At 72.3% G+C, this 56,557-nt stretch carries 51 protein-coding genes and 1 riboswitch (2 of these 52 cut by a window edge); of the genes, 19 read left to right on the forward strand and 32 right to left on the reverse strand.

Annotation, left to right across the window (positions count from 1 at the left end; genetic code table 11):
• The 3 genes from ACIRQY_RS05265 to ACIRQY_RS05275 form a co-directional block, all read right to left on the reverse strand.
• Positions 1 to 1,128: the 5' portion of an ABC transporter substrate-binding protein gene (locus ACIRQY_RS05265; protein ID WP_403922547.1), read on the reverse strand. Its footprint begins 426 nt before the window's first position; the window shows 1,128 of its 1,554 coding nt (coding positions 1-1,128); its start codon is at positions 1,126 to 1,128; its stop codon lies off the left edge, out of view.
• A 191-nt stretch (positions 1,129 to 1,319) separates the two neighbouring features.
• Positions 1,320 to 2,693, reverse strand: a complete 1,374-nt coding sequence (locus tag ACIRQY_RS05270) for a metallophosphoesterase (protein ID WP_403922548.1) — start codon at positions 2,691 to 2,693, stop codon at positions 1,320 to 1,322.
• Positions 2,694 to 2,732: 39 nt separating this feature from the next.
• Entirely contained in the window at positions 2,733 to 2,948 is a 216-nt protein-coding gene (locus ACIRQY_RS05275) for an SCO4848 family membrane protein (protein ID WP_403922549.1), read from the reverse strand.
• 67 nt (positions 2,949 to 3,015) lie between these two features.
• Between ACIRQY_RS05275 and ACIRQY_RS05280 the strand changes: the two genes are divergently transcribed.
• Positions 3,016 to 3,252 carry an SCO4848 family membrane protein gene (locus tag ACIRQY_RS05280; RefSeq protein WP_403922550.1) on the forward strand — a complete coding sequence of 79 codons (237 nt, stop codon included), beginning with the start codon at positions 3,016 to 3,018 and terminating at the stop codon, positions 3,250 to 3,252.
• Between the two features lie 146 nt (positions 3,253 to 3,398).
• On the opposite strand, the gene ACIRQY_RS05285 is transcribed toward ACIRQY_RS05280, so the two are convergent.
• Positions 3,399 to 5,141: a recombinase family protein gene (locus ACIRQY_RS05285; protein ID WP_403922551.1), complete on the reverse strand. Its 1,743-nt coding sequence runs from the start codon at positions 5,139 to 5,141 to the stop codon at positions 3,399 to 3,401.
• Positions 5,142 to 5,379: 238 nt separating this feature from the next.
• Between ACIRQY_RS05285 and ACIRQY_RS05290 the strand changes: the two genes are divergently transcribed.
• Positions 5,380 to 6,645 (forward strand): D-alanyl-D-alanine carboxypeptidase family protein, encoded by a 1,266-nt coding sequence (locus ACIRQY_RS05290; RefSeq protein WP_403922552.1) that lies wholly within the window; start codon positions 5,380 to 5,382, stop codon positions 6,643 to 6,645.
• On the opposite strand, the gene ACIRQY_RS05295 is transcribed toward ACIRQY_RS05290, so the two are convergent.
• Positions 6,569 to 7,477, reverse strand: a complete 909-nt coding sequence (locus tag ACIRQY_RS05295; protein WP_351787841.1) for a YihY/virulence factor BrkB family protein — start codon at positions 7,475 to 7,477, stop codon at positions 6,569 to 6,571. The genes ACIRQY_RS05290 and ACIRQY_RS05295 overlap by 77 nt on opposite strands.
• Before the next feature lie 411 nt (positions 7,478 to 7,888).
• On the opposite strand from ACIRQY_RS05295, the gene ACIRQY_RS05300 reads away from it, so the two are divergent.
• Positions 7,889 to 8,644, forward strand: coding sequence for a decaprenylphospho-beta-D-erythro-pentofuranosid-2-ulose 2-reductase (locus ACIRQY_RS05300; protein WP_403922553.1), 756 nt, complete (start codon positions 7,889 to 7,891; stop codon positions 8,642 to 8,644).
• A gap of 144 nt (positions 8,645 to 8,788) precedes the next feature.
• Here the strand turns inward: ACIRQY_RS05300 and ACIRQY_RS05305 are convergent, their stop codons facing one another.
• From ACIRQY_RS05305 to glyA, 3 genes are all read right to left on the reverse strand, one after another.
• Positions 8,789 to 9,385, reverse strand: a complete 597-nt coding sequence (locus ACIRQY_RS05305; RefSeq protein WP_351787835.1) for a 2'-5' RNA ligase family protein — start codon at positions 9,383 to 9,385, stop codon at positions 8,789 to 8,791.
• 111 nt (positions 9,386 to 9,496) lie between these two features.
• Entirely contained in the window at positions 9,497 to 10,510 is a 1,014-nt protein-coding gene (gene trpS, locus ACIRQY_RS05310) for a tryptophan--tRNA ligase (RefSeq protein WP_403922554.1), read from the reverse strand.
• Between the two features lie 229 nt (positions 10,511 to 10,739).
• Positions 10,740 to 12,005 (reverse strand): serine hydroxymethyltransferase, encoded by a 1,266-nt coding sequence (glyA, locus tag ACIRQY_RS05315; protein WP_403922555.1) that lies wholly within the window; start codon positions 12,003 to 12,005, stop codon positions 10,740 to 10,742.
• Positions 12,006 to 12,075: 70 nt separating this feature from the next.
• A riboswitch (ZMP/ZTP riboswitch) is annotated at positions 12,076 to 12,166 on the reverse strand.
• A gap of 123 nt (positions 12,167 to 12,289) precedes the next feature.
• On the opposite strand from glyA, the gene rocD reads away from it, so the two are divergent.
• Together rocD and ACIRQY_RS05325 are read left to right on the forward strand one after the other, a co-directional pair.
• Positions 12,290 to 13,498 (forward strand): ornithine--oxo-acid transaminase, encoded by a 1,209-nt coding sequence (gene rocD, locus ACIRQY_RS05320; RefSeq protein WP_351787826.1) that lies wholly within the window; start codon positions 12,290 to 12,292, stop codon positions 13,496 to 13,498.
• A 343-nt stretch (positions 13,499 to 13,841) separates the two neighbouring features.
• Positions 13,842 to 14,534, forward strand: a complete 693-nt coding sequence (locus ACIRQY_RS05325; protein ID WP_351787823.1) for a polysaccharide deacetylase family protein — start codon at positions 13,842 to 13,844, stop codon at positions 14,532 to 14,534.
• A gap of 197 nt (positions 14,535 to 14,731) precedes the next feature.
• Here the strand turns inward: ACIRQY_RS05325 and ACIRQY_RS05330 are convergent, their stop codons facing one another.
• Complete coding sequence (locus ACIRQY_RS05330; RefSeq protein WP_403922556.1) at positions 14,732 to 15,916, reverse strand: glutathionylspermidine synthase family protein; 1,185 nt, start codon at positions 15,914 to 15,916, stop codon at positions 14,732 to 14,734.
• A 13-nt stretch (positions 15,917 to 15,929) separates the two neighbouring features.
• Positions 15,930 to 16,232 carry a hypothetical protein gene (locus ACIRQY_RS05335; protein WP_351787818.1) on the reverse strand — a complete coding sequence of 101 codons (303 nt, stop codon included), beginning with the start codon at positions 16,230 to 16,232 and terminating at the stop codon, positions 15,930 to 15,932.
• Between the two features lie 190 nt (positions 16,233 to 16,422).
• Between ACIRQY_RS05335 and ACIRQY_RS05340 the strand changes: the two genes are divergently transcribed.
• The 3 genes from ACIRQY_RS05340 (at position 16,423) to ACIRQY_RS05350 (ending at position 18,548) form a co-directional block, all read left to right on the forward strand.
• A complete protein-coding gene (locus tag ACIRQY_RS05340; RefSeq protein WP_403922833.1) occupies positions 16,423 to 17,265 on the forward strand; it encodes a hypothetical protein in 843 nt (280 codons plus the stop codon).
• Positions 17,262 to 17,912, forward strand: coding sequence for a TMEM175 family protein (locus ACIRQY_RS05345; RefSeq protein ID WP_403922557.1), 651 nt, complete (start codon positions 17,262 to 17,264; stop codon positions 17,910 to 17,912). The genes ACIRQY_RS05340 and ACIRQY_RS05345 overlap by 4 nt, the downstream gene beginning before the upstream one ends.
• A 132-nt stretch (positions 17,913 to 18,044) precedes the next feature.
• Complete coding sequence (locus ACIRQY_RS05350; RefSeq protein ID WP_351787813.1) at positions 18,045 to 18,548, forward strand: GNAT family N-acetyltransferase; 504 nt, start codon at positions 18,045 to 18,047, stop codon at positions 18,546 to 18,548.
• Between the two features lie 16 nt (positions 18,549 to 18,564).
• Here the strand turns inward: ACIRQY_RS05350 and ACIRQY_RS05355 are convergent, their stop codons facing one another.
• Positions 18,565 to 19,113: a hypothetical protein gene (locus ACIRQY_RS05355; RefSeq protein WP_403922558.1), complete on the reverse strand. Its 549-nt coding sequence runs from the start codon at positions 19,111 to 19,113 to the stop codon at positions 18,565 to 18,567.
• 256 nt (positions 19,114 to 19,369) lie between these two features.
• On the opposite strand from ACIRQY_RS05355, the gene ACIRQY_RS05360 reads away from it, so the two are divergent.
• Together ACIRQY_RS05360 and ACIRQY_RS05365 are read left to right on the forward strand one after the other, a co-directional pair.
• The gene (locus ACIRQY_RS05360; protein WP_403922559.1) at positions 19,370 to 19,945 is read left to right on the forward strand and encodes an RNA polymerase sigma factor; all 576 of its coding nucleotides are present in this window, start codon (positions 19,370 to 19,372) and stop codon (positions 19,943 to 19,945) included.
• Positions 19,942 to 21,042, forward strand: coding sequence for a CU044_5270 family protein (locus ACIRQY_RS05365; protein ID WP_403922560.1), 1,101 nt, complete (start codon positions 19,942 to 19,944; stop codon positions 21,040 to 21,042). The genes ACIRQY_RS05360 and ACIRQY_RS05365 overlap by 4 nt, the downstream gene beginning before the upstream one ends.
• A gap of 172 nt (positions 21,043 to 21,214) precedes the next feature.
• Here ACIRQY_RS05365 and ACIRQY_RS05370 read toward each other — a convergent pair whose 3' ends face one another.
• The 3 genes from ACIRQY_RS05370 to ACIRQY_RS05380 form a co-directional block, all read right to left on the reverse strand.
• Complete coding sequence (locus ACIRQY_RS05370) at positions 21,215 to 22,321, reverse strand: helix-turn-helix domain-containing protein (protein WP_403922561.1); 1,107 nt, start codon at positions 22,319 to 22,321, stop codon at positions 21,215 to 21,217.
• Positions 22,322 to 22,488: 167 nt separating this feature from the next.
• Positions 22,489 to 23,847: a hypothetical protein gene (locus ACIRQY_RS05375; RefSeq protein ID WP_403922562.1), complete on the reverse strand. Its 1,359-nt coding sequence runs from the start codon at positions 23,845 to 23,847 to the stop codon at positions 22,489 to 22,491.
• A 527-nt stretch (positions 23,848 to 24,374) separates the two neighbouring features.
• The gene (locus ACIRQY_RS05380) at positions 24,375 to 24,755 is read right to left on the reverse strand and encodes a hypothetical protein (RefSeq protein ID WP_403922563.1); all 381 of its coding nucleotides are present in this window, start codon (positions 24,753 to 24,755) and stop codon (positions 24,375 to 24,377) included.
• Positions 24,756 to 24,841: 86 nt separating this feature from the next.
• Here ACIRQY_RS05380 and ACIRQY_RS05385 point away from each other — a divergent pair, with 86 nt between their 5' ends.
• A complete protein-coding gene (locus ACIRQY_RS05385; RefSeq protein WP_403922564.1) occupies positions 24,842 to 25,387 on the forward strand; it encodes a transposase in 546 nt (181 codons plus the stop codon).
• Between the two features lie 688 nt (positions 25,388 to 26,075).
• Here the strand turns inward: ACIRQY_RS05385 and ACIRQY_RS05390 are convergent.
• On the reverse strand, positions 26,076 to 26,810 hold the full coding sequence (locus ACIRQY_RS05390; RefSeq protein ID WP_403922565.1) for a GntR family transcriptional regulator: 735 nt from the start codon (positions 26,808 to 26,810) through the stop codon (positions 26,076 to 26,078).
• 1,268 nt (positions 26,811 to 28,078) lie between these two features.
• Here ACIRQY_RS05390 and ACIRQY_RS05395 point away from each other — a divergent pair.
• Entirely contained in the window at positions 28,079 to 28,234 is a 156-nt protein-coding gene (locus ACIRQY_RS05395) for a hypothetical protein (protein ID WP_403922566.1), read from the forward strand.
• 381 nt (positions 28,235 to 28,615) lie between these two features.
• Positions 28,616 to 29,683 carry a methyltransferase domain-containing protein gene (locus tag ACIRQY_RS05400; RefSeq protein ID WP_403922567.1) on the forward strand — a complete coding sequence of 356 codons (1,068 nt, stop codon included), beginning with the start codon at positions 28,616 to 28,618 and terminating at the stop codon, positions 29,681 to 29,683.
• A 59-nt stretch (positions 29,684 to 29,742) separates the two neighbouring features.
• Here ACIRQY_RS05400 and ACIRQY_RS05405 read toward each other — a convergent pair whose 3' ends face one another.
• Positions 29,743 to 29,988, reverse strand: coding sequence for a GntR family transcriptional regulator (locus ACIRQY_RS05405; protein WP_403922568.1), 246 nt, complete (start codon positions 29,986 to 29,988; stop codon positions 29,743 to 29,745).
• Between the two features lie 171 nt (positions 29,989 to 30,159).
• On the opposite strand from ACIRQY_RS05405, the gene ACIRQY_RS05410 reads away from it, so the two are divergent.
• Positions 30,160 to 30,489: a hypothetical protein gene (locus tag ACIRQY_RS05410; RefSeq protein WP_403922569.1), complete on the forward strand. Its 330-nt coding sequence runs from the start codon at positions 30,160 to 30,162 to the stop codon at positions 30,487 to 30,489.
• Between the two features lie 226 nt (positions 30,490 to 30,715).
• Here ACIRQY_RS05410 and ACIRQY_RS05415 read toward each other — a convergent pair whose 3' ends face one another.
• Positions 30,716 to 32,272, reverse strand: coding sequence for a PLP-dependent aminotransferase family protein (locus ACIRQY_RS05415; RefSeq protein WP_403922570.1), 1,557 nt, complete (start codon positions 32,270 to 32,272; stop codon positions 30,716 to 30,718).
• A gap of 46 nt (positions 32,273 to 32,318) precedes the next feature.
• Between ACIRQY_RS05415 and ACIRQY_RS05420 the strand changes: the two genes are divergently transcribed.
• On the forward strand, positions 32,319 to 32,849 hold the full coding sequence (locus tag ACIRQY_RS05420) for a carboxymuconolactone decarboxylase family protein (protein WP_351787781.1): 531 nt from the start codon (positions 32,319 to 32,321) through the stop codon (positions 32,847 to 32,849).
• Complete coding sequence (locus ACIRQY_RS05425) at positions 32,846 to 33,589, forward strand: isocitrate lyase/phosphoenolpyruvate mutase family protein (protein WP_403922571.1); 744 nt, start codon at positions 32,846 to 32,848, stop codon at positions 33,587 to 33,589. The genes ACIRQY_RS05420 and ACIRQY_RS05425 overlap by 4 nt, the downstream gene beginning before the upstream one ends.
• A 200-nt stretch (positions 33,590 to 33,789) precedes the next feature.
• Here the strand turns inward: ACIRQY_RS05425 and ACIRQY_RS05430 are convergent, their stop codons facing one another.
• The 7 genes from ACIRQY_RS05430 to ACIRQY_RS05460 all read right to left on the reverse strand — a co-directional run bounded on the left by ACIRQY_RS05430 (position 33,790) and on the right by ACIRQY_RS05460 (position 41,663).
• The gene (locus tag ACIRQY_RS05430) at positions 33,790 to 34,815 is read right to left on the reverse strand and encodes a hypothetical protein (RefSeq protein WP_403922572.1); all 1,026 of its coding nucleotides are present in this window, start codon (positions 34,813 to 34,815) and stop codon (positions 33,790 to 33,792) included.
• Position 34,816: 1 nt separating this feature from the next.
• Complete coding sequence (locus tag ACIRQY_RS05435) at positions 34,817 to 35,209, reverse strand: hypothetical protein (protein ID WP_403922573.1); 393 nt, start codon at positions 35,207 to 35,209, stop codon at positions 34,817 to 34,819.
• Positions 35,202 to 37,037 carry a hypothetical protein gene (locus ACIRQY_RS05440; RefSeq protein ID WP_403922574.1) on the reverse strand — a complete coding sequence of 612 codons (1,836 nt, stop codon included), beginning with the start codon at positions 37,035 to 37,037 and terminating at the stop codon, positions 35,202 to 35,204. The genes ACIRQY_RS05435 and ACIRQY_RS05440 overlap by 8 nt, the downstream gene beginning before the upstream one ends.
• 493 nt (positions 37,038 to 37,530) lie before the next feature.
• Complete coding sequence (locus ACIRQY_RS05445; RefSeq protein ID WP_351787768.1) at positions 37,531 to 38,520, reverse strand: malate dehydrogenase; 990 nt, start codon at positions 38,518 to 38,520, stop codon at positions 37,531 to 37,533.
• 183 nt (positions 38,521 to 38,703) lie between these two features.
• On the reverse strand, positions 38,704 to 39,978 hold the full coding sequence (locus tag ACIRQY_RS05450; protein ID WP_403922575.1) for a DUF2690 domain-containing protein: 1,275 nt from the start codon (positions 39,976 to 39,978) through the stop codon (positions 38,704 to 38,706).
• Positions 39,979 to 40,207: 229 nt separating this feature from the next.
• Positions 40,208 to 40,675: a DUF3017 domain-containing protein gene (locus ACIRQY_RS05455; RefSeq protein ID WP_403922576.1), complete on the reverse strand. Its 468-nt coding sequence runs from the start codon at positions 40,673 to 40,675 to the stop codon at positions 40,208 to 40,210.
• 127 nt (positions 40,676 to 40,802) lie between these two features.
• Positions 40,803 to 41,663, reverse strand: a complete 861-nt coding sequence (locus tag ACIRQY_RS05460; RefSeq protein WP_351787761.1) for a bifunctional methylenetetrahydrofolate dehydrogenase/methenyltetrahydrofolate cyclohydrolase — start codon at positions 41,661 to 41,663, stop codon at positions 40,803 to 40,805.
• A gap of 248 nt (positions 41,664 to 41,911) precedes the next feature.
• Here ACIRQY_RS05460 and ACIRQY_RS05465 point away from each other — a divergent pair, with 248 nt between their 5' ends.
• Positions 41,912 to 42,514 carry a hypothetical protein gene (locus ACIRQY_RS05465; protein WP_403922577.1) on the forward strand — a complete coding sequence of 201 codons (603 nt, stop codon included), beginning with the start codon at positions 41,912 to 41,914 and terminating at the stop codon, positions 42,512 to 42,514.
• Positions 42,515 to 42,635: 121 nt separating this feature from the next.
• Here the strand turns inward: ACIRQY_RS05465 and ACIRQY_RS05470 are convergent, their stop codons facing one another.
• The 3 genes from ACIRQY_RS05470 to purN form a co-directional block, all read right to left on the reverse strand.
• Positions 42,636 to 44,093, reverse strand: coding sequence for a DUF2079 domain-containing protein (locus tag ACIRQY_RS05470; protein ID WP_403922834.1), 1,458 nt, complete (start codon positions 44,091 to 44,093; stop codon positions 42,636 to 42,638).
• A 215-nt stretch (positions 44,094 to 44,308) separates the two neighbouring features.
• Positions 44,309 to 45,880, reverse strand: coding sequence for a bifunctional phosphoribosylaminoimidazolecarboxamide formyltransferase/IMP cyclohydrolase (purH, locus tag ACIRQY_RS05475; protein ID WP_403922578.1), 1,572 nt, complete (start codon positions 45,878 to 45,880; stop codon positions 44,309 to 44,311).
• Entirely contained in the window at positions 45,855 to 46,484 is a 630-nt protein-coding gene (gene purN, locus ACIRQY_RS05480; protein WP_351787752.1) for a phosphoribosylglycinamide formyltransferase, read from the reverse strand. Before purN ends, purH begins: the two co-directional genes overlap by 26 nt.
• A gap of 251 nt (positions 46,485 to 46,735) precedes the next feature.
• Between purN and ACIRQY_RS05485 the strand changes: the two genes are divergently transcribed.
• Positions 46,736 to 47,470 (forward strand): hypothetical protein, encoded by a 735-nt coding sequence (locus ACIRQY_RS05485; RefSeq protein ID WP_351787749.1) that lies wholly within the window; start codon positions 46,736 to 46,738, stop codon positions 47,468 to 47,470.
• Positions 47,471 to 47,541: 71 nt separating this feature from the next.
• Here ACIRQY_RS05485 and ACIRQY_RS05490 read toward each other — a convergent pair whose 3' ends face one another.
• Positions 47,542 to 49,491, reverse strand: coding sequence for a DUF6350 family protein (locus ACIRQY_RS05490; protein WP_403922579.1), 1,950 nt, complete (start codon positions 49,489 to 49,491; stop codon positions 47,542 to 47,544).
• Positions 49,492 to 49,610: 119 nt separating this feature from the next.
• Between ACIRQY_RS05490 and ACIRQY_RS05495 the strand changes: the two genes are divergently transcribed.
• On the forward strand, positions 49,611 to 51,134 hold the full coding sequence (locus ACIRQY_RS05495; RefSeq protein ID WP_403922580.1) for a sigma factor-like helix-turn-helix DNA-binding protein: 1,524 nt from the start codon (positions 49,611 to 49,613) through the stop codon (positions 51,132 to 51,134).
• Positions 51,135 to 51,271: 137 nt separating this feature from the next.
• On the opposite strand, the gene sucD is transcribed toward ACIRQY_RS05495, so the two are convergent.
• The 4 genes from sucD to ACIRQY_RS05515 form a co-directional block, all read right to left on the reverse strand.
• Positions 51,272 to 52,156 carry a succinate--CoA ligase subunit alpha gene (gene sucD / locus ACIRQY_RS05500; protein WP_351787740.1) on the reverse strand — a complete coding sequence of 295 codons (885 nt, stop codon included), beginning with the start codon at positions 52,154 to 52,156 and terminating at the stop codon, positions 51,272 to 51,274.
• A 20-nt stretch (positions 52,157 to 52,176) separates the two neighbouring features.
• Complete coding sequence (sucC, locus tag ACIRQY_RS05505) at positions 52,177 to 53,355, reverse strand: ADP-forming succinate--CoA ligase subunit beta (protein WP_351787737.1); 1,179 nt, start codon at positions 53,353 to 53,355, stop codon at positions 52,177 to 52,179.
• 416 nt (positions 53,356 to 53,771) lie between these two features.
• Positions 53,772 to 55,121 carry a vWA domain-containing protein gene (locus ACIRQY_RS05510; RefSeq protein ID WP_403922581.1) on the reverse strand — a complete coding sequence of 450 codons (1,350 nt, stop codon included), beginning with the start codon at positions 55,119 to 55,121 and terminating at the stop codon, positions 53,772 to 53,774.
• Positions 55,118 to 56,557, reverse strand: the 3' portion of a protein-coding gene (locus ACIRQY_RS05515; protein ID WP_403922582.1) for a DUF5682 family protein. The gene runs 876 nt beyond the window's last position; the window shows 1,440 of its 2,316 coding nt (coding positions 877-2,316); the start codon falls outside the window, past its right edge — the gene reads right to left on this strand; the stop codon is at positions 55,118 to 55,120. Before ACIRQY_RS05515 ends, ACIRQY_RS05510 begins: the two co-directional genes overlap by 4 nt.

Consider the following 56,557-nt stretch of genomic DNA (forward strand, 5'->3'; position numbering starts at 1 on the left):
GGTCTCGGCGGCGTAGGTGGCGTCCTTGCGGAAGCCGAAGGTGAACTTCACCGGGGTCTGGATCCCGGCGTTCTTCAGGATCTTCTTCGCCGTCCTGCCGCTCGGCTCCGGGTAGACGTCGTAGAACGCGGTGCTGTGTCCGACGAAGCCCTGCGGGATGAGCGAGTACAGCGGCTCCACGGTGCCCTTGTACGCGCCCGTGGTGATCGCCGGGCGGTCCAGGACGGCGGCGACGGCCTGCCGCACGGCCTTGTCGGCCATCGGCCTGCCGGGCTCGACGTTGAAGTTGATGTTGCGGATCTCCGCGCTCTCCGCCTCGGTGACGCGGGTGCCGTCCTGGGTGTCGAGCGAGGACAGGAAGTCCGGCGGGAGCTGCCGGTGCGTCACCTCGACGTCCTTCGCCTTCCAGGCGTCGGCGAGGCCCTCGGACTGGACGTAGTACTTCACCAGCACCGGGCCGCCGGTCTTGGTGACGGCGCCCTTGTACTTCGGGTTGGGCTCCAGGAGCGCGGACTCGCCCTCCTTGTACTCCTTGAGGACGTACGGGCCCGAGCCGTCGACCGAGGTGTCCGTACGCAGCTTGGTCGCCGGGTACTTGTCCTTGTCGACGATCGAACCGGCGCCCGTCGCCACCTTCAGCGGGAACGTGGCGTCCCGGCCGCTCAGGTGGAAGGTGACGGTACGGCCCTCGGTCGTGACCGTCTTCAGCGTCGGGAAGAGCGGCTGCGGACCGACGTCCGTCTTGATCCGCAGCATCCGCTCGAAGGAGTACTTGACGTCCTCGACGGTGATCTTGCGTCCACTGGAGAACGAGAGGTCGTCACGGAGCGTGCACTGGTAGGTCGTGAGCTTGTTGCCCACGAACTTGCAGCTCTCCGCCGCGTCCGGGACCGGCGTGGTGAAACCCGGCTTGAACGTCATCAGAGACTGGAAAACGTTGCTGTACATGGCCCAGGAACCGGCGTCGTACGCGCCGGCCGGGTCCAGTGAAGTGACCTCGTCGGTCGTGCCGACGCTGATCGGTTCGGTGCTGCCGCCGTCGGAGGGCAGGAGTTGCCAGCCCCCCACTCCGGCGGCCACCAGTACTCCACAAGTGATGAGGATCCGCAGACGGACCGTCGACCGCATTGCCGTGCTTCCTTTATTCGTCCACCCCAGCTGCGACGGCCCCCGGAACGTCGCGATGCAGTCATCCCATCACACCGTTTTCACATCTCAAAGTGAGAACATTCACACCACAGGTATATGTCCGGGAAATGCGAATTTAAGTCGATGAGCAGCACGTATCGGTCTCTGTGCGGGGAGTGACCCTGCCCCGATTAGGCCTGCTTCGAGGCGAGTTGGACGATCGTGATGTCCGAGGGCGCACCGACCCGGACCGGCGGCCCCCAGGCCCCGGCGCCCCGGGACACGTACAGCTGCGTGTCGCCGTAGCGTTCGAGCCCGGCCAGCGTCGGATTGGCCAGTCCGGCGATGAGGTTGCCGGGCCAGAGCTGGCCGCCGTGGGTGTGGCCGGAGAGCTGGAGGTCCACCCCGTGGCGCACGGCGTCGTGGACGACGACCGGCTGGTGCGCCAGGAGCACGGCGGCGCGGGCCCGGTCGCGGTCGCCGAGCGCCTTCGCGAAGTCCGGGCCCTGCCCCTGGCTCTCCCCGGCGATGTCGTCGACGCCCGCCAGGTCGAACCCGGCGGGGATCTCCAGCCGTTCGTTGCGCAGCGGGCGCAGGCCCAGCTCGCGGACGTGGTCCACCCAGGCGTCGGCGCCGGAGAAGTACTCGTGGTTGCCGGTGACGAAGAAGGAGCCGTGGCGGGCGCGGAGCCGGGCGAGCGGTTCGGCGGCGGACCCCAGATCCGCGACCGTCCCGTCGACGAGGTCGCCGACGACGGCGATCAGATCGGGCTGGGCGGAGTTGACGGCGTCCACGATGCGCTGGGTGTGGGCGCGGCCCAGGATCGGCCCGAGGTGGACGTCGGAGACGACGGCGATCCGGTAGCCGTGGGCGGCGCGCGGCACCTTGGCGAGCGGGACGGTGACCCGCTTGATCCGGGGGCCGCGCAGCACGCCGTACGTGCCGTATCCCACGGTCCCGGCCGCGACGGCGGCGGCGGTCCCGCCGACGACCCGGGAGACGAAGAGCCGCCGGGACACCTCGGCGGGTGCGACCGGCGGCTTCTCCCCGGCGGGCGCGGAAGCCGGCCCGGCGGGGCCGGGCTCATCCGGTACGGCGGAGGCGGGCTTCTCCGGTGCGGCGGGAGCGGCGGACGGCGGCTCCGGCGCGGACGCGGCCCCCGGTACGGACGCGGGGACGGGCTCCGGGACGGAGGCGGGCAGGGGCTCCGGTACGGGTGCCGGGGACGGTCCGGCCGTCCGGGCGTCCCGGCGGGCCAGCCAGCCGCGCAGGGCGGGGCGGACGGCCTCGCCGACGAGCAGGGCGAGCGTCACGTACAGGAGCAGCGCGGGCCACAGGTAGCCCGGCCAGGCGACGGCCTGCTGGAGCGGGAACGGCGCCCCGAGCCGGGAGCTCGCCATGGCCGCGACGAACAGCAGCGGGAGCACCACAAGGGCGGCGGTGCCCAGGCGGCGCGGCAGCCCGCCGGGCTTCGTGACGTCGCGCACCAGGCGCTGCCACACGTACCGGTGGACCGCCGCGAGCAGCGCGACCACCACGATCAGGACCAGCAGGAAGACGCCCACGCCCCGTAACCCCCTCTATCTCACCGCTCGCGCGGTGTGTCAGCCGTTCTCGCGGCGCGCGGCGCGCACCCCGCGCAACCCGAGCACCCCGATCACCGTCCCCAGGACAAAGGACGTGACGGCGAGCAGCAGATGAACCCAGAAGTAGGCGGTCGGATCGCCCGCGTCGTCGAAGGCGAGACCACTCCCGTCACTCCATGGGTTCTTGACGAAAATGATCCATACGCCACTAACCACTAGCGTACAGAGCCCCACCTGCGGGGTCTGGAGGCAACGGTTCGATACTGGCAGGGAACGTCTCACCCATCCCGAAGGACTCCCCATGAAGCTCAGCCGCCGTGTCTCCTGGTTCCTGCTCGCGTTCGGCGTCTGGTCTTGGGTGATCTGGGTGACCTTCGCGAAGAACCTTTTCAAGGACGCCAGCGGGCTTGCCTTCGACGACGCGGGCGACCCGACGGCATACCTGTGGGTCCATCTCGCGCTCGCTGTCACGTCGTTCATCCTAGGGACGGCCGTCGGCGTGATCGGTTTCCGGGGTGTCCGGGCGGCTGCGAAGTAGAACCGCGTCCGGGCACTGGGTGGGCAGCGCGCAGACGGGCTGCTGATCGTCGCGAACGACATCCCGGAAGATCCGCAGGTTCGTCCGCCGTCCCCGCGTCGGCAGGGAGGCGGAGTGGGCGAACCACCGGGGCCTGCGCGGAGGAATCAGAGCGCGGACAGTGCTTCTTCGCCGTTCTCGATGTCCTCACTCGTGGCAAGGCTCCTCCAGTGGAGCGTCACCCGATCCTCGACAGCGATGTACTTCCGGGTCTCAGGGTTCCTGCCGGGGCCGACGGAGACACCGACGAGGAAGAGGTCAAGGAACTCACGGCGCTTGAAGACGTCCCACACTGCCCAGGGGGAACCGGAGGCCAAGGGGTCCTCGCCCGGCTCGAACCATTCCGACGGAACCTGAATCGCCGCGGTGGTCTTCTCGTCCAGTTCGTCCAGCTTGGATGTGCACTGGTCCTCGAAGGTCCGGTACTGCGTCATCGTCGCGCGCCACATGACCAGCTCGTCCCGACCCCGGTAGAGCCCCGCCTTGCGGTCGGCCTGGAGTTCGGCGATGGAGTTTTGGACGTGCTCAAGGTGCGCCGCCGTCTCTCGCCGCTCCTCCTGGACTCCGGACGGGTCGCGCCGGAGCGCGAATCGGAGGGCCGCCTCCGCCAGCCATTGCCTGTCCTCATGGTCGTCGGCGTCTGCGGCGGCAAGACGCGCCCAGACGCGCCGGGCCACGTAGTCGTCGGCGTCTTTGCGCTTGATGCTCAAACCGCCGTGGCCCTTGGGGTTGGCGCACATGTAGTAGTCCTGTCCACCGTTGTTCTTGGTCTGTCCCATGGACCCCGTGCAGATTCCGCAGGTGGTGAAGCGCCACCCGCTCAGGAGTGTGGGGGTGGCCTCTCCGCCGGGCTGCCTGTTGGTCTTGTTGCGCCTGCTTCGCTGCTCCTGGAGCTCCAGCCATCTGGTCCCCGCGACTACTCCCCGGTGGGGCGTCAGGGGTACCCCGGCCTCGTTCCGGGCGATCACGTTCACGTGCGCCTTGCCCCGCTTGACCCGTTCGCTGGCGAAGCCTCCGACGGCCGGGTGGGAGAGGATCCAGCGCACTGTCTGCGCTCGCCACAGGATGGGGCCGTCCTCCCCCGACACACGTCGCTTCTTGATCGACTGCATGCGCCTTTCCGTGGCGCGTCGCTCGGCTTCGCCCGGCGCGGGTACGTCTTCTGAATCCAGCGTCGTCGCGATTCTGTTGTCGGAGACTCCGGCGAACGACATCTCCACCATGCGTTCGACGATCGCCACGTGATCCGGGTTGTCCTCGTCCGGTTCGAGGACGGATACGACGAGCTTGCCGATCTTCTCGCGCACGGCCCGCATGCCGTAGGGGGCCGAGCTGGAGTGCCGGCCGCCGACCGCCCTGATCTCGTCCTTGGCCCCGCGCAGGCGCTCCGCCCTGATGTCACTGTCCTGTTTCGCGAGGGCTGCGAGGAGCCCGAAGATCGCGACCCCGATCGCATTCGAGGTGTCGAGGAAGGGTTCGAGGACGGAGACGAATCGGACTCCGTACTTCTTGAACTCGTTGTCGATCTCCAGGGCGTCGTGTGCGCCCTGGCGAGTCAGCCGGGACAGCTCGTTGACCACCACCACGTCCACCTCGCCCGCGCGCACGGCGGACATGAGGTCTTCGAAAGCCGGACGCACGGCATGTGGATCCCAACCGGACCGACCGACGTCTTTGAACGTGTGAACAACCTCCCACCCCCTGGCCGCCGCCAGCGCATCGCCGGCCGCCACCTGCGCCTCCGGCGATGCCTCGGACGAGTCGGGACGTGCCTTGGACTGCCGGGCATAGACGGCCGCCCGCACCGTGTCCAAGTGCTCGGCGCCTACAGGGGAAACGAAGGGGGCCAAGGCCTTTCACCTGCTCTTTTCTGTCATCCAAGCTCTACCGGTTAGCTACATCTAGGAAGTTGTCCAAATGAACCAGCTCCACACGCCGAACGCGAGCAGGAACCAGGAGACGCGGCGGCTGAGCTTCATGGTGCCAGTATCGCGGGGGGCCTCCGGCGGGCCGCGTCCGGGTGGACGGGGGCGGGCGAACCGCCAGCCGGGGTTCGGATCGTTCGCGCGTACCTGTACGTTCACGACCGTGTCCGCATCGAAGAAGACCGTTTGGGCGGTCGCCGCCGCTCTGCTCCTCCCCCTCGTCACCGCCGTGCCCGCGCACGCGGAGCCGAAGGACGCCAAGGACAAGCAGCCCAAGCCCCCCGCCGCGATGTCCTCCCTCGGCGGCGCCCTGCTCGGCGTCCCCGGGACGCAGGTGAGGCTGGGTCCCGGCGCGCCCGTGCTGCCCAAGGAGCTGTCCGGGCGCTCATGGGTCGTCGCCGACGCGGAGAACGGCGACATCCTCGCCTCGCACAACGCGCACTGGCCGCTCGCCCCCGCGTCCACCCTGAAGATGCTCTTCGCGGACACCGTCCTGCCCAAGTTCCCCAAGACGCAGAAGCACGTGGTCACCACCGAGGACCTGACCGGCCTGGGCGCGGGCTCCAGCCTGGTCGGCATCAAGGAGAAGCAGACCTACAGCGTCCACGACCTGTGGCTCGGTGTCTTCCTGCGCTCCGGCAACGACGCCGTCCACGTCCTCACCGGCATGAACGGCGGTGTGCGGCAGACCGTGAAGGAGATGAACGACCACGCGGCCGAGCTCCAAGCGCTCGACACGCACGTGGTCTCCCCGGACGGCTACGACGCCCCGGGCCAGGTCTCCTCCGCGTACGACCTGACACTCATCGCCCGCAGCGGGATGCAGAAGGCGGACTTCCGCGAGTACGCGGCCACTCCCCGCGCCGCCTTCCCCGGCGAGCAGAAGCCGGGCAAGAAGCGCGAGAGCTTCGAGATCCAGAACACCAACCGGCTGCTCACCGGGGACCTGAGCGTCGCGCCCTACCAGGGGATCGCCGGGGTCAAGAACGGCAACACCACCCACGCGGGCGCCACCTTCACCGGTGTCGCCGAGCGCAACGGCCGGGTCCTGCTCGTCACCGTCATGAACCCTTCCTCCAAGGAGCAGCACGCGGTGTACCGGGAGGCCGCCCGGCTCCTCGACTGGGGCTTCGCCGCCTCCGGCAAGGTGACCCCGGTCGGCGAACTGGTGCCGCCGAGGTCCGCCCGTACCGGGACCACCGCCCCCGACGAGCCCGCCGCGCCCGCCGCCGGAAAGAACGCGCCCGAGGGGACCGTCCACGCGGCGGCGGCGGAGCGCTCGGGCGGCATGGGGATCGCGCTCGGTGTCGCGGGCGGTGTCCTCGTCCTCCTCGCCGGTGGTGTCTTCCTCGTCAACCGCCGCTGGCCGCTGGCCGGGACGACGGGGCGTCGTCGCCGGGCGCGGCGGGACCCCGACGTGAATCCGTAGCCGTCCACGCCGCGCAGAACAGCAGGAGCTTCGCGGTGAGGTTGATCCACAGCAGCAGGGCGACCGGCACGCCGAACGCCCCGTACATCGACTTCGCCGCGACGCCCTTCATATAGCCGCCGAGCAGCAGTTTCAGCAGTTCGAACCCGACCGCCCCCATCAGCGCCGCCTGCACCAGGGCGCGGCGGGGCGGGTGCACCCCGGGCAGCAGCGTCAGCACGTACAGCAGGATCAGGAAGTCGGCGACGACCCCGACCAGTACCGCCGCCGCCTGGAGGGCGACCCCGCCCGCGCCCCCGCCGGAGATCCCGATCCGGTCGGCGGTCCAGCCGACGGCGGTGGAGCCGAGCCAGGACGCGGCGAGCGAGGCGAGGGCGACGCCGCCGAGTCCGATGAGGATCAGCCCGTCCTTGGCCTTCAGCAGGAAGGGGTTGCCCTCGACGGCGTCGAGGCCCCACACCGCGCGCAGGCACTCCCGCATGGAGCCGATCCAGCTGATGCCGGTGACCAGCAGGACCGCGCCCGCGACGAGTCCGACGGTGCCCGCGTTGTCGACCAGACCGCCGATGTCGAGCTGGTCGGAGATGCCGGGGACCTGGTCCGTGAGCTTCTGTTCGATCCGGTCGAGCCGGTCCTTCGACAGGAGCGCGGCGCCGATCGCGGCGGCGACCGTGATGAGCGGGAACAGGGCGAGGAAGGAGAGGAAGGTGATCGCCGCGGCGAGCCTGCTCCAGTGCGCCCCGTCGAGCGTCTCGTACGAGCGCCAGGCGTGGGTCCGCAGGAAGCGGGCGACCCACGGTCCGACGACGGGGAGTTTGGTCAGCCAGTCCATGTCCTCATCCCTCTCCCCCCGGTCCGCGCCCACTCCTGGCGGGGCCGCTCCAGGATCTCCCGCCGGGACGCACCGGCCCACGAGCGACATTCCGAACGGCGACATTCCGAACAGCGGCATCCCGTACGGCTTCCGTCACGGCGCGTCCCGCGCGGCGCCGCCCGGTCCGGACCGGAACGGGGCCGGGCAGGGCAGGGGCAGGGGCCGGGCAGGGCAGGGGCCAGTGCCAGGGTGACGGCCGGTGTGCTCAGCCGACTCTCCTCTCATCACCCATTTCGACGAACCGCCCATCAATACCGGCATAACCGACAGACCCGGCTATACGGTCACTTCCATGGCTGTCGCCTCGCTCTCCGAGGCCGTCGCCCCGTCCTCCGGGGCGGCGCGACCACCAGCCCCCCAGGAGTTCCCGTGAAGGACGCCTTCGGTGCCCCGCAGTCCCTGCTCGTCCTCGGCGGCACGTCCGAGATCGGTCTCGCGACCGCCCGCAGGCTGATCGCCCGCCGTACCCGTACCGTCTGGCTGGCCGGACGGCCCTCCCCCGCGCTGGCCGCCGCCGCGGAGTCGCTGCGGGCGCTCGGCGCGGAGGTGCGGACCGTCCCCTTCGACGCGCTCGACCCCGAGTCGCACGAGGAGCGGCTCGGCAAGATCTTCACGGAGGGCGACATCGACATGGTGCTGCTCGCCTTCGGGGTCCTCGGCGACCAGGCGCGGGACGAGTCCGATCCGGTCGCGGCGGTCCGGGTCGCCCTGACCAACTACACGGGCGCCGTCTCGGCGGGCCTGGTGTGCGCGGGCGCGCTCCAGGCGCAGGGGCACGGTTCGCTGGTGGTGCTGTCCTCGGTGGCGGGCGAGCGGGCCCGCCGCGCGGACTTCATCTACGGCTCGTCGAAGGCGGGCCTGGACGCCTTCGCGCAGGGCCTCGGGGACGCGCTGTACGGCACGGGGGTGCGCGTGATGGTCGTACGGCCCGGGTTCGTGCGTTCGAGGATGACGGCGGGGCGGGTCGAGGAGCCGTTCGCCACCACTCCGGAGGCGGTCGCGACCGCGATCGAGCTGGGGCTGCGGCGGGGCTCGGAGACGGTGTGGGTGCCGGGGGTCCTGCGGATGGTGATGGCGGCGGTCCGGCACGTGCCCCGGCCGCTCTTCCGGCGCCTGCCGGTCTGAGACCGGCGTACGGCGGGTCCTCCGGTGCCTGTCGGTCCGAGACCGGCGTACAGCGCGTATTCCGGCGCCTGCCGGTCCGAGGCCTTGAGACCTTGAGACCTTGAGGCCCTGAGGCCGCGCGGCGGTCCGGGGCCGTCCGTCGGGTCAGGTCCTCGGGGTCGCGGACGGGGTGTCGACGGGGCTGCCGCCCTGGGCCGGGACGGCGGAGATCGGGCGGCCGCTGCCGAACTCGTAGTCGTACAGCTTCCGCCACACCCCGTCCGGCCCCTGCTCGTACAGCGCGAAGGAACGGCAGGTCCAGGCCGCCTCGAAGCCCGCGAGCTCGGCGAACGCCCGGTCCATCCCCTCCTCGGAGATGCCGTGCGCCACGGTGACGTGCGGGTGGTACGGGAACTGGAGCTCGCGCGCCAGCGGTCCGGCCTCGTCCCGGATCCGGTGCTGGAGCCCGTCGCAGGGGGGCACGCCCTCCCGGAGCTTCACGAAGACGACCGGCGACAGCGGCCGGAAGGTGCCGGTGCCCTCAAGGCGGACCGGGAAGGGCAGGCAGTCCGCCGCGACCCCGGCGAGGTGCGCCTCGATCTCCGGCAGCCGCTCCTCAGCGACCTCGGTCGGCGGGACCAGCGTGACGTGCGTGGGGATGGCGTGCGCGGCCGGGTCCCCGAAGCCGGCGCGCCGCTCCTGGAGCAGGCTGCCGTAGGGCTCCGGGACCGCGATCGAAACGCCGAGCGTTACGGTCCCCACGTCGTTCTCCTCCGGTGTCGGTCGTTGTCGGTCGGCTCGTGCCGGGTGGTGCAGCGCCAGTGTGCGGCCTGCACCACCCTTTCGGCCAGGGGCCCCGGTCTCCGGCGCCGCTCAGTGCTTGGCGGGCAGGAAACCGATCCGGTCGTACGTCTGGGCCAGCGTCTCGGCGGCGACCGTACGGGCCTTCTCCGCGCCCTTGGCCAGGATCGAGTCCAGCGTCTCGGGGTCGTCCAGGTATTCCTGGGTGCGGGTCCGGAAGGGCGTGACGAAGTCCACCATGACCTCGGCCAGATCCGTCTTCAGCGCGCCGTACATCTTGCCCTCGTAGCTCTTCTCCAGGTCGGCGACGGCCGTCCCGGTGAGGGTGGACAGGATGGTGAGGAGGTTGGAGACGCCGGCCTTGTGCTCCGGGTCGAAGCGGATCACCGTCTCGGTGTCGGTGACCGCGCTCTTGACCTTCTTCGCGGTGGTCTTCGGGTCGTCCAGGAGGTTGATGAGGCCCTTCGGCGTGGACGCCGACTTGCTCATCTTGATCGTCGGGTCCTGGAGGTCGTAGATCTTCGCCGTCTCCTTGAGGATGTACGGCGAGGGGATCGTGAACGTCTCCCCGAAGCGTCCGTTGAAGCGCTCCGCGAGGTCGCGGGTCAGTTCGATGTGCTGGCGCTGGTCCTCGCCGACCGGGACCTGGTGGGCCTGGTAGAGCAGGATGTCCGCGACCTGGAGGACCGGGTAGGTGAAGAGGCCGACGGTGGCGCGGTCGGCGCCCTGCTTGGCGGACTTGTCCTTGAACTGGGTCATGCGGGAGGCCTCGCCGAAGCCGGTGAGGCAGTTCATGACCCAGCCGAGCTGGGCGTGCTCGGGGACGTGGCTCTGGACGAAGAGGGTGCAGCGGTCGGGGTCCAGACCGGCGGCGAGCAGCTGGGCGGCGGCGAGCCGGGTGTTGGCGCGCAGCTCGGCCGGGTCCTGCGGGACGGTGATCGCGTGCAGGTCGACGACCATGTAGAACGCGTCGTGGGTCTCCTGGAGGTCGACCCACTGGCGGACGGCGCCGAGGTAGTTGCCGAGGTGGAACGAGCCGGCGGTGGGCTGGATTCCGGAGAGCACACGAGGACTGTCAGAGGCCATGCGGGCCATTCTCTCAGGTGCGGGAAGTGATCCCCGACTGGCTCCGCGCCGCGCCCGTCCCGTCCGCCGTGTCCGTCGTGTCCGCCGCACCCGTCCCGTCCGCCCTGTCCGTCCCGTCCGCCGTGTCCGTCGCTTCCGCCGCGCCCGCCGGTCTCGCGGGACCGGCGGGCGCGGGCCCGCGCGGGCCGGTGGGGGTGCCCGGCCCCGCGCGGGTCCGTGGGGAGGCCGGTCAGACCGGGAGGCCGGGGGCCGGGTGGAGGGACATCAGGTCGGCGACCTCGGCGCGGACGGCGGCGAGGGTCTTCTCGTCGCCGGTCCCGGCGGCCTCGACGGCGCGGTCGATCCAGTCGGCGACGGCGGCCATGTGCTCCGTGCCCAGGCCCCGGGAGGTGAGCGCCGGGGTGCCGATGCGGATGCCGGAGGGGTCGAAGGGCTTGCGGGAGTCGTACGGGACCGTGTTGTGGTTCACGACGATCCCGGCCCGGTCGAGGGCCTTCGCGGCGGTCTTGCCGGGGACGTCCCGGCCGGTGAGGTCGATCAGGATCAGATGGTTGTCGGTGCCGCCGGAGACCAGGTCGAAGCCCCGGGCGAGGAGGGCTTCGGCGAGGGCGCGGGCGTTGGCGACGACCGCGTGGGCGTAGTCGCGGAAGGCGGGCCCGGACGCCTCGCGCAGGGCGACGGCGATGGCGGCGGTGGTCTGGTTGTGCGGGCCGCCCTGGAGGCCGGGGAAGACCGCCTTGTCGAGGGCCCTGGCGTGCTCCTCGCCGGACATGAGGAGGGCGCCGCGCGGGCCGCGCAGGGTCTTGTGGGTGGTCGTGGAGATCACGTCGACGTGACCGGCGGGCGAGGGGTGGGCGCCGCCCGCGACGAGCCCGGCGATGTGCGCGATGTCGGCGACGAGGACGGCGCCCGTCTCGCGGGCGATCTCCCCGAAGGCGGCGAAGTCGACGGTGCGGGGCAGCGCGGTGCCGCCGCAGAAGATCACCTTGGGGCGTTCGCGCAGGGCGAGGTCGCGGACCTCGTCGAGGTCGACGCGCCCGGTGTCGCGGCGGACGCCGTACTGGACGCCCCGGAACCAGCGGCCGGTGGCGGAGACGCCCCAGCCGTGGGTGAGGTGGCCGCCCATGGGCAGGGCCATGCCCATGACGGTGTCGCCGGGCTCGGCGAAGGCCAGGTACACGGCGAGGTTGGCCGGGGACCCGGAGTAGGGCTGGACGTTGGCGTGGCCGACGCCGAAGAGGGCCTTGGCCCGTTCGACGGCGAGGGTCTCGATCAGGTCGATGTTCTGCTGGCCCTCGTAGTAGCGGCGGCCGGGGTAGCCCTCGCTGTACTTGTTCTGGAGGACGGTGCCGGAGGCTTCGAGGACGGCGGCGGAGGCGTAGTTCTCGCTGGGGATGAGACGGAGGGTTTCGGCCTGGAGCCGTTCCTCGGCGCCGACGAGGGCGGCGAGCTCGGGGTCGGCGAGGGTGAGTGCGGGGTGCTGCGGAGCGGTCACGGTGGTGTCCTCCGGGCGTCGGGGGTCCCGGGGACGTCGTGCGGAGCGCGGCGCCACCGGGACATCGGTCCCGTGACGCCCAGGCGGGCGGCGTCCCGTGTGGTCTGCCGCGCACGGCTCCCCCGGGGTCGCTTCCCCGTACGCCAGTCGCCGTGCGTGTTTTCAGCGTAGCGGGCGCGCCGTGCGCGAGGTTTCCCCGTCCGGCATCCGAGCGACGATAGAAACAGGGGCCACACCCCCTCGTCGGGGGTCGTCCCCCGAGCCGCAGGACGAACGGAGATCCCGTGTCGGGCACACAAGACGCGATCGCTTCCGCGGAGGCGCACAGCGCTCACAACTACCATCCCCTGCCGGTCGTCGTCGCGACGGCGGACGGCGCCTGGCTGACCGATGTCGAGGGGCGCCGCTACCTCGACATGCTGGCCGGTTACTCGGCGCTGAACTTCGGGCACGGCAACCGGCGTCTGATCGACGCGGCGAAGGCCCAGCTGGACCGGGTGACGCTGACCTCGCGCGCCTTCCACCACGACCGCTTCGCCGACTTCTGCGCCGGGCTCGCCGAGCTGTGCGGCAAGGAGGCGGTGCTGCCGATGAACACGGGCGCGGAGGCCGTGGAGACGGCCGTGAAGACCGCCCGGAAGTGGGGGTACGAGGTGAAGGGCGTGCCGGACGGGCACGCGAAGATCGTGGTCGCGGCGAACAACTTCCACGGCCGGACGACGACGGTGATCAGCTTCTCCTCGGACCACGAGGCGCGGGACCACTTCGGTCCGTACACGCCGGGGTTCGAGATCGTGCCGTACGGGGACCTGACGGCGATGGAGGCGGCGGTCACCGAGAACACGGTGGCGGTGCTGCTGGAACCGATCCAGGGCGAGGCGGGGGTGCTGGTGCCGCCCGCGGGCTATCTGGCGGGGGTGCGGGAGCTGACGCTCCGGCGGAACGTGCTGTTCATGGCGGACGAGATCCAGACGGGTCTGGGCCGGACGGGCCGGACGTTCGCGTGCGAGCACGAGGGTGTGGTGCCGGACGTGTACATCCTGGGGAAGGCGCTGGGCGGCGGTGTGGTGCCGGTGTCGGCGGTGGTCGCGGACCGGTCGGTGCTCGACGTGTTCCGGCCGGGCGAGCACGGGTCGACGTTCGGCGGGAACCCGCTGGCCTGCGCGGTGGCCCTGGAGGTGATCGCGATGCTGCGGACCGGCGAGTACCAGGAGCGGGCGGCGGAGCTGGGCGAGCACCTGCACGCGGAGCTGGGGCTGCTCCTGGGCGACGGGGCGGTGGAGGCGGTGCGCGGGCGCGGGCTGTGGGCCGGGGTGGACATCGCGCCGTCGCGGGGCACGGGCCGGGAGATCTCGGAGCGGCTGATGGAGCGGGGCGTCCTGGTGAAGGACACCCATGGCTCGACCATCCGGATCGCGCCACCGCTGGTCATCTCGAAGGAGGACCTGGACTGGGGCCTGGAGCAGTTGCGGGAGGTGCTGTCGGAGGGCTGAGGAGGACCGGGGACGGGTGCGTCCGGCCGGACGGGGACGGGTGCGCCCGGTGAACCGGGGACGGTGCGCCCCGGCGGGCCGGGCGCACCCGGTGGCTGGGTCCGTGCCTGGTGGCCGGGGCCGTGCCCGGTGGCCCGAGGGGCATGGGAGCCGGTGGCCGGTGGCCGGGGGGCACGGCAGCCGGTGACCACGGCGTGGCGGCCGGTGGCCGGGCGGCGGTGGAGTCGTACGGCGGTGGGAGGGCGGGGTCCGGCCCTCCGGAGCGGAAGGCGGGACCGCGGCGGAGTTTTCTGGCCAACTCGGGCCATTGACACGACAGTTGGTCTAGGCCAATGATGCGGCCATGCCGAGACTCCGTCTGCGTCACGCCGTGCGTGCCGCGCTCGCCGCCCTCGTCCCGCTCGCGCTCGTCGGCGCGGTCGCGGGACCCGTGCACGCCGCCCCGGCGGCCTGGCCCGCGCCCGTCCCGGTGGTGTCGCACATCGACACCACCGACCCGGTCGTCTTCATCACCATCGACGACGGCTGGTTCCACGACCCCGCCGCGGCGAAGCTGCTGCTCGACCGCCGGGTGCCCGCCTCGCTGTTCCTGCTGCCCGGGGCCTACTCGTACGACTCCGGCTACTTCCACACGCTGCTCAACCACGGGCCCTCCCGGGTCGAGAACCACACGGTCAGCCACCCGGACCTGACGACGCTGGACGCCGCCGGGCAGAAGGCGGAGTTCTGCGGGGCGCGCGACCAGCACCTCGCCCAGTTCGGCGACGGGCCCCGGCTGGTGCGCCCGCCGTACGGGGTGTACGACGCGACCACCCGCACCGCCGCCCGCGCCTGCGGCGCGAAGGCGCTGGTGACCTGGACGTACGACCTCACCACCTGGGGCCAGTGGACCCCGCCCACGCCCACCCTGAAGGCGGGCGACATCATCCTGCTGCACTTCAACGAGACCCTGGAGCAGGACCTGCGGCGCGCCCTGGCCGCGGCCGAGGCGGCGGGCCTGAAGCCCGCGCCGCTGCGCGAGTACGTCCCGGAGTAGCGGGGCGGGCGGCACCCCCGAGCAGCTCACCCCAGCAGCTCCCCCCGAGCGGCGGCCCCGAGCGGCACCCCTGACGAGCGGCCGGGCCGTACGGCGTCCCCCGGTGACGGGGCCGGGGCGGCGGCCGTACGGCCCCCGGGGCGCGCGTGGCGACCGTACGGCTCCCACGGGGCACGCGCGGTGGGCGGTGGGCGCCGCTACAGGATCACGTGCGGGACGAAGCGGGCGTACTCGTCGGTGACGGGGCCCGCCGACTCCCGTATCCCGAGCCCCGCCGCCTCGTCGCCGACGATCCACGCGCCGAGCACCACCCGGTTGCCGTCGAAGTCGGGCAGCGGGGCCAGCCCCTGGTAGCAGCAGGGTTCCCCGTCCCGTACGAAGGGCTCCGTACCGGCCTCGTGCAGGGTGACGCCCGCGCCCTCGCGGCCGAGCAGCGGTTTGGCGGCCCAGCCGGTGGTCCGCGCGAGGTCGCGGGGACCGTCGAGATGGGCGGGGAGCAGGTTGGGGTGGCCCGGGTACAGCTCCCACAGGATCGCCAGGAGCGCCTTGTTGGAGAGCAGCATCTTCCACGCGGGCTCGATCCAGCAGGTGGTGCCGGTGCCGCCGCCGTTGTCGAGGGTGTCCAGGACGTGCCGGCCGAAGCGGTCGGTGGTCAGCCACTCCCACGGGTAGAGCTTGAAGCAGCTGCGGATGAAGCGGAGCCGGTCGTCCACGAACCGGCGGGAGAGCCGGTCCCAGCCGATGCGTTCCACCGAGAGCGCCTCGGTGGCGAGTCCGGCCTGCTGGGCGGTCTCGCGCAGATAGGCGACCGTCATCAGGTCCTCGCCCAGTTCGTCGCCGTCCGAGTGCGCGAAGTGGACCGGACCGGGCGGCAGCAGCGGCGCCTGGCGCTTCCAGGCGTCGACGAGCCGTTCGTGGAGGGAGTTCCACTGGTCGGCGCCGGGGAACCGTTCCTCCATCCAGAACCACTGCGGGCTGGCGGCCTCCACCAGGGAGGTCGGGGTGTCGGCGTTGTACTCCAGCATCTTCGCCGGGCCGCCGCCGTCGTAACAGAGGTCGAACCGGCCGTAGAGGCTGGGGAGTTCGTCCCTCCGCCGCCAGGCCTCGGCGACCAGGGAGATCAGCCGGGGGTCGGTCATCCCCAGCTCGGCGAAACGGTTCCGCTCGACGATGTGCGCGGCGGCCGTCAGGCACATCTCGTGCAGTTCCTCGACGACCTCCTCCAGCGCCTCGACCTCGGACAGGGTGAAGGAGTAGTAGGCGCTCTCGTCCCAGTACGGGCGGAGCGAACCGTCCGGATGACGGGTCAGCGGATAGACGAGACCCTGCTCCTCCACGATCCGCTGCCAGTCGGGGCGGGGTTCGATGGTGTGCCGTTCCACGGGCCGGGTCCCCTCAGCCGCCGCTGGAACCGGAGCAGCCGAAGCCGCCGGTGTCCACGGCGGTCCGGTCGAAGCTGCCGCCGCTCACCCGGCTGTCGCGGACGGAGCCGCCGTAGTAGTACGAGCCCCGGTGGGTGGAGCCGCCGTCATCGTCGTCGTTGCCGCCACCGCCGCTCTCGCACTCGTAGCGCGGCAGTTCCTCCCGGGACAGCGGGTCCACGCACCGCTTGTCCGGCTCCGAGCCGCAGGCGGTGATCGTCATCGCGAGCACGCCCATCCCGCCGAGCACCACGGTGCTCGACCTCAGCCTCCGCATGTCCGAACGCCTCCCCTTCACGCGCGCGGCCCCCCGGTCGCGCCTGTCGCGCCGAGCGGGCCGCCCGTCGCGTCCACGCCTGCCGCGACCGCGCGGTTCCGCGTCCGCCGCGCCCGCGCCTGCCGCGACCGCACAGTGTAGGCCGGTGCTTTCCGGCCGCAGCGCCTAGAGTCGTTTCGTGCTCCTCGGGATGATCTGCGCGCTCGCCTCGTCCGTCTGCTTCGGCGCGGCCTCGGTCCTCCAGGCGGTGGCGGCCCGCGCCGCACCGCCGGGGTCGGGGAGCGGTGTGGACGTCGCCCTGCTGTGGCGGGCGCTGCGGCAGTGGCGGTACCTCGCCGGACTCGGCCTGGACGGCCTGGGGTTCGTCCTCCAGATCGTGGCGCTGCGGACCCTGCCCATCTACGTGGTCGGGGCGGCGCTCGCGGCGAGCCTGGCGGTCACGGCGGTCCTCTCCTCCCGGGTGCTGCGGGCCCGGCTGAGCCGGGTGGAGTGGACGGCGGTGGCCGTGGTCTGCGCGGGACTCGCGCTCCTCGCCCTGGCCTCGGGCCCGGAGGGGCACCGGGCCGGGCCGGACGCGCTGGGCTGGGGACTCCTCGCGACGGCCTGCGGGGTGCTGCTGGTCGGCGCGGCGGGCGGGCGGCTGCCGCAGCGGCCCCGGGCCCTGGTCCTCGGTCTGGGGGCGGGCGTCGGCTTCGGGGTGGTGGAGGTCGCGGTCCGGCTGATCGACGGCCCCGACCTGGCCGACCCGGCCCTGTACGCGCTGCTGCTCGGCGGCGGTTCCGCGTTCGTGCTGCTGACCTCGGCGCTCCAGCGCGGCGCGGTGACGACGGCCACGGCGGGCATGGTCATCGGCGAGACGATCGGCCCCGCGCTGGTCGGCGTGGCCTGGCTCGGCGACCGCACCCGCGACGGCTGGACCTGGGCGGCCCTCCTCGGCTTCGCGGTCGCCCTGGCGGGCTCCCTGACCCTGGCCCGCTTCGGCGAGGCCCCGGAAACCGGCGCCCGAGCCACAGGGAGCTGCTCCTCATCATGACGACCCACACCGGCCACCAGCCCGACGACGGGACCGACGCGGCGGGAGCACGCGCCGCCGACCGGCTCACCGCGTTCGTCGACGCGGCGGTCGCCATCGCGCTCACCCTCCTCGCGCTGGACCTCCCCGTCCCCTCCGGCGACACCACCGGCGCGATGCTCGGCTCGGTCGCCGACCACAGCACGGAGTACCTGGCCTTCGGGATCAGCTTCGTGGTGATCGCCGCCCACTGGCGCGCCCACCACGAGATCTTCCGGTACGTCCGCACGCTGGACAGCCGCCTGACCAGCCTCACCTTGGTATGGCTGTTCATGCAGATCCTGATGCCGTTCGCGACCCGGGTGCTCACCTCGGACAGCGCCTTCCCGCCCCGGTTCAGCCTGTACGCGCTCGTGCAGGTCCTGGCGTCCACGACCTTCGCACTGATCATCCGGGAGATCCGGCGCGCGCACCTGTACCGCGCGGACGCCCCGCCCCGGGTGTTCACCGAGAGCCTGGTCCGCAGTGTCTGCCTGGCCTCGGTGTTCGGGGTGTCCATCCCCCTCGCGTTCCTGCTGAGGGGGCCCGGCGCGTACCTGTGCTGGCTCGCGGCACCGATCGTGCTCGCCGTGGCCCAGCGCGTCCAGCGCCGCGCCTCCGCCCGGTGACGGACCGGCTCGACCGGCTCGACCGGGACGACCGGCGCAGGACAAGGAAAGGGCCAGGAGAGGGTCTTCCCGGCCCGGTGCCGGGGTGCTCCCTCCGCGACCGCTGAAGAACCGGTGGGGCAGAGTGGGGGCATGACCACGTACGGGACGATGCCGTTCCATCTGGAGACCGAGCGGCTGACGCTGCGACCGTGGGACGTGGCGGACGCGGAGGAGTTCTGCGCGCTGCTCGCCGAACGCGGCAAGGGGACCCCCGAGGTCGAGCGCATCCGGACGTCCATCGCGGAACTGCTGGGCACGACGGCGACCACGGGGATCGCCCTGCTGCCCGTCCAGCGCCGCGCCGAAGGAGACTTCATCGGCTACTGCGGGCTGATCGTCGGCCGCGCCACCCTGGACGAGCCGGAGATCGCGTACGAGCTGTTCCAGCGGGTGCACGGGCGCGGTTACGCCACCGAGGCCGCCGCCGCGGTCCTCGAAGCCGCCGCGGCGACCGGCCGGAAACGGCTCTGGTCGACCGTCGGCACCTGGAACGCGCCCTCGCTGCGCGTCCTGGAGAAGCTCGGCTTCGAACGGGACCGCCTGTCCACGGAGGAGAACGGCGAGGTGGCCTGGCTCACCCGCGCGCTGCCGTGACGCGCGCGCTCACCGCTCACCGCTTGCCCCGCTTGCGCGGCCGGTCCCATCTGCCCTGCGGCCGGTCCCCGCGCCCGGTCGGGATCGCCGCCTCGAACCGGGCCTTGCTGATCACCTCCCGTGCTTCCGGGATGAACAGCGCCTCGGTCGATCGCCACGGGACAGCCGAGGACCATCCGACGAGGGGCATGGTCCGGTCGTAGAGCGGCGCGAACCGCGCGGCGAGGACGGCGGGCATCCGGTAGTCCAGGCGCCGGACGCGCCGGAGGAACTCCTCGGGCAGCGAGACGTGGTGCGTCTCCAGGTAGTGGGGGAAGTCCTGGCGCCACAGCCAGGCGCCGTCGGTCATCAGGGAGGAGCACCCCACCGAGTGCCGGTGGCCCATGCCGGTGAGGACGTCACCCTGGGTCTCCAGGACGTCCATCAGCTCGTGCCCGGCGTCCAGATAGGCCACCAGATCCGCCTCGTCGGGCTCCCCCACGGGCCGGACGGCGTCGTGTATCGATCCGTTCGGCTGCTCCGAGCCGTAGTCCAACTCGTCGTAGAAACCGAGCAGTCCCAGCACGGCGCCCCCTCCTCGTCCCCGGCAGGGCCACAGCGTAGACGCCTCGGGAACGGCATCCGAGGGCCTCGGACGACGCACACGGCCGCATCACGACTGACGCGTGTGCCCCTGCCGGCTGAGGCGGCCGCCCCTGCGGTGCGCCTCAACCGGTCCTGACTGCGCGCTGCGGCAGCCCCCTGACCTGCGGAAAGTAACGGTTCATGATCCCCGTGCCAATTGATGGGTGACAGACTGCAGAGCCCACTGGAGGTCCCGCGTGCAGATACCCACGCACGAGCCCGGACGGAGTCGCACCCCGTTCAGCGAGCTGTACGAAGCTCACTTCGATGCCGTCCTCGGCTTCGTCACCCGTAGAACCACCGACCGGCACTTGGCCGCCGACCTGACCGCCGACGTCTTCGTGGCCGCGCTGGAGTCCTTCGAGGGGTACGACTTCAGGCGCGGTACGCATCGGGTGTGGCTCTACGGGATCGCCCGCAACACGCTGGCCTCGTACGTCCGCCATGCGGCCCGTGAGCGGGAGGCGGTGGCCACGTTGAGCGGCCGTCGGCTGCTGGACGACCAGGACGTACAGCGCTTCGAGGAGCGCATCGACGCCGAGCGGGAGGCCAGGGGCCTCCTCGCCCGGCACGCGGTGCTGTCCGAGCCGCTGCGCGCGGTGATCGACCTCGTCGCCGTCGACGGACTGACCACGAAGGAGGCCGCGAAGGTGCTCCGGATCTCCCAGGCGACCGCCCGTGTCCGTCTGCACCGTGCCCGAGTCGCGTTGCGCGCCGAACGCGCCACCCCGTCGGGCACTTTCAACACCCCACTCACGGAGGCTGCCCGATGAACACCCCGAACGGATTCAAACAGCGACTCGGTGCGGAACTGGCCCTCCTGGAAAGGGCCCGAGCCGAGGGTGTCGCCGAGGAGACGGCCGGACACGGCATGCGGGTGGCTGCTCGCCGAGTCTTCGCACGGCCCGCCGTACGACGGACCGCGTTCGTGGGCCTGGCCGCGGGCACCGTCGCCGCCGTCGTCATCACCGCCTGGGGCGGACCGGGAACGCAGACCCGCCCGGTGCGCGCCATGACGGTTGCCCAGGTTCTGGACGCCGCTGCGGTCAATGCCTCGAAGGGCTCGGACGAGGAGCCCGGTCCCCACCAATGGGTGTACACCGGGGCCGTGGTCTGCGACAGCTTCGAGTGCGGACGCAGGTCTTCCTGGGCACGCTACGACGGGGTCAAGGTCGCGAATCTCGAAAAAAGCCCCGCGACAGGCGGCCGCACGGTCGTCTCCGTGGGGGATACCTTCTCGCTGCCGGAGATGGTCGGGGGTCGCCTCCAGCCGCCGAAGGTCGGGGACCGGCCACAGGAGACCCGGGAGGTCTTGTCCGGGCTGCCCACAGACCCACGCGAGCTGCTGGAACGGGTGAGTACCGACCCCTTCTTCGCCAGAGGACACGATCCGAGCGCGATCGACCCCCCCGTCGAGGGCCAGGATTCACAACACAATTTCTGGAAAATAATTCCCCCGGCCGTCACCCCCGGGGCCCAGTTCGCCAGGATCGTGTACATCCTGCGGTCCGTACCGAACATCCCCCCCCAGGTCAACGCCGCGCTCTACCGCGCGCTGGCGCTGATCCCCGGAGTCGATCTGGCCAGTGCACCCATGCGAGACGCGGCCGGCAGGTCCGGGATCACCATCGCGTTTGAATTCCAGGACAGGCACCGAACGCGCGCGTATCTCTTCTTGGACGCGGATACGTACGCCTATCACGGCTCCCGCCGGGACTGGCCCGGGGAGAACCCCATGTCCGAGTCCTACGCCCGTGTGGCGACGGACATCGTCGATCACCCCGGCCAGATGCCCGGCGGCCCCGCCCCGGCCCCCTCGGACGTCGTGGAGCGGCCCCCGATCATCATGACCACCTTGAAGCCGCGCTGAAGAACGGCCCGATGGCCCGAGCCACCCGCGCCATGCCGTGACGTGCGCGGCCCTTCACCACGGCGGGCAGGTGGACATGGGTGTGCGGCGCGGAGAAGACCGAGGGATCCGGGTCGGCACGCCCACCGGTCAGCGACGGCCCTGCGGGGGCGGGGGCCTGTGCCTTCGCCCCTCATGCCGACTCGATCTCGGACATCAGCATCCTCAGCGTGAGCGAGTGTTTCTCGGACGGCAGGGCTCCCAGCGCCGAGCGGGCGTGCTCGGCTCCTCCCGCCCTGTCTCCGGACCGGGCAAGCATCAGCCCATGGTGCATGTCGAGGTGCGTAGCGAACCGGGGTGCTGTCCTGGGGAGTTCACGGCGAGCCTCGTCCTGCGCTTCGACGGCCGTCGTCTCATCTCCGAGACGAGCGGCGAGCAAGGACACGAACACGTTCATTCGCCACCACGGCACCGCGTAATCGGAGATCTGCGCATACGGCCGGACCGCGTCGAACACGCGTCGCCCCTGCTGCAGCAGCTCTCGGGCGGTCCGGTGATCCCCACGGACGGCTGCGGCATGCGCTTTCCCCATGATCGCGTTCAGGAGTCCGAGCGAAGGCTTGTCACTGATCGCCATCGCCTGGTCCGCCAGAAGATCGGCGACCCCGAGCGCCGCACCCTCGTACCCAAGGGCGATGGCCGCACGCCCCCTCACCCATACGCGCGTCCGATCGTCGCCGGAACGGTCGGCCGCTTCGGCCGCCAACCGGTACCAGTTGACCGCGCGTTCGCCGTCGGCCCCGGGGAAGGTCTTCGCGTAGAGAGTCATGAGGCGGGCGCTCACGGACCAGAGCCGCGGCTCTTCGGGCTGCTGCTGAATCACCACCAGTTCACCCGCGATGCGGCGCTGGATGTCCGCCGCACCGAGACTCATGTACTCCGTGCCGTAGACCTCCAGCTTGCCTTCCCAGTCTCCGGCCGTGGGACCGCCACGAAGCCGCGCGCCGAAGCCTGCGGCCAGGAGATCCGATGCCACGACCGGGGCTATAGCGGTCGCGGCGACGTCAGACAGGAACGTACGACGTTTCATTTCGCTCTCAAGGACAGCTGAGGGGACGTCCAGGACGGCGGACAGACAGCGAAGGTAGAACCTGCCCGGCTCCACCTTGGAACGCTCCCACCGACTGATGTACTCCCGATCGATGTTCGTTCGGAACGTCTCGTTGATCTCCCCCGCGAGACGCCCTTGTGACCATCCTCGGGCCTTACGCAAGTCTGCGATCAAGGCCCCGACACTCATTCCTTCGCCTTGCCCCTGCCCCTGCCCCTGCCCTGTGAACAAGCCGTCTCCCAACGGGAAGTGCCTGAAGACCCTGGGCCCGGCAGGCGAACCCATCGGGACAACGACATGGAATGGCCCCGCCCTCCCCCCGACTCGGGTACAGGACGGGGCCCTTCGGCGTCCGGCTAGGCGGCTTTCAGTGCCGCGACCGTGCGGACTCGTTCTCTCAGGTCTCGTACGACCGGAGACGACCGGGGCATGCGAAGTACCCGCAGCTTGTCGAAGTGCTCGTCGCCCCTGGCGGTCGAGAGGACTTCGTAGTCGTCCAGGAAGCGGCCCCAGGTCGAGCACGACTCTTCCAGGTGCCCGTACTCGTGCTGACGCTGGGCGAGCACCGCGAGTGCGTGCAGGCGGCCTTGCCGCTCTGCGGGCGACAGGACACGGATGGATGCCCGAAGGGCCTTGATCGACCCCGCCAGGTCGCGCGACTCGTAGCGCACGTGCGCCACATGGAACAGGAAGGCGGCTTGGTCGTAGCCTCCCACGGCATCGCGCCCCGAGTCCGCACGGGAGAGAGCGGATTCCGCCTCGTTGAGCCTCGCCAGAGCGCCCCGGTGGTCTCCCACCATGGCCGACGCGTGCGCCTGCTGTCCTCGTAGGAACGCGACCAGACGAGGACCGGCCTGCGGCGCCGCCTCCGCCGCCGAGTCCGCGTACTCCAGAGCCTTCGGGCCGAAGCGGAGATGAGAGGCCTGCAGGCTCATCCCCCGCAGCGTGCGGCAGTAGGTCAGCTGATCACCCGACTCACGGGCCAGGTCCAGCGCGCGGGTGTAGTAGCGCTGCCCCAGACCGTGGGCCCGCTCGTACATGGCCATCCACCCGGTCAGGTAGGTGAGGTCGGACGCGGCGGACAGCATGTCGAGATGAACACGGTCCGTGGCATCGGCGCGAAGATATCCGGCCACCGTGTTGACCAGAAATGCAGCGGCCATAGGCCGGGCGTGCCCTCCCCCGAGTTCGTCCAAGATGTCCGCGATCTTGTCTGTCATCCGGCGGACGGTCTGAACCTCACCAGCCCCAATTCGGCCGGTGGGCCGCGTAAGACGTTCTCGGTCCTCGGCCTGCGCTTCCGACACGAGCATGGAAAAGGCCGGGACCGTAAGGGCAGCGGAGTAAAGACCCGCAGCCAGTAGCTTGCGGCGGGATGGGTCCATGTCTTCCTTCCCGAGATCGATCAGAGATTCGACAGTGTCTCTGCGAGAGGCGCTCGGGCGACTTGCGTCTCTCTGCAACCCCGCCTCGGCGTACGTCACCGGTCGCCCCAACTTCCTTTCCAGCACGGAGAGGATGACGGGCCTGACCTGCGATTTCGGCTGCACCCCTGCCTTCCACTGCGATACCGACGGCTGGCGGTACCGGAGCGTCATCCCCGCTTCCTCGCCCAGCCGATTCACAGCATGCGCAAACTTGGTCTCCGAGTATCCGGCCTGTTCAAGCAGGTTGGACAGGCCGCGATTGCGTTGATCATCGGAACCAGGAGCCACGCCAACCCCCCACGCTTATGCGGCTTATGATTCGACTTCCCCTCAACGGTACCTCTCTACGCCTCTCCCACGGTTAGCTCAGCAGGCAAACACGATCTATGAGCTAACGGCAACAAGCCTTGGCTGCTGGCGAGGTGAGACATACTGCGCCCGCCCGGCGGGGGTGCCGAGTGGCCCGCGTCCAGTCGCTCTCTCCGGGAGCCGAGCAGCGCCGAGTGGGCGGACATCCGCACGCTCATCACGCCCGTCCCGATGGCGCGCCCGTGACGGAGCCGACGGCGGTGCCACTGCCCGCCTACGTCGCCGAGGTGTACGCGGAGTGGCCCGTCGAGGGGACCTACGCCACCGCCGCGACCCGTCTGGCGGCCTTCGAGTGCATCTCCGCGAAATTCGCGCTCCGGTGGCTCCGGGGTGAAGCGCGCCGACTCGCGGAGAGGGCGTCGGCAGCAACGTGCAGGTGTGCGCCACGGGTGTCACGCGTTGAAGAGGCGCACGGAGTGCGGCGGGGCTGAGGGCGGGCGGAGCCGTCAGGACGGCCAGCTGAGCCGGCCGTACATGACGGTCGGGAGAGACGTGGGCATCTCGTCGGTCACCCAGGCGAACTCCAGGGCCGCGAGCGTGGCTCCCCGGTCCGTCCATACGAGGATCTCGCCGACGTAGGCGCCGGACGGGTCATGGATGTGCGCGTCCACGGGAACGAGCTCGGTCGGCAGTGCTGCATGCTCGCACGGTTCCCGGACCCGTAGATCGACGCTCACGGAGTCGGGCCCCCAGACAGCGGTCACCTCGGTGCGGTCCAGCTGACTCCGCAGTTGCGACGCGCCATCGAACTCCGCCAACAGGATGTGTTCAAGCACATTGCGCTCGGCGGCGTTCAACGAGCGCGGGTCGATGGGGAGAGGAGCCATGCGCCCATTCTGAGGTGGCGAGGGCAACCAGCCCAACAACTCCACCAGCCGTCGCCGGGTGACCTGCGGCGACATCATGATCGTTCATGGGTGGGGATCTGTCGCAGCGGCTCGTGCCGGATGGCCTATGGGCATTGGTCGAGCCGGTGCTGCCGTCCTTCCGCTCGCGCCCGCAGGGTGGTGGCACCGCGCCGATCGACCAACGTGCCGTGTTCACGGCCGTCGTGTGCGTGCTGACCAGCGGGTGCGCATGGCGGTATCTGCCACCGACATTCGGAGTGCCGCCAGCGACGGCTCACCGAAGGTTCTCCGTCTGGACCGCATCCGGAGTATGGCGTCGCCTGCACCACGTGATTCTGGACGAGATCGGAGCCCGAACGCCTCAGAAGGCACCGATGGAAGATCGAGAGAGCGATCTCCTGGCTCTTCGGGTACCGCCGCCTGACCATCCACTACGAACGAAAGGGCAGCCACTTCCTCGGGCTCGCCACAGTCATGACCTGCTACAAGAAGCTCACCAAGATCACCACGTGAGACACCGTCTTAGGTGTCGTCCTCGCCGCTCGCGCACTCCTGCCGGGAGGGCAAGATCAGGCGCAGTGCGTAGACACCAACCACACCGATGCCGATAGCAGTCAGCCCGTGGACAAGAGCTAGTTGGACACGCTCGGACGCAGGAATCATCCGTAAGCGGGCGTTACCCCATGAGAGTTCGAACGTGTGGCTGGACGTGCCCTCTGGAGTGTCGGGGTTGCTGTGTTCAGACATAGGGGCAGAACACAGCATCCTTTCGAGCGCGTCAACTTCGCATTTCCGGATGGCTCCGCCAATACTCCGGGGCACGATGCCAATCGTCGGAGCGAACGGGGGCCTAGCGCTGAGTCCACCACGTGGCCCCGACACCGCCGACTGTGGCAGCGAGGGCGACGAGCCATCCGGGAACACGCTGAACAGTCACGTGGAGCCCGCCTAAACGGAGTTCGAGCGCGGGGCGATCGGTGCGGTCGGTGCTGGTCCTGCTCTCGTTGGGCATGGCGCCTCTCGTGTCTTGGTGGCCTGGTGGCCTGGTGGCCGTGCTCTTCGATGTGACCACCGCACGGTGTACGAGCGCTACAGCCCCGTTGTTACCAAAGTGCATCAGGGAACAACGGCTCTACGGGAAACGGGTTTCCAACTGCGCTGGAAAGTCTCGCGGTCGGACGAAAGCACGGGAAGCTCTTCCGGGCGCCGGAAAGTCCCGTATGAAACGGCCCCGCCTTGTACCCAGCTCGGGTGCGAGGGCGGGGCTTCCTGCGTCTCAGTGAGAACGTCGGCGGGGCGTCACAGTTCGTACGTGTAGCCGATGACGTGGCGGTACGGGAGGCACCATTCCGCGTACTCGATTACACCCGCTTCGTCCCAGAGACGACTGGCACCCGCCAGAATGGGGGACCCGACGCGCAGACCCAGGTAGTTCGCCTCACGCGCATCCGCGTCCCGGCCGTGCATGTCGTCGCGCCCGTGGGTAGGGCGACGTCCCGTCGCGGCAATCACCTCACTCAACAGCGAGCGCACCTTGCTGCGGTTGAACGACAGCAGATCGGGCACAAGCGCGGCGAACTGTGCCGGGTACCACGCCACGTGAAGCCCTCGGCGTTGCGCGCCTTGCCCTACGTGCCACTCCCGCATGACGACCTGGTCGCCCTCTTCGATCCCGAAGATCTCTTGCACATACAGCGGCGGCACCTTGAGTTCTGCCTTGGTCACAAGACAGTGCTCGCCTGCGGTGAAGGGGGAACCAGTCGTCAGCACACGGGCCACGCGGTCCCTGCCCGAGCTGCTCACGGAGGGAGTGTTCGCCACGAAGGTTCCACGCTGGCTCGTCCTGATGACTCCCTCAACCGACAGTTGTTCGAGCGCGCGTTGCACAGTCGCAAGGGCGACACCGTAGGTCGATGCAAGTTCCCTGTTACTGGGAAGTTTGCTTCCCTCGGCTCGAACCCCGTCGAGCACGGATTGCCGTAGTTCGTCAGCGATTCGCATGTACTTCGGCGGGGTGGGCTCGTCGTTGTCCACTGGGTTTCGCCTCTCAGTCCGGTGACCTAGGCCAGCACGGGTGCACTAGGTCACTCCCTTGATTCGTCACTGCGGCCTAGGTCAGAGGGTGCCATGTACTAGGCCACGCGCACTAGCGTGGTGCTCCCAAGTCGGAATCGACGGACGGAGTTTGTTCAGTGTGTCCCACGAGAACGCGCCGCTCCCGAGTGCCAGAACCTCCTGCGGGCGCAGCCTGGTCCCTCGCCCTGAACGGGTATGCAGTGGACACGGTCAACGGAGTTCCCCGGTACGGCAAGATCGTTCGGACGGACCACGGACTGTTCATACTGCGTCCGCCCGGTGGTGGTACCGAGTGGCCCGCGTCCGCTGCGTCCCTCAGGGAGCCGAACGCCGACGAGTGGGCGGACATCCGCACACTCATCACACCCGTTCCGATCGAGCGCCCACGGTGACGCCCACCCTCGGCCCCGCCCGCCGAAGTTCCGCGCACCGCATCCGCCCCGGTGACCGTGTGCGTACCGGTGCCGCTTCCCGGTGGCGCACCGCGCAGTCCGTGACGCTGGTACACGGTCGCCGCCGCGGACTCGTCCACGTGCGGTGGTCGGGTTCCGTGTCCGTACGGAGCGTCCTCGCCGACGACACGGCCGTGTACGTACGCCGGCCGGCGGGCACGCCGTGACCGGGCCGGCGACGGGGCCGCTTCCCGCCTACGTCGCCGAGGTGTACGCGGAGTGGCCCATCGAGGGAACGCACGCGATCGCTGCGACCCGCCTTGCGCATGACGAATGCATCTCCGCGAAATTCGCCCTCCGGTGGCTCCGGGGTGAAGCACGCCGACTCGCGGACCGCATCGACCCCGCCCCCAAGCAGGTGAGCTGGGGGCCGCCGCAAGCGTTCCAGGAAGTCATCCCATCCGGCCCCACCGCTGCTCCGATACTGCGGAGTTGGGCAGATTCCGAGCGCGCCGCGGCGGACGTCCTTGAAGTGCTGGGGACACGGCATCCCTTCCGTGCCGCATTCCCTGATGCGGGCGTTGCCTACGTCCTGAGCATCTGGCTCAGCACCGCCCGCACCGGGGACGTACGGGGCCCTCTGGTGGCCCCGGCGGCGCAACGCGTCGGCACCCTCACGGCCCCGCCGTACGCGGACACTCCCTGATCTCCCGCCCCCGCCGCACAGGCCCCGTCCTCCAGGACAGCACGGGGCCGTGACTCGCTCTGCGGCGGGGGCGGGCACCGACTTCCCGCGCCCGACCGGGCCGGGGCCACTGAGCGAACGGAGAGACCATGCCCGTCACGACCGAACCCGTCGTCGAGGACCCGGCGACCGACACCGGGCCGACGACCGGGCCGAGCGACGTCGAGCGCCAGGACGACGACCGGACCGGGAACGCCCGCGAGCGGTACGAGGACCTTTTCGCGCGGGCGCTGCTCGTCGCGTAGCGCGTCCGCGCAGTCTTCCGGGACCGGCAAACCCCGCCGGGTTCCCGGAGCAGTACGCCCGCCCGGTGGTCCCCACGTGGGGACGTGAGACCGCCGGGCGGGTTCCCGGATGATCCGAACTGACGAAGGGACACACCATGGGTTGGGGAACGGGTAAGGGCAGCAGCGGCGGGGACGGGAAGCACTCCGGGGACAGGGACCCGGGCACAGCCGCGCCGAGCCCCGACACGGCGAAGCCGAAGGACCCGCCGAAGCACAAGAAGGAAGAGAAGTAGGCGCCCCATGGCCGACAGTTCGAGCGACACCCCACTCCGCGCGATGCTCGATGAAGTGAGCGTGGAATTAGGCGCATTGGAAACCCAGTTCGTTCAAGCCGCGCGGATGGCCCAACGCCACCGGTTCCTGCCCGATCGGCTGTGGGTCGGAGACGGATACGAGCCGTGCGACCGGGCGAGTTCGCCGGAAGCCTGGTTGCGGGCCGCGTACGCCGACGCCCCCGCCGTGACACAGGTCAACGACGGCGAGGACCCCGGAGACGGGGACCGGTGGCCGTCGTCCTCCGCAAGCGCCCCGGAGATCGTGTTCCGGATGCTCCGCATGCTCGACGTGAGCCCCGGACACAAGGTCCTGGAGATCGGCACGGGGACCGGGTGGAACGCGGGGCTGCTGTCCTGTCTCGCCGGTGCGGGGAACGTGACGAGCGTGGAAGTCGACGCCACGCTCGCGGCGGACGCCCGTGAGCGGCTGCACGTGGAAGGACTCGGCGTCGACGTCGTCACCGGGGACGGGGCCGAGGGACACGCGGGCGGCGCCCCGTACGACCGTCTCGTCTCCACCTGCGCCGTGCGGACGGTCCCCCGCCCGTGGCTCACCCAGATGAGACCCGGGGGTGTGATCCTCACCCCGTGGGATGCGCCGTGGACCTGTTACGGGCTGCTGCGGCTGACCGTGGACAACAACGGCAGCGCGTCGGGGCCGTTCTCCCCCTACTCGGCGTTCATGCTCATGCGGAGCCAGCGGCACGACGTCAGACTGTTCCGGGACGTCGTGCGCGACGACCACCGGCCCGACGAATCGACCAGCGCGCTCTCACCGTGGGCGGTCGCCCGTGACGACTACGACGCGGAGTTCGCCATCGGCCTGCTCCTCAGGGACGTGTGGCGGGCCTGGCACGAGGACCCCGGCGTGGATGGCGTGGAGACCCGCCTGTGGGTCGCCACCACCGACGCCACGTCGTGGGCCGCCGTGGACTTCGACGGGAAGTCCGAGGACCGGTTCACTGTCTGGCAGCACGGGCCCCGCCGGCTCTGGGACGAGGTGGAGGCGGCGCACGCCTGGTGGCTGCTGCACGACCGCCCCGGTCCCGGACGGTTCGGTCTCACCGTGACCGCCACGGGAGAGACACCGTGGCTGGACGATCCGGGACGGCCGGTCCCCGCAGGCGGCTGATCGGCGGAATCCGCCCCGCCCGCGCGCCACGTCCAGGGCGCGCGGACGGGGCCACCTTCTTAACCGTCGCTTTCGGCGTCCGGGTCCACCACGAACGAGCCCATGCCCGGCACTGTGGTGATCAGCCCCTCTTCCCTCAGCGCCGCCGTCGCCTTGCGCATCGTCACCCTCGCCACTCCGAACTCGGCCTCCATCCGCACCTCGGAGAGGCGATGCCGGGGCGGGTACTCACCGCTCATGATCCGTCGCCGCAGCACTTCGGCGATCTGCTGCCACTTCGGGCGGGTCGGGTCGAACTCCATCACACGGCGGACCGTACCCATACGCACCCATCATCACATAGATAGCCACGACTACAGATAGCTATAGACAGGTACCTACAGGAGGTTCTACCGTCGGACATGAAACGCCCCGAAGAACCGATTAGGGCCGGTGCTCCGGGGCTCCGCCGATCAGCTTTAGGGAGCTGAGACGACATGCGCGATCTTATCGCCCGCACACTCGTCCGGATGCTTTGCGTGTTCGCACCCCGCCGCCCCGGACGGCACTCCGCCACGTTCCTCGCCCACAGGCCCGGACCCGAGCCCGTTCCCGTGTCGCCCTGGTCCCGCCCGTGGAGCAGCCCCAGCAGGGAGGAAGTCGCCGAACGGTTCCGGTGGGAGGCGGAGAACACTCCCGGCCTCCTGATCATCCGCGAACGACGGCGAGCACTGGACGCGGCCTCACGAGGGCTCGACTATCCGTACACCTACCCCGGCGCCCCCTTCCGCGCCGAACACTTCGCCGCAGCAGGGGTGACCGCATGATCCGGGACGCCCTCATCTCCGACACCGCTCCCACCTCCACCGGAGCCGTGTGTGTCGTCTGCGGGCGATGGACGGGGGTGCCCGTGGAGGTCGGGTACGTCGAGCAGCCCGGCGGTCCGGGGGTGGTCCTCTGGGGGTGCCCGGACGAGATCACGACCGTCGCCCCCGGGCCCATGCCCGGGGAGGGGTGGCGGGCGGCGCGGGTCACGGACGTCCTGGGCGTTCCTCAGGGCAGCACCCTCATCAGGGCTTCCAGGGCACCCTGCCACGCGCTGTCCGGTGGGGTCGCGTAGCCGACGACCAGACCGTCCAGGGTCGGCGGGACCGTGGGGCGGCGGAACTGGTCCACGCCCTGGACCGCCAGGCCGTGCCAGGCGGCGGCCCGCAGCGTCGCCTGCTCCGTGCCCGGCGGCAGGGCGAGGACCGCGTGCAGTCCGGCCGCGATCCCGCTGACCCGGGTCTCCGGCGAGTGCGCGGCCACCGCCGCCACCAACTGGTCGCGCCGCCGCCGGTAGTTCAGCCTGACCCTGCGGACGTGCCGGTCGTACGCCCCCGAGCGGATGAACTCCGCCAGCGCCAGCTGCTCCAGGGCGTTGCCGCCGTCCGTGCCCTTCGCCGCCACCACCTCACCCACCAGTTCCTCCGGCAGCACCATCCACGCCAGCCGCAGTCCCGGCGCCAGCGACTTGCTCGCGGTGCCCAGATAGACGACCCGCTCGGGGTCCAGCCCTTGCAGTGCCCCCACCGGCTGCCGGTCGAACCGGAACTCCCCGTCGTAGTCGTCCTCCAGGACGAAGGCTCCCGAGGAGCGCGCCCAGCCGACCAGTGCCGTGCGCCGGTCCGGCGGCAGCGCGCCGCCCAGCGGGAACTGGTGGGCCGCCGTCATGAGCACCGCCCCGACCGCCCCCGGCTCCCCGCCCGCCAGCTCCTCGACCCGGGTGCCGCGCTCGTCGAACGGCAGGACCGGCGTCCCCAGGCCCGCGCCGGTGAGCAGTCCGGTGTGGAGCCCGAGGCCGTACGACTCGACCGCCACGTCCCGTACGCCCCGGCTCCGCAGCACCTGCCCCAGCAGTGCCAGCCCCTGTACGAACCCCGCGCAGACCACGATCCGTCCGGGCCTGGCGTGCACGCCCCGGGCGCGCGCCAGGTACTCGGCGAGGACCGTGCGGAGTTCGGCCCGGCCGCGCGTGTCGCCGTACCCGAGGGCCTCGTTCGGGGCGTCCGCGAGGGCCCGCCGGTACGCCTTCAGCCACTCGGCGCGCGGGAAGGACGCGAGGTCGGGCGTGCCCGCCTTGAGGTCGTACGAGGGCGTTGGCGTCCGGGGAAGGACGGGCAGGGCGGGAGGGGCCGACCCCGGGACCCCGGCCGCTCCGCCCCCGCCGACCCTGCCCCCGGCCGCTCCGCCTCCCCCGAACCGGCTTCCGGCCACCCGTCCTCCGCCCGCCGTACGCGCGGAGGCCGCCTGCCCGGAAGCCGTACGTCCGGCCCGCGTACGTCCGGTCTCCGTACGGTGAGGGTCCGTGCGGCGGGCCACCCTGGTCCCCGAGCCCTGGCGGGCCGTCAGCCAGCCCTCGGCGACGAGTTCCGCGTACGCGTCGGCCACCGTGTTGCGGGCGATCCCCAGATCGGCGGCGAGCGACCGGGACGACGGCAGCCGCGTCCCCGCCGTCAGCCGCCCGCTCCGGACCGCCTCCCGCAGGGCGTCCATGAGACCGGCGCGCAGCCGTGGGCCGCGCAGTTCCAGATGGAGGTCGGCCCCGAAAGTGGCCCACTCGTTCGCCATGGAAATGGACCATACCCCTGAGCCACCCGGCCCGTACGGTGAAGGTATGACCTCGCACACGGACACCACCGAGACCGCCGGTACCCCCACGCCCGGGAAGGCCGAGTACGCCCACGAGCACGCTCCCCGGCTGCCCTTCGCCGAGCGCGTCCCCGAGTTCTACCGGGCCATGCTCCGCCTGGAGGGGGCCGCGTCGAAGGACATCGACCCGACGCTGTACCACCTGATCAAGATCCGCGCCTCGCAGATCAACCACTGCGCCTTCTGCATCGACATGCACACCAAGGACGCCCTCGCCGACGGGGAGACCGTCCAGCGGATCGTGCAGCTCTCCGCCCTGGAGGAGTCCCGGCACTTCTACACCGAGCGGGAGCTGGCCGCCCTCGAACTCACCGAGGCCGTCACCACGCTCCCCGACGGGCCCGTCCCCGACGACGTCTACGCCCGCGCCGCCGCCCACTTCGACGAGACGGAACTCGCCCGTGTCATCGGTGCGATCGTCGTCATCAACGCCTGGAACCGGATCGCCGTCACCACCCGGCTGGTGCCCGGCCACTACGTGCCGCGCTCGGCGTGACCGGGACCCCGGACGCCGGGCACCTGCGGGCCCTCCACGGGGACCGGGCCGCCACCGGTCCGCTGGTGGTGCCGGGCCCGTGGGACGCGGTCAGCGCCCGCGTCTTCGAGGCGGCCGGGTTCCCGGCGCTCGCCACGCCCAGCGCGGGGATCGCCTCGGCCCTGGGGTACGAGGACGGGCGGACCCCGGCGGCGGAGATGTTCGCGGCCGTGGCCCGGATCGTCCGCGCGGTCTCCGTGCCCGTCACCGCCGACCTGGAAGGCGGTTACGGGCTCTCCCCCACCGAACTCGTCGAGCAGGTACGGGAGTCGGGCGCCGTCGGGATGAACCTGGAGGACACCGGGCCGGACGGCTCCCTCCGGGACCCCGGGGCGCACGCCGACTGGCTCGCGGCGGTACGGGCGGCGGATCCCGGCCTCTTCCTCAACGCCCGCGTCGACACCTACGTCCGCCGGGCGCCCGAGCCGCTGGAGGGGGCGATCGGCCGGGCCCTGCGCTACGCGGCGGCGGGCGCGGACTGCGTCTATCCGATCCTGGCCCCGCCGTCCGACCTCCCGGCGCTCCGCGCCGCCCTCGGCGACCTGCCGCTCAACGCCCTGGCCCGCCCCGGCGGCCCGTCCTTCGCGGAACTCGGCCGCCTGGGCGCGACCCGGATCACCTTCGGTGACGGTCTGCTCCGGCGCGCGGAGCAGGACCTGTCGGCACTGGCGGCGCGGGTACGGGTCGGCTCGGAGGTCTGATCCCCGGGGCCCCCGCACGGAACCGAGGAACCGGTGGCCCCCGGCCCGCCGGTCCGCGCGACCGGAGCCACCGGACCACCGGGCCACCGGGCCGCAGAAGCACCCGACCCGACCACCGGCCCTGAGCGTCCGGTCCGCCCCGCGCGTCCGGCGGGGCGGACCGGACGCTCAGAACGTGCCCGGCGGGGCGGACCGGGCGGTCAGGACGTGCCCGGTGCGAAGAACTCCAGGGCCACCCGCAGGACTTCGCGCTGGTTCGGCCACTCGTCCTCCGGGCCCGCCGCCAGGACCGCGTACTGGGTGCCGTCCCCGGCCGTGAAGGCCCGGTCGACCACCTTGCGGCGGCTGCCGTCGTCCCGGGTGTACACGTACACCAGCTCGGCCGCGTCCGCCGGGGCGTCCGGCTCGCCGGAGATCCGCTCCAGCTGGATCTCCCGGTAGCCGGGCTTGCTGGTGCGGCTGTCCTCGGAGGTCGCGCGCAGGGCCTCGTACGGGGTCTGCCCGCCGCCGGTGACCGCGTAGACCTGGATCAGGCGGGTGCCGTCCGGCGCGGTGTAGAAGACGCTCTGGCCGGACTCGGTGCGGTCCCAGCCCTCGGGGACGGCGAGCGTGAAGCCCTTCGGGTCCTCGACGGCCCCGTAGCCCGGCGGTGGCGTGGCCGCCCCCGAGGCGCCGGGGGTCGCCGTCCCGTCCGTGCCCTCCGGTGTGCCCGTCGTCCCCGTCGTCTCCGTCGGGAAGGGGTCCGTCGACGGTGACGCCGGTTCCGACGAGGGATCCGGCACCGTGGCGGTGCCGGTGACCTGGGGGCCGTCCGCCACCGGGTCCCCCGCGTCGCCGCCCCAGATCAGCCGCCCGCCGACGGAGCCCACGACCAGGACGGCCACGACCGCTCCCGCCACGAGACCCGTCCGCACGGACGGGCGCCCCGCCGGGCCCGCCGGGGCGTCGGCGGGCCCGGCGGACCGCCACCCGCCCTCCTCCGGTACGTACGCGGGGACGCCACCGGGCCCGTACTCCGGGGCGTACGGGGGGACGGGCGGGGTGACGGCGTACTCCGGCGCCCGCACCACGAGCGCCTCCGCGCCCCCGACAGCGGGCCCCGCGTCCCCTACGGGACCCGGCGGGCCCCCGTACCGCTCCCAGGACTGGGTCCCGGCGTTCCAGCGGGCGCCCCCGCCGTCCCGGCCGCCTCCCCCGCCTCCCCCGCCTCCCCCGTATCCGCTCATCTCAGCCACCGAGCAGCGCGCCGACCGCCTGGCCGACGGCCACCCCCGAGGCGAGGATGCCGGTCACCGCGCCCGCGTCCGTGAGGGCGCGGCGCAGCCCGGTCAGCCGTCCGGTGTCCGCGCGGCCGGTGCCCTCGATCTCGTCCTCGGTGTCGGCGAGTTCGGCGCCGAGGGCGGCCGTCGCCTCGGTGGGCACGACGCCTTCGAGGTCGGCGCGGAGCCTGCGGACGGCCCGGAGGAGTTCCTCCTGCGCCGGATCGCGGTGGGGCGCGGCGCCCTGGACGGTGCTGGTGACGGTGTTGTGGTCGCCGATGGTGACGTTGCCGCCGGTGTTGGTGACGTGGACGCCGCCGTGGGCGCGTCCGGCGCCGGTTCCGGTCTCCTGCTCAGCCACGGTTTCCTCCGGTGGTCGTGGTGGTGGTGAAGGTCTTGTTGGTGACGGTGTTGTGGTCGCCGACGGTGACGTTGCCCCGGGTGTTCTCGATGAACGTGGCGCCCTCGGCGACGTGCACGATCCGCTGCTCGAACTCGCCGGTCTCGTAACCCGCTTCGCGCAGCGCGCGCAGGACACCGTTCGCGACCCGGTCCTGCACGCTCTTCAGATAGCGGCTGTGGTCCATCTCCTGGAAGAGCGAGGCCCGGTCGTCGGAGCCCAGCTCGCGGACCGAGACCCGGGGCCCCTCGGGCAGCGCGCGGGCGTGGCCGCCGGTGAGCAGCCGCCAGAGGTGCCCGAGCGAACGGACGACGGTGACGAACGCCTGCACGCCGGAGCGGGGGGTGCGGCCCAGCGCCCACACCGCCCGGCCGAAGCGGTGGTTGTGGCGGTAGCGGTGGGCGATCCGGTCGGCGTACCGGTAGAGCGGCTTCACCGGACGCAGCACGTGCGGCGCGACCTCCAGCATCAGCATCCCGCCCTGGGTGTGGACGCGGACGAAGACGGTGGTGACGACCTCCTCGCCCCAGCCGCCGATCCGGACCCGCAGGAAGTGGCGGCGGACCTCGCCGCCCTCCTCGACGGAGCCCGAGCGGTGCAGCTCGAAGCCCTCGGGGCCGTACGGGGCGGCCGTGCGGGCCGGGAGTCCGTCGACCGGAAGGAAGACGACCTCGTCGATCTCCAGCTCGCGCAGCCGGTCCCGGACGGCCGCCCTGAGGTGCGGCGCGCCGTGCGGCGAGGGCTCGCGCAGGGCCTCCACCAGCGGGACGACGTGCCGCATGACGGCGCTGTTGTCGAGCGGGTCGGCCGGGCCCCCGAGGTCCGCGCGGGGCCGGAGTTCGACGGAGAGCGACCACGGTTCGTACGGTTCGCCCGCGCCGCAGAACGGGTCCTCGGCGCCGTACATGACGAGTCGTTCGCGCTGCTCCGTCCGGACGCGGTCGCGCAGCCGCCGGAACCGGACACCCTCGGCCCGCTCGGCGGGGTCGGACGCCAGGTCGGGGAAGCGGTCGCGGGACAGCTCCTCGGTGAGCGCGCGGGCGAACTGGCCCTGCTGGGTGGCCACCGCCCAGGCGACGAGGCACGGCACGGCCAGGGTGATCCACGCCTCCACCGGTCCGATGCCCCCGATCTCGGCGAGGGCACCGGCCCCGAAGCCGAGGACCGCGAACGCGTCGGTGACGCCGTCGAGCCCCTCCCAGACGTCCTCCTGGTCGCCGAGCGCGAGGAAGAGGAGCAGCAGCGCGGACTGGAGCAGCATCAGCCGCCCGTACCAGCGGAGCAGGAAGGCGGGGACCACCCGGAAGAGGGGCGCGGCGGCGGACCGGCCCCGGATCCAGCGGGCCAGACCGGCCACCAGGAACGGCACGATCAGAAGCATGATCAGGCCCTTGGTGAGCGGCAGCGCGATGATCCAGAGGGCCATGATGCCGAGGGACCAGCCGAGTTCGACGCGGCGGGCGCGCAGCGCGTGGGCGAGGACGCGGGCGGCGTCGAAGCCGAGGGAGGGGGCGGCGAAGCGCTCCTCGTGGACGTACAGCTCGTCGATGACCGCGTCCCGGTACGCGTCGTCGAGGTAGGCGCCCGCGCAGAGCAGCCGGGTGGCCTCGCTGGTGGACGGGTGGCGGCGCGGGTCGACGGGCGACGGGCCACCGCCGGGCGGGATGCCGCCGGACGGAATACCGAACGGGGTGCCGGGCGAGGTGCCGGGCGGTGGGGACTGTGGTGGGACGCCTGGTGGCGCGTTGGGTGGTTCGTCGGGCTGCCTGGGCGGGAAGGACTGCGGCAAAACTCCCCCGATGGTGTGCAACTGCCGTGATGTACGGCCGCCTTGACGGCGGACCGGGGCGTCAGCATAGGGGAGGAGGCGGAGCGGTGTCGGCGGGAATTCGATAGCCGGGCGGGGCGGTGCCGACGGGTGGGCGGAAGCGCGGTCGGCGGGTGCGGTGGCCGGGAGCGCGGGCCGACAGGTGCGCCGGCCGGGAGCGCGGTCGGCGGTGCCGGGGGGGAAGAGCGGGGGCCGGACGGGCGGGGCCACGGAGGCCCGGGAGCCCGGGAGCCCGGAAGCCATGGAGGCCGGGGGCCCGGGAGCCCGGCGGGCATGAGAACGGCGCCCCCGGGCCGTACGGTCGGTCGTACGGTCCGGGGGCGCCGGGCAGGTGGGTCCGGGTGGGACCGGCCTGGGCTCAGGCCGGTCGGTGCCGGACTCGGATCGGGCCGATCGGACCGGCCTCGGATCGGGCCGGTCGAACCGGGCTCAGATCAGGCCGGTCGGACCGGGCTCAGATCAGGCCGAGCTCGCGGACCGTGTCGCGCTCCTCGGAGAGCTCCTTGACGGAGGCGTCGATGCGGGCGCGGGAGAAGTCGTTGATCTCCAGGCCCTGGACGATCTCGTACGCACCGTCCTTGCAGGTGACGGGGAAGGAGGAGATCAGACCCTCCGGGACGCCGTACGAGCCGTCCGACGGGATGCCCATGGAGGTCCAGTCGCCCTCGGCCGTGCCGTTGACCCAGGTGTGGACGTGGTCGATGGCGGCGTTGGCGGCGGAGGCCGCCGAGGACGCGCCACGGGCGTCGATGATCGCGGCGCCGCGCTTGGCGACGGTCGGGATGAAGGTGTCGGCCAGCCACGCCTCGTCGTTCACGGCCTCGGCGGCGTTCTTGCCCGCGATCTCCGCGTGGAAGATGTCCGGGTACTGGGTCGCCGAGTGGTTGCCCCAGATGGTGAGGCGCTTGATGTCCTCGACGGACGAGCCGGTCTTCTGGGCCAGCTGCGTCAGCGCGCGGTTGTGGTCCAGGCGGGTCATCGCGGTGAAGCGCTCGGCCGGGACTCCCTTGGCGGCGGACTGGGCGATCAGGGCGTTGGTGTTGGCCGGGTTGCCGACGACCAGGATCTTGACGTCGTCGGCGGCGTGCGCGGCGATGGCCTCGCCCTGCGGCTTGAAGATGCCGCCGTTGGCGGCGAGCAGGTCGCCGCGCTCCATGCCCGGACCGCGCGGACGGGCGCCGACGAGGAGGCCGATGTTGGCACCCTCGAAGCCCTGGTTCGGGTCGTCGAAGATGTCGATGCCCTTGAGCAGCGGGAACGCGCAGTCGTCGAGCTCCATGGCGGTGCCCTCGGCGGCCTTCACGCCCTGCGGGATCTCGAGGAGGCGCAGCTTGACCGGCACGTCCGCGCCGAGCAGGTGGCCGGAGGCGATGCGGAAGAGCAGCGCGTAGCCGATCTGGCCGGCCGCGCCGGTCACGGTGACATTCACGGGAGTGCGGGTCATGGCGATCTCCGTAAGACAGCTGGCGGTGGGGGTCCCTGCCCCTGGTGCGGGATAGCTCTCTTGATCGATCGGTGTCTCGACATGAAGAGATATCCAGCGGTCAGGCTATCCGACCCGGGCACCACTGAACCCCCACCCCCTTGTGGTCCGCCTCACTGCCACCGGCGCGCCCCGGGCCCGGGGTCACGGGTCCGGTGTCGTGGTGCAGCCCTTGCCGCCGGCCGCGAGGGTGCCGCAGGCGCGCGCGGCCGTGCCGGAGTCCACGGCGACCATCGGGGTGTACGCGCCGGTCGCCGCCGGGCCGGTGCCGCTCACGACGGTGGCGCTCCGCTCGGCGCCGGAGGCCGCGACGGTCACCGTGTCGCCGGGGGCGGCCCCGGCGATCCGCGCCCACGCGGCCCCGCAGGCGCGGCTGTAGCGGACCTCGACCCGGGCGCCGCCGACCTGGGCACCCGCGACGGTGACGGCGAGGTCGCCGCCGCACCCCATGTCCTCCGGGTCCCGGCCCGCGCAGTCGGCGCCCGCGCACTTCACGCCGGGCGGGAGGCTCGGGGGCCGGGTCGTGGGCGGCGCCGTGGCCGGGGGCGGGGCGGTCGCCCGGTCGTCCGTACCGCCGGAGCCGCCGAGGTCGACGAGGAGCAGCGCGGCGGTGACGACGAGCGCCGAGCCGGTGATCCCGGCGGCGTAGAGCAGCGCGGTACGGCGCCGGGAAGCGGGCGCGGAAGGTCCTGACGCGGGAACGGAGCCGGGGACGGGAGTACGAGGTCCGGGCACGGGAGTACGGGGTCCGGGCACGGGACCTCCGGGAGCCGGGCCGGAGGCATGAGGGCCGGAGCCGGGGGCGGAGGCAGGAGTACGAGGGCCGGGCTCGGGCGCGGGACCGGCCGGGGTCCGGAGCGGGCCGCCCCGCCCTGCGCCCGGCGCCGTACCGGGCCGCTCCACCCGCCGGAGGCTCAGGGTGCGGTCGCCGTCGTCACGGCGGGCCCTCCCCTCGCCTCCCCCGGAACGGGCCGCGCCGCCGAAGCCGTACCGCTCGACGTCATCGGCGGACGCCATGACATCTGCACGGTCGGCAGGGTCGGGGTCGTCTCCAGGACCAGGACCGGAACCAGGACCGGGACCGGGACCGGACCCAGGGCCAGGACCAGGACCGGCTTCGTCCCGTCCCGCGCGCTCCGCCTCCGCCCCGAGGGCGGCCCAGGCACGGTCCGCGTGCCGCCACTGGGCCGTCAAGGCCGCCGGGTCACCGCCCGTCGCCTCGGCGAGGGCCATGACGGCGCTGCGGGGTACGGGGAGGAGCGCGTTCAAGTACGCGTCCCACGCGGACCGTTCGTGGCCCGTACGGTCCGCGAGGGCGGTGACCGCGAGGCCGCTGCGGTCCACGAGCCTGCGGATGCGTTCCGTGAACGCGCGGATGTCCGGGTCGAGTTCGCCCGGCAGCGCCTTCCAGCCCGACATACGCGGTCCCCCTTGTCCCGTACCCCTGGTGCCTGCCGTCGCCCGAAGGATGGCAGGTCCACGGCCGGGCCCGCCGCCGGTTCGGCCCCGAGGTGGCGGAATGGTCACTTCCGTGCCACAGCGCGCCGACGGAGCTTGAACACCCGTTGGCACGTACATGACCCTTGATCACAGCGGCGCCCGCCCTCCCACGGGGGAGAGGGCGGGCGTCGTCCTCACACGCTCCGGACTACGTGACCGTGAGGTGGAGGACCTCCTCCAGGAAGGGGATCCGCAGCCAGGGCTCCGGCTGGACCATGAGCGCCAGCATCACGATCAGACCGCCCATCACCCCGTACGTGATCAGGTCCGTGAAGCGGGACCGGACGGCCAGCATGCCGACGGACGGCAGTGCCCAGCGCATCGCCGCACCCACCAGGAGCGCGACCCCGATCAGGATCGTGCCGACCCGGAAGGCCTGCGGGAACAGGTCCGTGCCCACCACCAGGAGCCCGAGCCCGGCGAGCGTGAGCACGGTGAGCAGCGGCCACTGGCGGGCGGGCGCCGGGGCGTCGCCGGGGGCGGCCCGGCCGCCGCCCTCGGGCCGCGCGGTGCTGGTGGTGAAGAGGGAGCGGCGTCTCTTCGGGGAGACCGGCCCCCCGTGGGAGACCGGACCCCCGAGGTAGGGCGCGGCAGGCGCGCCGGAGGCCACGGGCACGCCGGAGCCCGTACCCGTACCCCCGTCGGGGTCCGATGTGCCCGGCGTCCCGGTCGGGTCCGCCGCGCCGGAGCTCCCGTCGGGGGTTTCCGGCGTCTCCGGCGTCTCCGGGGTCCCGGAGGTCACGTCAGAGCGCCGCGGCCGCGCGCTCGGCGGCCTCGACGACGTTGACGAGGAGCTGGGCGCGGGTCATCGGGCCGACACCGCCCGGGTTCGGGGAGATCCAGGCGGCCACCTCGGCGACGCCCGGGTGCACATCGCCGAGGATCTTGCCCTCGGCGTTGCGCGAGACGCCCACGTCGAGGACGGCGGCGCCCGGCTTCACGTCCTCCGGCTTGATCAGGTGCGGCACACCGGCGGCGGCGACGATGATGTCGGCGTTGCGCAGATGGGCGGAGAGGTCACGGGTGCCGGTGTGGCACTGGGTGACGGTGGCGTTCTCGGAGCGGCGGGTGAGCAGCAGTGGCATCGGGCGGCCGATGGTGATGCCGCGGCCGACGACCACGACCTCGGCGCCGTTGATCTCGACGCCGTGGCGGCGGAGCAGCGTGATGACGCCGTTGGGCGTGCAGGGCAGCGGGGCGGGCTCGTTGAGCACCAGGCGGCCGAGGTTGGTGGGGTGCAGGCCGTCCGCGTCCTTGGCCGGGTCCATCAGTTCCAGGATGCGGTTCTCGTCGATGCCCTTGGGCAGCGGGAGCTGGACGATGTAGCCGGTGCAGGCGGGGTCCTCGTTGAGCTCCCGGACGACCGCCTCGATCTCCTCCTGGGTGGCGTCGGCGGGCAGGGTGCGCTGGATGGAGGAGAGGCCGACCTCGGCGCAGTCCCGGTGCTTCCCGGCCACGTACTTCTGGCTGGCGGCGTCGTCACCGACGAGGACGGTGCCGAGTCCGGGCGTGATGCCCCGTTCCTTGAGGGCCGCCACACGGACGGTCAGATCGGACTTGATCGCGGCTGCGGTGGCCTTGCCATCGAGAATCTGGGCGCTCATGGAGACATCCTCCCGGATGACCCCCGCCTTGTTCCAATTCGCTCGTGGGGGACGGCCGCTCGAACGGAACGGAAGGTTGCACTCGCACAACTCCGTCGCCTATCGACTGGACAAAAAGTCGACGCAGACATGACGATGATCGACGAAGTACCGCGGAAAGTGCCGGGGGGAATCCACTGATATGCCGTGAAAGTCCTCCGCGCGGGCCGCGTCGTCCCCGCACAGAGAAATTCACGGAGGAAACCGCGATGAGCTTCGGTGACCCGAACAATCCTTACGGCCAGCCGCAGGACCAGGGCCAGGGCCAGCAGCCCGGTTACGGCTACCCGCAGCAGGCTCCGCAGGGCGTGCCGCCGCAGCAGGGCTACGGCTACCCGGCCGCCCCGCCGCTCTCGCCGTACGGCAACGGCGGTCTCCCGGGCGTGGCCATGGAGATGCCGGGCGGGGTGAAGGCCGCGCGCGTGATGCTGTGGATCATGGGTGGGCTGAACGTGATCGGCGCGCTCGTGCTGGTCGTCATGGGCTTCGCCCTCAGCAGCGAGCTGGAGAAGTCGGCCGGTTCCTCCGCCGACGCCGAGGCGTTCGCCAGCCTGGGTCAGGGCATTCTGATCGCCGGGGGCGTCTTCTCGCTGATCGTCGGCGTGGTCGGCATCCTGCTGGCCCTGAAGTTCAAGTCCGGCGGCAACGGCGTCCGCATCGGTGCCATCGTCTACGGCTCGGTCGGCGCGCTGTTCAGCCTCTTCTCGCTGCCGCTCGGCATCGTGACCCTGGCGCTCGCGGTCCTGGTCATCGTCTTCGTGGCGAAGGCCGACGGCTCGGCCTGGTTCAACCGCAACAAGCAGCAGTACTGACCGGCCCGGTCCGTCTCCGCACGGACCGGTACGGAAAGGCCAGGGGCCCGGTTCCACGTGGAACCGGGCCCCTGGCCTTTCCGTGTGCCGCACACCTTCTTGCCGTCACACCTTCTTGCTGTCACACCTTCTTGAGGACCGCGAAGCCCTCCGAGCGGTGCACGATCTCGTAGCGGGCGCCCGGATGCAGTTGCGAAGCCAGTTGTGCCGGGTCGGATATCTGCTGGGACCAGCCGCGCAGGTCGTAGGCGAGGTAGTCGGGATCGGCGTCCCCCGAGGAGCCCGCCCAGTAGACGCGGTGGTCCGCCGTCAGATGGGCGAGGAGCGACACGTCGGCCTCCACGCTCGCCCCGTCCGGCACCGCGCCGACCGCCGCCCGCGCCTGCTCGGCACGGGCGTCCGTCCGGTACGTCTCCGGCTTGGTCAGCTCCCGCAGCGGCAGGTTCGCGGCGAGGACGAGCGCGACCGCCGTGGCGACCGGGACGGCCACCTTCCCGTACGAGGCGAGCCAGGCGAACCGCGAGGTGCGCACCGAGCGGACGCCGTCCACCAGGGCCAGGAAGACGACCGGCATCAGGATCGCGCTGTAGTGCCAGTGCATCCCCCAGTGGTTGGAGTCCTGGGAGAGGAAGCGCCAGCCGAGCGTGGGCAGGACGAGCAGGACCAGCGGGGAGCGCAGGGCGAGGAAGCCGGTGACGGCCAGCAGGTAGAAGAGCATCTCCCAGCGCTCGCCCGAGGCCAGGGCGTCCCCGACGACCTGCCCGAAGGAGGTGTCGGCGCCCTGTCCGGTCTTCTCTATCTTGGCCCAGTAGTCGTACTGGCCGGCCCGGCTCGCCGCCGGGATCAGGACGAGGACCGTCAGGGCGAAGGCCGCGGTGCCGAACCCGGCGAGGGCGGCACCGAGTCCCTTCTGCCCCTTCAGGAAGAGGACCGCGCCGACCATGGCGACGGTCAGGCCCATGTCCTCCTTGACCAGGACGAGCGGGACGGACCAGGCCACGGCGGCGGTCCAGCGCCCGAGGAGCAGGGCCCGGCAGGTCAGGGCGAGCAGCGGGACGGCGAAGGCGATCTCGTGGAAGTCGGACTTGACCGCCTCCTGGAGCCCCCAGGACAGCCCGTACGCGACGGTGATCCCGATGCCCGTGGCCCGGCTGCCCAGGATCTGCTGGGTGGTCCGGCCGACGACGACGGCCGAGGCGGCGAACAGGGCGGCCTGCGCGAAGAGCAGGGCGACCGGCGAGGGCCAGATCCAGTACAGCGGGGCGAGGAGCGCGGTGACCGGGCTGAAGTGGTCGCCCAGTATCTGGAAGCCGGGCCCCTTGATGTCCACGACGGGCGACCGGAACTCGGCGTACGCCCTGACCGACTGCCCGAAGATCCCGAGGTCCCAGGAGGGGGTGCGGAAGTGCGCGTACTGGACCCACGAGTAGAGGAAGTACAGGGCGCACAGGACGCCCGCGAGGATCAGGTACGGGCGGAGCGGGGCGGGTGCGAGGCCGTCCGGCGGCTCGGTGGCGGCGGCCGGGCCGGGAGAACCGGTGACGGTCTCCTCGGCGGACCTGTTCCGTACGTCCAACACCACGCCCCCACTACCAGTGGCCGACAAAAGAGCAACCCATTAGACCAGAGTCCACCCGATCGGCGGACCCGGTGCGGGGAGGTGAGGGGAGTTGAAGGCGTGAGGGAGCCGGTCCCTCCGGTGCGGGCGCTGAGCCCGCACCGGAGGGACCGGTGAAACCAGCGGAAACCAGAGGGAAGCGGTGGAATCCGGTGGAAAGTAGAGAGGCGTACCGGTCAGTGGAAGAAGTGGCGCGTGCCCGTGAAGTACATCGTCACGCCCGCCTTCCGCGCCGCCTCGACGACCTGCTCGTCACGGACCGAGCCGCCGGGCTGCACGACCGCCTTCACACCCGCCCCGGTGAGGATCTCCAGGCCGTCCGGGAAGGGGAAGAAGGCGTCGGAGGCGGCGTAGGAGCCGCGCGCCCGCTCCTCGCCCGCCCGCTCGACCGCGAGCTTCGCGGAGTCGACCCGGTTGACCTGGCCCATGCCGACGCCGACCGAGGCGCCGTCCTTGGCGAGCAGGATCGCGTTGGACTTGACCGCGCGGCACGCCTTCCACGCGAAGTCCAGTTCGGCCAGCTCGGCGGCGGACAGGGCCTCGCCCGTGGCGAGCGTCCAGTGGGCCGGGTCGTCGCCCTCGGCCTGGAACACGTCGGTGTGCTGCACCACCGCGCCGCCCGACAGGAACTTGACGTCGCCCGGCTGCGCCGGGGTGCCCTCGACCCGAAGGACGCGGATGTTCTTCTTCCGCGCGAGGACCTCCACGGCGCCGTCCTCGTATCCCGGGGCCGCGATGACCTCGGTGAAGATCTCGGCGACCTGCTCGGCCATCGCCACCGACACCTCGCGGTTGACGGCGATCACCCCGCCGAACGCGGACAGCGGGTCGCAGGCGTGGGCCTTGCGGTGCGCCTCGGCGACGTCCGCGCCGACCGCGATGCCGCACGGGTTGGCGTGCTTGATGATCGCCACGCACGGCTCGTCGTGGTCGAAGGCGGCGCGGCGCGCGGCCTCGGTGTCCACGTAGTTGTTGAAGGACATCTCCTTGCCGTGCAGCTGCTCGGCGTTGGCGAGCCCGCCCGGCTGCCCGTCCACGTACAGCGCGGCGGCCTGGTGCGGGTTCTCGCCGTAGCGCAGCGTGGACTTGCGCTCCAGGGTCTCGCCGATGAACTCGGGGAGCCCGTTCGCGTCGGCCTCGGGGGCGTAGACGTCGGTGAACCAGGAGGCGACGGCCGTGTCGTACGCGGCGGTGTGCTGGAACGCCTCGGCGGCCAGGCGCTTGCGGGCCACCAGGTCGAAGCCGCCCGCGCCGACGGCCGCGAGCACGTCCGCGTACCGCTCCGGGCTGGTGACGATCGCCACGGACGGGTGGTTCTTCGCGGCGGCGCGGACCATGGACGGACCGCCGATGTCGATCTGCTCGACGCACTCGTCCTCGGTGGCGCCCGACCGGACGGTCTCGCGGAACGGGTACAGGTTCACGACGACCAGGTCGAAGGGCTCCACGCCCAGCTCGGCGAGCTGCGCGCGGTGCGACTCCAGACGCAGGTCGGCGAGGATGCCCGCGTGCACCCTCGGGTGGAGGGTCTTGACCCGGCCGTCCAGGCACTCGGGGAAGCCGGTCAGCTCCTCGACCTTGGTGACCGGCACCCCGGCGGCGGCGATCCTCCCGGCCGTGGAGCCGGTGGAGACGAGCTCGACACCGGCCTCGTGCAGGCCGCGGGCCAGCTCTTCGAGCCCCGTCTTGTCGTAGACGCTGACCAGCGCGCGGCGGATGGGCTTAACGGTGTCCGTGTTCACCGACATGAACCTTTCGTCCCTCAATGCGGTAGCCGTGCCGGGCGAGACGCCCCACGACGTCGACGAGCAGCGAGCGCTCGACTTCCTTGATGCGCTCGTGCAGAGCGGCTTCATCGTCCGTCTCCCGCACCTCGACCACGCCCTGGGCGATGATCGGGCCGGTGTCGACGCCGTCGTCGACGAAGTGGACGGTGCACCCGGTGACCTTCGCGCCGTACGCGAGGGCGTCACGCACCCCGTGGGCACCGGGAAAACTGGGCAGCAGGGCCGGGTGGGTGTTGACGACCCGGCCGCCGAAACGGGCGAGGAACTCCTTGCCCACGATCTTCATGAAGCCGGCCGAGACCACGAGGTCCGGCTCGTGCGCGGCGGTCGCCTCGGCCAGCGCCCGGTCCCATTCCTCGCGGCTCGCGTGGTCCTTGACCCGGCAGACGAAGGTCGGCAGCCCGGCCCGCTCGGCGCGCTCCAGACCGGCGATGCCATCGCGGTCGGCGCCGACCGCGACGATCTCCGCGCCGTACCCCTCGGGGTCGGCGGCGATGCCGTCGAGGAGGGCCTGCAGGTTGGTACCGGAACCGGAGACCAGGACGACGAGGCGGGCGGCAGCCACTGGGTCACTCTTTCCGTGGTGTTTGTGCGGTCGTACGAACGAATCGTGTCGCTCGATACGGGGAACCCTACGAATGGCTCGACCGACCGCAACGATACCGGCACACCGGACGGCCCCCGCGGGACGGGGGCGGGGCAGGGCGGTAGCGTCAGGGCCGACGCCCCCACGCGCGGCAGACAGCAGCAGACGAGACAGCAGCGGAGACCACGGTGCGGACGTGGTCGAGACGACAGAGGGAAGACGTTCAGCACATGCCGGAACGCCAGTCCACGGACGACAACAACCCGTTCGCGCCGCCGCCCGAGGGCAGGCCGGACCAGCCGTGGCAGCCACGGCGACCGGAGGACTCGGACGACGGGTCCGGTTCCCAGGGCTCGCCCGACGGCCGCTGGAGCCCCCGCCAGCCCGGCCCCTCGGACGACGGCTTCGGCCGGGGGCCCGAGCGCCAGGACGGCGGCCAGGGCGGACCGGGGCAGGGAGGTCCCGGACAGGGCGGCGGCGGCCAGGGCGGCGGCGGACGCCAGGGAATGCGCTGGGACCCCACGGACCCGGCGCAGCGGCGGGCCCGTTACGCGATCCTCTCGGGCATGTGGGCCTTCTTCTTCGCGATCTTCGAGATCCCGGAGCTGGCCCTGCTCCTCGGCGCGCTCGGCCTGTACTGGGCGATCAGCGCGCTGCGCGCGGGGCCGAAGGCCACCGCCCCCGAACCGTCCGCGGAGCCCGCCCCCTCGGCCCCGGGGCAGGGTGCGGGACAGCCGCAGACGCCCTCCCGGGCGACCCAGCTCCGGTCGATGCGGACCGCCGCGATCAGCGGTCTGGTGGCGGCGAGCGTGGCCCTGATGATCGTCGCGGTGGGCTTCACCATGAAGCTCGTCTACCGCGACTTCTACGAGTGCCGTGACGACGCCCTGACCCACGCAGGCCAGCTGGCCTGCAACGACCTGCTGCCGAAGCCGCTGCGCGCGGGCTTCGGCGTCAGGGAGTAGCCGGAGGACGAACGTCTTCGACGGGGCCGGGTCTCTCCCGGATGTCGGCGGGGCCGGGTCTCTCCCGGATGTCAGTCCGTGGAACCACCGGTCCCCCCGGCCGGGGCGTCGGGGTCCGCCGGGACCGTGGGGGGCGGCGCGGCCGGGACCGCCGGAAGCGGTGCGGCCGGGTCCGCTGAAGGCGGTGCGGCCGGTGCGGCCGGTTCCCAGGCGGCGGGCAGATAGTCGTACGGCTCGAAGCCGGAGTCGCCGTACGGGTCGTACGGGGCCCCGCCGGGACCGCCACCCTCCTCCGCCGCACCGTGCCCGGTCGCGGGCCGCGCGGAAGCCGACGGGAGCGGGGCGCCGGGCACGGGCTCGGGCACGGGACCGTGGGCCGTCCCGGACCCGGATACGGGCGCGAGCGCGGCCGTCGTCCCCTGCGCCGTCCCCGGTCCGGCCGCCGTCCCGGATCCCGGGGCCGCCGTCCCGGACCCCACGAGCAGCCCGGACAGGGCGCCGAGGCCGAACGTCCACTTCCACCGGGCCCGGAGCCCCGGGCCGGTCGCCGGGGCCGTACCGGAACCGGACGCGGCACCCGCACCGGCGCCCGGCCCCGCCCCGGAAGCCGGTGCACCCGACCCGGACGCCGGTACCGCACCCGACCCGGACGCCGGTACCGCACCCGGGTCCACGACGGCCCCCGGAGCCGACCCGGACACCGTCCCGGCGCTCGGGGCCGGAACCGCGCCGGACATCGTGACCCAGCTCGACGCCGGGGCCGTAGCGGCCGTCCCCCCGGAGCCGGGGGCCGCCGTCCCGGCCCGGCCGGGCTTCGGGGGGCGTTCCGCGCGGGGGACGCGACGGCCCCAGGCCCGTACGCCCAGCGCCGTCGGGACGCCCGCGCAGGCACCCCACAGGACCGCCGCCGCCCCCGTCTGCCACCACACCGGTCCGAACGCCGAGAGCCTGCCGCTCCCCAGCGGGCCGCCGGCCGCGCAGGCCAGGACCGCCACGGCCGCCCCGCAGCCCCAGGCCGCGCCCAGCGCGGTGAGGGCCGTGTCCCGGGCCTCCCAGGTCCGCGCCGCCCGCCCCACCCGGCGCCCCTGGAGCACCGCCGCGACCAGCGGCACCGCCACGGCCGCCCAGTGCGGCCAGGAACCGCGCGCCTCGGTGGGCAGCGCCGCGAGCAGCGGGAAGGGCGGCAGCGCCGGGTCCCCGGCGAGGCCCAGCGGGGTGGCGAGCGCGCCCGTACCGAGGGCGAACCCGGGGCCGAGCCCGTACGCGGCCCCCCAGACGGCCATGTTCGGGAGCAGCGCCAGGACGAGCAGCAGCACCGCCACGCGCCCCGACCACTCCCCCGTGAGCCCGGCGAACGCCGTCTGCGCCCGGCCCGCGTGCCAGGCCAGTGAGACCGCGGCGGTGACCGCGCCGCCGCCCAGCAGGGTCACGAGACCCAGCCCTCCGGCCCGCAGGGCGACCGCCGCCTGCCGCCGTCCGGGCAGCGGACGGCCGAGCGCGGTCCACACCCCGGCGCCCGCCGCCGCCGTCACCACGGCGGGCAGCCAGAACCCGGCGGTGAGCAGGTCGGCGGGCAGCCGCCCGCCTTCGGCGTAGACCACGACCACGGCCGCGACCAGCAGATATCCCCCGGTGACGGCGGCCACCGCGCCACCGGCGGTGAGCCGGGGACCGGTGCCCTCGGCACCCCGGTCGAGGGTGTCGCGGGCCGCCCGGTGGACGAGCCAGACGGGCAGCGCGGACAGCAGCAGCGGGACGACGCCGAGGGGGGCGGGCAGCCCGCTCAGGGTGTCCGTGCGGACGAGGTCGACGCCGTGGGCGAGGAGCCAGAGCCCGGCGGCCAGGCGCAGGGCCCCGTCGGCGCCGCCGTCCGGGTACGGGGAGCTGATCCAGGCCGCGACCACCAGGACCGCGAGGGCGCCGAGACCGAGTCCCGCGGCGACCCCGCCCCGGACGCAGGCGGTGGCGAGCACGGTGGAACGACCGCCCTGGACCAGGGGGTGTTCGGTCACATGGGTCACGGGGTCATGCTGCCAACGACACGCGCTTTTGCCGCGTAACAGGCAAACCTCGGCTGTGTCGCCCAATATACGTTTATGTACTTTTCCGCCCCCAGCAGCTCTGCGGGAGGTCGACACCGATGAGCCGGAGCCCCTCGGATTCCGCATCCGCCGTCACCCTGCCGACCCCGAAGGAGCGGCGCAGGTTGCGTGAGGCCCTCGCGCTGAGCGAGGAACAGGTCGCCGAGGCCGTGGGCGTCACGAAGGCCACGGTCAGGTCGTGGGAGACGGGACGCTCGTCCCCCCGGGGCCGCAAGCGCGAGACGTACGCGAGACTGCTCGGCGCACCGGGCGCCGGGCCCCGGGCCGACCGCCCGTCCTCGATGGACGGACGGCCGTCGGGCCCCGAGCGTCCGGAGGCGTCCGCGCCGCCGCCACGACCGGACGGGCCGGAGCGGTCCGAACGGTCCGGGGCCGGGGAGCCGGACGGGGATCAGGCCGTGGCCGGAGCCGGGCCGGTACCCGGGTCCGGGGCCGTGTCCGGGGCCGTGTCCGGGGCTCAGGGCTCGAACGGAGCCTCGCCCGGGGCCCCGGACGAGGCGGGGGCCGCGAACCGGTCCCTCCTGAAGCGGCACCCGCAGCCACAGGCCACCTCACCCGTACGGACGCAGGCCGCCGATTCCGCCGGGGTACGGCCGAGGGCCGCCGCCAAGCGGACCTCCCGGCCGCCGAAGGCCCCCGCGCCCACACCGGCCATCGCCTCGGGCCCCGCCCGCAAGGGCGCCCCCCAGCCGAAGGAGCGCCTGAAACAGACGGCCCCCGGGGAGACCCGGGAGGAGCAGACACCGGAACCCGCCGCGCCGGGCCCCACGCCCGAGGAGGCCTTCGACGCGCTCTACGCGCACGCCGCCCCCGGGCTCGTCCACCAGACGTACCTGCTGACCGGGCGCCGCGGCCTCTCCCGCGAGGCCGTCGAGTACGCCTTCCACCACGCCTGGCAGCACTGGCCCGAGGTCGCCGTCGACCCGGACCCGGTGGGCTGGGTGCGGGCGACGGCGTACGAGTACGGCCTCTCCCCCTGGCACCGGATGCGCCGCGCCCACAAGCACCCCGACGCCCCGCCCACGGAGGCGAACCGGCGGGCCCTGCTCGGCGCGCTCCTCGAACTGCCGCCGCCGTACCGCCGCACCGTGCTGCTGTACGACGGGCTCGGCCTCGACCTGCCGGAGACCGCCGCCGAGACCGAGGCCAGCACCCCGGCCGCCGCCAACCGGCTGCTGCACGCCAGGACCGTCCTCGGGCGGCGGGTGCCGGAGCTCGCCGAGCCCGGGGCGCTGCACCAGCGGCTGGGCGCACTGGTCGCCGAGGCGCCGACCGCGACCCTCCCGGCCGCCCGTACGGTCCGCACCGGCAGCGACCGCAGGACCCGCGCCTGGACCAGGGCGGTCCTCGGGGTGACGGCGGTCCTCATCGGCGTCACGGGTTTCGCCGCGGCGACCGCCCCGACCCACTACCTCCCGGTCAACGTCCCCGGCGAGACCGTCAACGGCGTCCCCGTGCGCGGCGGCCCCGAGAAGCTCCGCCCGGAGGACGTGGAACTGCGCGACAGCCTGCGTTCCCAACCGAACCCCGGCCCGGAACGCCTGATCCCGACCGCCGAGTAGCCCCGGACGGTCCGACACCGGACAGGCCCTGACGGGCCGGGGGACGCGAGAGGGCCCCGCCCTCGCCCGGGTGACCGGGCAGGGGCGGGGCCCTCTCGTACGGCTGTCGGCCGCTGTCAGCGGCCTGGGGCGCTGGTTCAGCCCGCGAGGATCGCGCGCGCCAGCTTGGCCGTCTCGGTCGGCGTCTTGCCGACCTGGACGCCCGCGGCCTCCAGGGCCTCCTTCTTCGCCTGGGCCGTGCCGGAGGAGCCGGAGACGATGGCGCCGGCGTGGCCCATGGTCTTGCCCTCGGGCGCGGTGAAGCCCGCGACGTAGCCGACGACCGGCTTGGTGACGTTGGCCTTGATGAAGTCGGCCGCACGCTCCTCGGCGTCGCCGCCGATCTCACCGATCATGACGATCAGGTCGGTCTCCGGGTCGGCCTCGAAGGCCGCCAGGGCGTCGATGTGCGTGGTGCCGATGACCGGGTCGCCACCGATGCCGACGGCGGACGAGAAGCCGATGTCACGGAGCTCGTACATCATCTGGTACGTCAGCGTGCCGGACTTCGAGACCAGGCCGATGCGGCCCGGCTTCGTGATGTCGCCCGGGATGATGCCGGCGTTGGACTGGCCCGGGGTGATGAGACCGGGGCAGTTCGGGCCGATGAGGCGGGTCTTGCCGCCCTTCTCGACGGCGTACGCGTAGAACGCGGCCGAGTCGTGGACGGCGATGCCCTCGGTGATGACCACGGCGAGGGGGATCTCGGCGTCGATCGCCTCGACGACGGCGGCCTTCGCGAAGGCCGGCGGCACGAAGAGGACCGAGACGTCGGCGCCGGTCTCCTTCATGGCCTCGGCGACCGTGCCGAAGACCGGGATCTCGGTGCCGTCGAAGTCGACGGACGTGCCGGCCTTGCGCGGGTTCACGCCACCGACGATGTTGGTGCCGTCACCCAGCATGAGCTTGGTGTGCTTCATGCCCGTGGCACCGGTCATGCCCTGGACGATGACCTTGCTGTCCTTGTTGAGGAAGATAGCCATGGCTCTGGTTCCCTCGTCCCTTACTTCGCAGCCGCGAGCTCGGCGGCCTTGTCGGCCGCTCCGTCCATGGTGTCCACGCGCTGCACCAGCGGGTGGTTGGCGTCCGACAGGATCTTGCGACCCAGTTCCGCGTTGTTGCCGTCGAGGCGCACGACCAGCGGCTTGGAGACCTCTTCGCCCTTGGAGGCGAGCAGCTCCAGGGCCTGGACGATGCCGTTGGCGACCTCGTCACAGGCGGTGATGCCACCGAAGACGTTGACGAACACGGACTTGACGTCCGAGTCGCCCAGGATGATCTCCAGGCCGTTCGCCATGACCTCGGCGGAGGCGCCGCCGCCGATGTCGAGGAAGTTGGCCGGCTTCACGCCGCCGTGGTTCTCACCGGCGTACGCGACGACGTCCAGGGTCGACATGACCAGGCCGGCGCCGTTGCCGATGATGCCGACCTCGCCGTCGAGCTTGACGTAGTTGAGGCCCTTGGCCTTGGCTGCGGCCTCCAGCGGGTTGGCCGCGGCCTTGTCCTCGAGGGCCTCGTGCTCCGGCTGGCGGAAGTCGGCGTTCTCGTCGAGGGACACCTTTCCGTCCAGGGCCAGGACGCGCCCGTCCTTGGTCTTCACCAGCGGGTTGACCTCGACGAGGAGGGCGTCCTCGGCGACGAAGGTGTCCCACAGGGTCACCATGACCTCGGCGACCTTCTCGGCCACCTCGGCCGGGAACTGCGCCAGGGCCACGATCTCGCGCGCCTTGACGATGTCGACGCCCTTGTTGGAGTCGACGGGCACCTTCGCGAGCTTCTCGGGGGTCGTCGCGGCGACCTCCTCGATGTCCATGCCACCGGCGACGGACGCCATGGCGAGGAAGGTGCGGTTGGTGCGGTCCAGGAGGTACGAGACGTAGTACTCCGCCTCGATCTCCGGGGACAGCTCGGCGATCATCACCTTGTGGACCGTGTGGCCCTTGATGTCCATCCCGAGGATGTCCGTCGCGCGGGCGACGGCCTCGTCCGGGCTGGCGGCCAGCTTGACGCCACCGGCCTTGCCCCGGCCGCCGACCTTCACCTGCGCCTTGACGACCGACTTGCCGCCAAGACGCTCGGTGGCCTCGCGCGCCGCCTCAGGCGTGTCGATGACTTCACCGGCCAGCACCGGTACACCGTGCTTGGCGAAGAGGTCCCTCGCCTGATACTCGAACAGGTCCACGCGCGTCCGTCCCTTTTCTGATGATCGCGGTTCGTTGTCTGCGTGGGCGTGCCGCGAAGGGCAACGTGACTGCGCTGTCACAAGGAAGGCGTGCACGGTGTCCGTGAACGCGGCATGTCCGTCTCGCAGGTTATCGCCGTGGGACGTAGGTCCCTAAATCGCAGATCACAACCGAGCGGTGATACGGGTCACAGATCGTAGGGGCCGGAGGGCCCTCCGTAGGGTCCGGCGGACCGGACCGGACACCCCGCACGGCAGGTGGCGCACGGCCTCCCGCTCCCGCGCGACACGCCGAAGCCCCTGGTGGGACGCCCCTGACGGGGGATGTGACATGGGACTCAGTCCTCCCGGGGACACCCGTGCGAGTGGCCCGGGCACAACGGATTCCGCACCGGCGGACGGGACCCGGACGGCTGTCAGTCGACGGGGACCGGCAGCGGGCGGTTCTCCAGGGCGGCGGCCATCACCTCCGGGAACAGCTCGGGAGTGCACGCGAAGGCCGGGACGCCGAGCGCGGCCAGCGCCGCCGCGTGCTCACGGTCGTACGCCGGAGTGCCCTCGTCGGAGAGGGCGAGCAGCGCGACGAACCGCACCCCCGAGGCCTTCATCGCCGCGACCCGCTTCAGCATCTCGTCGCGGATGCCTCCCTCGTACAGGTCGCTGATGAGGACGACGACCGTGTCGGCGGGGCGGGTGATCCTCGACTGGCAGTGGGCGAGCGCGCGGTTGATGTCGGTGCCGCCGCCGAGCCGGGTGCCGAACAGGACGTCCACCGGGTCGTCGATCAGATCGGTCAGCTCGACGACGGAGGTGTCGAAGACCACCAGCCGGGTGTCCAGGGACCGCATCGACGCCAGCACCGCGCCGAAGACGGAGGCGTACACGACGGAGGCGGCCATCGAGCCCGACTGGTCGACGCAGAGGACGACCTCCTTCCTGACCGCCCGGGAGGCGCGTCCGTGGCCGACGAGCCGCTCCGGGACGACCGTGCGGTGCTCGGGCAGGTAGTTCTTGAGGTTGGCGCGGATCGTGCGGTCCCAGTCGATGTCCCGGTGACGGGGACGGCTGATCCGGGCGGAACGGTCGAGGGCCCCGGTGAGGGTCGCGCGGGTGCGGGCGGCGAGGCGCTTCTCCAGGTCGCCGACGACCCGGCGCACGACCGTGCGCGCGGTCTCCCGGGTGGTCTCCGGCATCGCCTTGTGGAGGGCGAGCAGGGTGCCGACGAGGTGCACGTCCGGCTCGACGGCCGCCAGCGTCTCCGGCTCCAGGAGGAGGGTGGCGAGGCCGAGCCGGTCAATGGCGTCGCGCTGCATGACCTGGACGACGGAGCCGGGGAAGTACGTACGGATGTCGCCGAGCCAGCGGGCCACGGAGGGCGCGGAGGCTCCGAGCCCCGCCGAACGCTCCCGCCCGGCGCGCTCGGCGCCGGGGGTCCCGTGTCCGTAGAGCGCGGCGAGCGCCCCGTCCACTGCGGCGTCGGTCCCGGTGAGCCCCCGCCCGGTCCCTTCGGCCTCCCCGCCCCCGAGCACGAGCCGCCACCGCCGCAGCCGCTCGTCGTCCCCGCGGCCGGGCGGCCGGGCGCCGGTCCGGTCGGTCGGCCGGTCGGCCGTACCGATGCCGGGGCCGGGGCCAGTGCCGGGACCGGGGCTGGTGCCGGAGGCGGGGCCGGGGCTGGTGCCGATGCCGGGGCTGGTGCCGGGGCCGGTGCCGGAGGGGATCGTGGCGACGGTGGGGGCGGTGCGGGCCGGGTCCGTGGGCGTGGTCATGGTGTGGTCTCCCGGCCGAGGACGAGGTGGAGGAGGGGCAGGACGGCGTCGGCCCGTTCCCGGTCGGGCGCCGGGGCGAACCCGGGGGTGCCCGGCTCGGGGCCCCGGGCGGCGCCCGGCCCGCGCGCGGCCAGTTCGCCGAGGGTGCGGCGGACCCCGGGCTCGTACTCCGAGAACGTCCGGCGGAGCAGCGGCAGGACGCCGGTGAACGCCTCGGCGGACACTCCGGTGAGCCAGTCGTCGACCAGCCGGAGGAGCCGCTCGTCGTGGACGAGGAGCAGTCCCCCGCCGGACACCCCGCCGACGAAGCCGTCGATCCAGGCGGCGGCGTCGGCGGGCGGCGTGCCGGGCGAGAGGGCCCTGCTCATGAGCGGGGCCGTCTCGTCGTCGCCGATCCGGCCCTCGTCGAGGAGGAGCCGGGCGGCCCGGCCCCGGAGGACGCCCGGTACGCGGTCGCGGTCCGCGAGGCGGCGCAGGACGCCCGCCCAGCGGTCGGCCGTCGCCCCGGCGTCGGGCAGCAGCCCGAGGGCCAGGTGGACCCCGTCGATCCGCGCGCGCATGGCGGTGGCCGCGTCCGCGTCGAGTCCGGCGCAGGCGGGCGGCAGACCCACGCAGATCCGCTCCACCAGCCCGGTGGCGACCTCCGCGAGGGCTGCCGTGTCGGTGCCGCGCACGTCCCCGTAGCGCAGGGCGCGGGCGAGGGCCGGGAAGGCCTGGGCGAGACGGGCGACGTCGGTGTCGAGCGCGGCCCGGTCGGCGAGCGCCCGCATGACGGCGGGCAGCGCGTCGGCGAGCCCGGCGAGCAGGCACTGCTCGGCGAGGGCGGTGATGTCGGCGAGCCCGGCCGCCGTCCGCGCCAGGGAGCGGGCACGGGCGGTGGCGGCGCCCTCGACGGTGGTGCCCCAGACTCCCGCCTCGGCGACCCGGACGTGCAGTTCCGGTTCCCAGCGCAGCCGCCAGGCCTCCCGGAAGGTGCCGGTTCCGGCGCGCCCGGCGGCCGGGGTGCCCCAGGTGACGCCGAGCAGCCGCAGCCGGTGCAGGAGCCGGCTGCGCTCGCCGTCGGTGTCCTTGCGGAGGTCGAGGTCGAGGTCCCGCTCGTCGGCCTCGGGCCGCAGGCGCAGGGTGCGCTGGCGGCGGGTCAGGTCGCGCTGGAGGGGGACGGCGGGGGCGCCGTCGGGGACCCGGCCGAGCACGTCCCCGACGACGAGCCGGTCCCGTACGAGGGCGAGGGGTACGTCGGAGCCCTCGCAGAGGACGGAGCGGACGGCGTCGGTGGTCTCGTCGAGGCCGGGGCGGGGTCGTCCGCGCAGGGCGGCGAGGGCCTCGGCGAGCCGGACGGCTTCGATGACGTGGGCGGAGGAGACGGGGTGGTCCTCGGCCCTGAGGAGCCGGGCGGCCTCGGTCATCCATCGTTCGACGGGCCGGTCGGGCGCGCC

The organism is Streptomyces sp. NPDC101490, from assembly GCF_044767145.1.
Taxonomy (GTDB): Bacteria; Actinomycetota; Actinomycetes; order Streptomycetales; family Streptomycetaceae; genus Streptomyces.

Coding starts and splice junctions, on each gene's coding strand:
- ACIRQY_RS05280 (WP_403922550.1), top strand. CDS start 3,016: ATGAAGCTCAGCCGCCGTGTCTCCTGGTTCCTGCTCGCGTTCGGCGTC.
- ACIRQY_RS05295 (WP_351787841.1), bottom strand. CDS start 7,477: ATGGACTGGCTGACCAAACTCCCCGTCGTCGGACCGTGGGTCGCCCGC.
- trpS (WP_403922554.1), bottom strand. CDS start 10,510: ATGGCCTCTGACAGTCCTCGTGTGCTCTCCGGAATCCAGCCCACCGCC.
- ACIRQY_RS05325 (WP_351787823.1), top strand. CDS start 13,842: ATGCCGAGACTCCGTCTGCGTCACGCCGTGCGTGCCGCGCTCGCCGCC.
- ACIRQY_RS05335 (WP_351787818.1), bottom strand. CDS start 16,232: ATGCGGAGGCTGAGGTCGAGCACCGTGGTGCTCGGCGGGATGGGCGTG.
- ACIRQY_RS05340 (WP_403922833.1), top strand. CDS start 16,423: ATGATCTGCGCGCTCGCCTCGTCCGTCTGCTTCGGCGCGGCCTCGGTC.
- ACIRQY_RS05345 (WP_403922557.1), top strand. CDS start 17,262: ATGACGACCCACACCGGCCACCAGCCCGACGACGGGACCGACGCGGCG.
- ACIRQY_RS05350 (WP_351787813.1), top strand. CDS start 18,045: ATGACCACGTACGGGACGATGCCGTTCCATCTGGAGACCGAGCGGCTG.
- ACIRQY_RS05365 (WP_403922560.1), top strand. CDS start 19,942: ATGAACACCCCGAACGGATTCAAACAGCGACTCGGTGCGGAACTGGCC.
- ACIRQY_RS05370 (WP_403922561.1), bottom strand. CDS start 22,321: ATGAGTGTCGGGGCCTTGATCGCAGACTTGCGTAAGGCCCGAGGATGG.
- ACIRQY_RS05380 (WP_403922563.1), bottom strand. CDS start 24,755: ATGGCTCCTCTCCCCATCGACCCGCGCTCGTTGAACGCCGCCGAGCGC.
- ACIRQY_RS05385 (WP_403922564.1), top strand. CDS start 24,842: ATGGGTGGGGATCTGTCGCAGCGGCTCGTGCCGGATGGCCTATGGGCA.
- ACIRQY_RS05395 (WP_403922566.1), top strand. CDS start 28,079: ATGCCCGTCACGACCGAACCCGTCGTCGAGGACCCGGCGACCGACACC.
- ACIRQY_RS05400 (WP_403922567.1), top strand. CDS start 28,616: ATGGCCCAACGCCACCGGTTCCTGCCCGATCGGCTGTGGGTCGGAGAC.
- ACIRQY_RS05410 (WP_403922569.1), top strand. CDS start 30,160: ATGCGCGATCTTATCGCCCGCACACTCGTCCGGATGCTTTGCGTGTTC.
- ACIRQY_RS05415 (WP_403922570.1), bottom strand. CDS start 32,272: ATGGCGAACGAGTGGGCCACTTTCGGGGCCGACCTCCATCTGGAACTG.
- ACIRQY_RS05420 (WP_351787781.1), top strand. CDS start 32,319: ATGACCTCGCACACGGACACCACCGAGACCGCCGGTACCCCCACGCCC.
- ACIRQY_RS05430 (WP_403922572.1), bottom strand. CDS start 34,815: ATGAGCGGATACGGGGGAGGCGGGGGAGGCGGGGGAGGCGGCCGGGAC.
- ACIRQY_RS05445 (WP_351787768.1), bottom strand. CDS start 38,520: ATGACCCGCACTCCCGTGAATGTCACCGTGACCGGCGCGGCCGGCCAG.
- ACIRQY_RS05450 (WP_403922575.1), bottom strand. CDS start 39,978: ATGTCGGGCTGGAAGGCGCTGCCGGGCGAACTCGACCCGGACATCCGC.
- ACIRQY_RS05460 (WP_351787761.1), bottom strand. CDS start 41,663: ATGAGCGCCCAGATTCTCGATGGCAAGGCCACCGCAGCCGCGATCAAG.
- ACIRQY_RS05465 (WP_403922577.1), top strand. CDS start 41,912: ATGAGCTTCGGTGACCCGAACAATCCTTACGGCCAGCCGCAGGACCAG.
- purH (WP_403922578.1), bottom strand. CDS start 45,880: ATGTCGGTGAACACGGACACCGTTAAGCCCATCCGCCGCGCGCTGGTC.
- ACIRQY_RS05485 (WP_351787749.1), top strand. CDS start 46,736: ATGCCGGAACGCCAGTCCACGGACGACAACAACCCGTTCGCGCCGCCG.
- ACIRQY_RS05495 (WP_403922580.1), top strand. CDS start 49,611: ATGAGCCGGAGCCCCTCGGATTCCGCATCCGCCGTCACCCTGCCGACC.
- sucD (WP_351787740.1), bottom strand. CDS start 52,156: ATGGCTATCTTCCTCAACAAGGACAGCAAGGTCATCGTCCAGGGCATG.
- ACIRQY_RS05510 (WP_403922581.1), bottom strand. CDS start 55,121: ATGACCACGCCCACGGACCCGGCCCGCACCGCCCCCACCGTCGCCACG.